General features: G+C 71.3%; 44 protein-coding genes (1 of these 44 running past the window's edge). 18 read left to right on the top strand and 26 right to left on the bottom strand.

The genetic code is table 11. The features are described 5' to 3' along the window. The 5 genes from AB0H62_RS13035 to murJ all read right to left on the bottom strand — a co-directional run. A partial coding sequence (locus AB0H62_RS13035) for an FAD-dependent oxidoreductase (RefSeq protein ID WP_360585986.1) occupies nt 1-288 on the bottom strand: 288 nt, incomplete at its 3' end. Between the two features lie 104 nt (nt 289-392). Then, entirely contained in the window at nt 393-1,193 is an 801-nt protein-coding gene (locus tag AB0H62_RS13030) for a hypothetical protein (RefSeq protein WP_220245389.1), read from the bottom strand. Next, complete coding sequence (gene sigM / locus AB0H62_RS13025) at nt 1,190-1,852, bottom strand: RNA polymerase sigma factor SigM (RefSeq protein ID WP_220245388.1); 663 nt, start codon at nt 1,850-1,852, stop codon at nt 1,190-1,192. Before sigM ends, AB0H62_RS13030 begins: the two co-directional genes overlap by 4 nt. 31 nt (nt 1,853-1,883) lie before the next feature. Then, on the bottom strand, nt 1,884-3,482 hold the full coding sequence (locus tag AB0H62_RS13020) for a protein kinase family protein (protein WP_220245387.1): 1,599 nt from the start codon (nt 3,480-3,482) through the stop codon (nt 1,884-1,886). An 82-nt stretch (nt 3,483-3,564) separates the two neighbouring features. Beyond that, nucleotides 3,565-5,433 (bottom strand): murein biosynthesis integral membrane protein MurJ, encoded by a 1,869-nt coding sequence (gene murJ, locus AB0H62_RS13015; RefSeq protein ID WP_220245386.1) that lies wholly within the window; start codon nt 5,431-5,433, stop codon nt 3,565-3,567. Nucleotides 5,434-5,733: 300 nt separating this feature from the next. Here murJ and AB0H62_RS13010 point away from each other — a divergent pair, with 300 nt between their 5' ends. Beyond that, nucleotides 5,734-5,910, top strand: a complete 177-nt coding sequence (locus tag AB0H62_RS13010) for a hypothetical protein (protein WP_360585982.1) — start codon at nt 5,734-5,736, stop codon at nt 5,908-5,910. A gap of 115 nt (nt 5,911-6,025) precedes the next feature. Here AB0H62_RS13010 and AB0H62_RS13005 read toward each other — a convergent pair whose 3' ends face one another. Both AB0H62_RS13005 and AB0H62_RS13000 read right to left on the bottom strand, forming a co-directional pair. Then, a complete protein-coding gene (locus AB0H62_RS13005; protein WP_360585980.1) occupies nt 6,026-8,191 on the bottom strand; it encodes a DUF6049 family protein in 2,166 nt (721 codons plus the stop codon). Nucleotides 8,192-8,205: 14 nt separating this feature from the next. Further along, nucleotides 8,206-8,712, bottom strand: a complete 507-nt coding sequence (locus AB0H62_RS13000) for an NUDIX hydrolase (protein ID WP_220245383.1) — start codon at nt 8,710-8,712, stop codon at nt 8,206-8,208. 113 nt (nt 8,713-8,825) lie between these two features. Between AB0H62_RS13000 and AB0H62_RS12995 the strand changes: the two genes are divergently transcribed. From AB0H62_RS12995 to AB0H62_RS12985, 3 genes are all read left to right on the top strand, one after another. Continuing rightward, nucleotides 8,826-10,271 carry a CCA tRNA nucleotidyltransferase gene (locus tag AB0H62_RS12995; protein ID WP_220245382.1) on the top strand — a complete coding sequence of 482 codons (1,446 nt, stop codon included), beginning with the start codon at nt 8,826-8,828 and terminating at the stop codon, nt 10,269-10,271. A gap of 187 nt (nt 10,272-10,458) precedes the next feature. Next, on the top strand, nt 10,459-11,799 hold the full coding sequence (locus AB0H62_RS12990) for an ATP-binding protein (protein WP_220245381.1): 1,341 nt from the start codon (nt 10,459-10,461) through the stop codon (nt 11,797-11,799). 22 nt (nt 11,800-11,821) lie between these two features. Next, nucleotides 11,822-12,661 (top strand): class I SAM-dependent methyltransferase, encoded by an 840-nt coding sequence (locus tag AB0H62_RS12985; protein ID WP_360585977.1) that lies wholly within the window; start codon nt 11,822-11,824, stop codon nt 12,659-12,661. Here AB0H62_RS12985 and AB0H62_RS12980 read toward each other — a convergent pair. The 6 genes from AB0H62_RS12980 to AB0H62_RS12955 form a co-directional block, all read right to left on the bottom strand. After that, nucleotides 12,647-14,539 (bottom strand): TNT domain-containing protein, encoded by a 1,893-nt coding sequence (locus AB0H62_RS12980; protein WP_360585975.1) that lies wholly within the window; start codon nt 14,537-14,539, stop codon nt 12,647-12,649. The genes AB0H62_RS12985 and AB0H62_RS12980 overlap by 15 nt on opposite strands. A gap of 41 nt (nt 14,540-14,580) precedes the next feature. Beyond that, on the bottom strand, nt 14,581-15,654 hold the full coding sequence (locus AB0H62_RS12975) for an ADP-ribosylglycohydrolase family protein (protein WP_220245378.1): 1,074 nt from the start codon (nt 15,652-15,654) through the stop codon (nt 14,581-14,583). A 28-nt stretch (nt 15,655-15,682) separates the two neighbouring features. Next, nucleotides 15,683-17,929 (bottom strand): ADP-ribosylglycohydrolase family protein, encoded by a 2,247-nt coding sequence (locus tag AB0H62_RS12970; protein WP_360585973.1) that lies wholly within the window; start codon nt 17,927-17,929, stop codon nt 15,683-15,685. Continuing rightward, a complete protein-coding gene (locus AB0H62_RS12965; RefSeq protein WP_360585971.1) occupies nt 17,930-19,312 on the bottom strand; it encodes a TNT domain-containing protein in 1,383 nt (460 codons plus the stop codon). A gap of 27 nt (nt 19,313-19,339) precedes the next feature. Then, nucleotides 19,340-19,711 carry a hypothetical protein gene (locus tag AB0H62_RS12960; RefSeq protein WP_360585969.1) on the bottom strand — a complete coding sequence of 124 codons (372 nt, stop codon included), beginning with the start codon at nt 19,709-19,711 and terminating at the stop codon, nt 19,340-19,342. Between the two features lie 116 nt (nt 19,712-19,827). Next, on the bottom strand, nt 19,828-21,126 hold the full coding sequence (locus tag AB0H62_RS12955; protein WP_220245376.1) for an MFS transporter: 1,299 nt from the start codon (nt 21,124-21,126) through the stop codon (nt 19,828-19,830). A 178-nt stretch (nt 21,127-21,304) separates the two neighbouring features. Between AB0H62_RS12955 and AB0H62_RS12950 the strand changes: the two genes are divergently transcribed. Together AB0H62_RS12950 and AB0H62_RS12945 are read left to right on the top strand one after the other, a co-directional pair. Continuing rightward, nucleotides 21,305-22,597, top strand: a complete 1,293-nt coding sequence (locus tag AB0H62_RS12950) for a class I SAM-dependent methyltransferase (RefSeq protein WP_360585967.1) — start codon at nt 21,305-21,307, stop codon at nt 22,595-22,597. 196 nt (nt 22,598-22,793) lie between these two features. Continuing rightward, nucleotides 22,794-23,375: a YqgE/AlgH family protein gene (locus AB0H62_RS12945; RefSeq protein WP_220247264.1), complete on the top strand. Its 582-nt coding sequence runs from the start codon at nt 22,794-22,796 to the stop codon at nt 23,373-23,375. Here the strand turns inward: AB0H62_RS12945 and AB0H62_RS12940 are convergent. Then, nucleotides 23,372-23,791 (bottom strand): SdpI family protein, encoded by a 420-nt coding sequence (locus AB0H62_RS12940; protein WP_220245374.1) that lies wholly within the window; start codon nt 23,789-23,791, stop codon nt 23,372-23,374. The two genes, AB0H62_RS12945 and AB0H62_RS12940, sit on opposite strands and share 4 nt — an antisense overlap. A gap of 65 nt (nt 23,792-23,856) precedes the next feature. Here AB0H62_RS12940 and AB0H62_RS12935 point away from each other — a divergent pair, with 65 nt between their 5' ends. From AB0H62_RS12935 to AB0H62_RS12925, 3 genes are all read left to right on the top strand, one after another. After that, the gene (locus tag AB0H62_RS12935; RefSeq protein WP_360585964.1) at nt 23,857-25,035 is read left to right on the top strand and encodes an esterase-like activity of phytase family protein; all 1,179 of its coding nucleotides are present in this window, start codon (nt 23,857-23,859) and stop codon (nt 25,033-25,035) included. Nucleotides 25,036-25,197: 162 nt separating this feature from the next. Next, nucleotides 25,198-28,095, top strand: coding sequence for a leucine--tRNA ligase (gene leuS / locus AB0H62_RS12930; protein ID WP_360585962.1), 2,898 nt, complete (start codon nt 25,198-25,200; stop codon nt 28,093-28,095). A 79-nt stretch (nt 28,096-28,174) separates the two neighbouring features. Continuing rightward, nucleotides 28,175-28,798 carry a hypothetical protein gene (locus tag AB0H62_RS12925; protein ID WP_360585960.1) on the top strand — a complete coding sequence of 208 codons (624 nt, stop codon included), beginning with the start codon at nt 28,175-28,177 and terminating at the stop codon, nt 28,796-28,798. On the opposite strand, the gene AB0H62_RS12920 is transcribed toward AB0H62_RS12925, so the two are convergent. Next, nucleotides 28,795-29,577, bottom strand: a complete 783-nt coding sequence (locus AB0H62_RS12920; RefSeq protein WP_360585959.1) for a hypothetical protein — start codon at nt 29,575-29,577, stop codon at nt 28,795-28,797. The two genes, AB0H62_RS12925 and AB0H62_RS12920, sit on opposite strands and share 4 nt — an antisense overlap. Beyond that, entirely contained in the window at nt 29,574-30,449 is an 876-nt protein-coding gene (locus AB0H62_RS12915) for an ATP-binding cassette domain-containing protein (RefSeq protein WP_220245370.1), read from the bottom strand. The genes AB0H62_RS12920 and AB0H62_RS12915 overlap by 4 nt, the downstream gene beginning before the upstream one ends. A gap of 96 nt (nt 30,450-30,545) precedes the next feature. On the opposite strand from AB0H62_RS12915, the gene AB0H62_RS12910 reads away from it, so the two are divergent. Further along, a complete protein-coding gene (locus AB0H62_RS12910; protein WP_220245369.1) occupies nt 30,546-30,713 on the top strand; it encodes an SDR family oxidoreductase in 168 nt (55 codons plus the stop codon). On the opposite strand, the gene AB0H62_RS12905 is transcribed toward AB0H62_RS12910, so the two are convergent. After that, nucleotides 30,710-31,447 carry a WHG domain-containing protein gene (locus tag AB0H62_RS12905; protein WP_220245368.1) on the bottom strand — a complete coding sequence of 246 codons (738 nt, stop codon included), beginning with the start codon at nt 31,445-31,447 and terminating at the stop codon, nt 30,710-30,712. The two genes, AB0H62_RS12910 and AB0H62_RS12905, sit on opposite strands and share 4 nt — an antisense overlap. Nucleotides 31,448-31,456: 9 nt before the next feature. Beyond that, a complete protein-coding gene (locus AB0H62_RS12900; RefSeq protein WP_220245367.1) occupies nt 31,457-31,867 on the bottom strand; it encodes a hypothetical protein in 411 nt (136 codons plus the stop codon). A 98-nt stretch (nt 31,868-31,965) separates the two neighbouring features. Here AB0H62_RS12900 and AB0H62_RS12895 point away from each other — a divergent pair, with 98 nt between their 5' ends. The 4 genes from AB0H62_RS12895 to ptsP all read left to right on the top strand — a co-directional run bounded on the left by AB0H62_RS12895 (nt 31,966) and on the right by ptsP (nt 36,515). After that, nucleotides 31,966-32,976 carry a hypothetical protein gene (locus AB0H62_RS12895; protein ID WP_220245366.1) on the top strand — a complete coding sequence of 337 codons (1,011 nt, stop codon included), beginning with the start codon at nt 31,966-31,968 and terminating at the stop codon, nt 32,974-32,976. A 261-nt stretch (nt 32,977-33,237) separates the two neighbouring features. After that, the gene (locus AB0H62_RS12890) at nt 33,238-34,110 is read left to right on the top strand and encodes a ribokinase (RefSeq protein ID WP_220245365.1); all 873 of its coding nucleotides are present in this window, start codon (nt 33,238-33,240) and stop codon (nt 34,108-34,110) included. Between the two features lie 28 nt (nt 34,111-34,138). Next, nucleotides 34,139-34,876, top strand: coding sequence for a hypothetical protein (locus AB0H62_RS12885; protein ID WP_360585955.1), 738 nt, complete (start codon nt 34,139-34,141; stop codon nt 34,874-34,876). Beyond that, nucleotides 34,869-36,515, top strand: a complete 1,647-nt coding sequence (gene ptsP / locus AB0H62_RS12880) for a phosphoenolpyruvate--protein phosphotransferase (protein ID WP_360585953.1) — start codon at nt 34,869-34,871, stop codon at nt 36,513-36,515. Before AB0H62_RS12885 ends, ptsP begins: the two co-directional genes overlap by 8 nt. Nucleotides 36,516-36,584: 69 nt before the next feature. Here the strand turns inward: ptsP and AB0H62_RS12875 are convergent, their stop codons facing one another. Continuing rightward, nucleotides 36,585-37,238 carry a DUF1707 domain-containing protein gene (locus AB0H62_RS12875; RefSeq protein ID WP_220245362.1) on the bottom strand — a complete coding sequence of 218 codons (654 nt, stop codon included), beginning with the start codon at nt 37,236-37,238 and terminating at the stop codon, nt 36,585-36,587. 159 nt (nt 37,239-37,397) lie between these two features. Here AB0H62_RS12875 and AB0H62_RS12870 point away from each other — a divergent pair, with 159 nt between their 5' ends. Further along, a complete protein-coding gene (locus AB0H62_RS12870; RefSeq protein WP_255638567.1) occupies nt 37,398-38,357 on the top strand; it encodes a hypothetical protein in 960 nt (319 codons plus the stop codon). A gap of 3 nt (nt 38,358-38,360) precedes the next feature. Here AB0H62_RS12870 and AB0H62_RS12865 read toward each other — a convergent pair whose 3' ends face one another. The 3 genes from AB0H62_RS12865 to AB0H62_RS12855 are packed head-to-tail and all read right to left on the bottom strand — an operon-like array spanning nt 38,361 to nt 41,403. Beyond that, entirely contained in the window at nt 38,361-39,011 is a 651-nt protein-coding gene (locus tag AB0H62_RS12865; protein ID WP_220245361.1) for a response regulator transcription factor, read from the bottom strand. Continuing rightward, the gene (locus tag AB0H62_RS12860) at nt 39,008-40,195 is read right to left on the bottom strand and encodes a DUF5931 domain-containing protein (protein WP_360585950.1); all 1,188 of its coding nucleotides are present in this window, start codon (nt 40,193-40,195) and stop codon (nt 39,008-39,010) included. The genes AB0H62_RS12865 and AB0H62_RS12860 overlap by 4 nt, the downstream gene beginning before the upstream one ends. Further along, nucleotides 40,192-41,403, bottom strand: coding sequence for an AI-2E family transporter (locus AB0H62_RS12855; RefSeq protein ID WP_255638566.1), 1,212 nt, complete (start codon nt 41,401-41,403; stop codon nt 40,192-40,194). Before AB0H62_RS12855 ends, AB0H62_RS12860 begins: the two co-directional genes overlap by 4 nt. A 341-nt stretch (nt 41,404-41,744) precedes the next feature. Here AB0H62_RS12855 and AB0H62_RS12850 point away from each other — a divergent pair, with 341 nt between their 5' ends. Both AB0H62_RS12850 and AB0H62_RS12845 read left to right on the top strand, forming a co-directional pair. Beyond that, a complete protein-coding gene (locus tag AB0H62_RS12850; protein WP_360585948.1) occupies nt 41,745-42,791 on the top strand; it encodes a hypothetical protein in 1,047 nt (348 codons plus the stop codon). Nucleotides 42,792-43,012: 221 nt separating this feature from the next. After that, entirely contained in the window at nt 43,013-46,141 is a 3,129-nt protein-coding gene (locus AB0H62_RS12845) for a PE-PGRS family protein (RefSeq protein ID WP_360585946.1), read from the top strand. Nucleotides 46,142-46,205: 64 nt separating this feature from the next. On the opposite strand, the gene AB0H62_RS12840 is transcribed toward AB0H62_RS12845, so the two are convergent. Next, entirely contained in the window at nt 46,206-46,973 is a 768-nt protein-coding gene (locus AB0H62_RS12840) for a class III extradiol ring-cleavage dioxygenase (protein WP_360585944.1), read from the bottom strand. Between the two features lie 69 nt (nt 46,974-47,042). Beyond that, the gene (locus AB0H62_RS12835) at nt 47,043-47,429 is read right to left on the bottom strand and encodes a MarR family transcriptional regulator (protein ID WP_360585942.1); all 387 of its coding nucleotides are present in this window, start codon (nt 47,427-47,429) and stop codon (nt 47,043-47,045) included. 65 nt (nt 47,430-47,494) lie between these two features. On the opposite strand from AB0H62_RS12835, the gene AB0H62_RS12830 reads away from it, so the two are divergent. Further along, nucleotides 47,495-47,950 carry a MarR family winged helix-turn-helix transcriptional regulator gene (locus AB0H62_RS12830; protein WP_220245355.1) on the top strand — a complete coding sequence of 152 codons (456 nt, stop codon included), beginning with the start codon at nt 47,495-47,497 and terminating at the stop codon, nt 47,948-47,950. An 81-nt stretch (nt 47,951-48,031) separates the two neighbouring features. Here AB0H62_RS12830 and AB0H62_RS12825 read toward each other — a convergent pair whose 3' ends face one another. Together AB0H62_RS12825 and dnaB are read right to left on the bottom strand one after the other, a co-directional pair. Continuing rightward, complete coding sequence (locus tag AB0H62_RS12825) at nt 48,032-48,547, bottom strand: GNAT family protein (RefSeq protein ID WP_360585940.1); 516 nt, start codon at nt 48,545-48,547, stop codon at nt 48,032-48,034. Nucleotides 48,548-48,584: 37 nt separating this feature from the next. Beyond that, nucleotides 48,585-48,926 carry the 3' end of a replicative DNA helicase gene (gene dnaB / locus AB0H62_RS12820; protein ID WP_220245354.1) on the bottom strand. 1,065 nt of this gene lie beyond the right edge of the window, so only the last 342 of its 1,407 coding nucleotides appear in the window; its start codon lies off the right edge, out of view; the stop codon is at nt 48,585-48,587.

Genomic DNA, 48,926 nt, shown 5'->3' with positions numbered 1-48,926 from the left:
GTACTTGACGTCGCCCGTCAGCTCCAGCGACTCGACGTCCTCCGCGCGCAGCTCCGCGCCGAAGCGCTCGGCCTGCTTGCGCATCTCTTCCATCAGGTCCGGGCCCTGGATGCCGTCGCGGAAGCCGGGGAAGTTCTCGACCTCCGTGGTCGTCATCAGCGCACCACCGAACTGCGTGCCCTCGAACACCAACGGTTCGAGCTGCGCGCGAGCCGCGTAAACCGCAGCCGTGTAACCGGCGGGACCCGACCCGACGACGATCAGGTTCCTGATTTCCTCGGCAGCCACCCGTGAACCTCCGCTCGTAGTGACCTGTGCTCTGGTCTCAACACGATGGTAGGTGGCGGTGTTCCCGACGGTGACGGCCGCTACTCGCCCGTCCCGACCAGCGGTTATTTCTTGCCGACGACCTTGTCGAACAGCTTGTCGGCGTGACCCGGCCCGCAGTCGGCCCCGAAGGCCACCAGGCGGAACTGCGCGAGCTGACCCGTCGTGTAGATGACCAGCACGCCGGGCTTGCCCTCGACGGTCACCGGCCGGATGCCCTCCGGCCGCACGTCCGGGTCCAGACCGGCCGCGCTGACGCACGCGTCGAGGCGCTGCTCGTCCTGAAGCGGGCCGAAGTCGCGTACGCCCATGGCTCCGCCCAGCAGCGCTTCCGCCCCGCTGCCGTCGCTACCCACGGACGGTCCCGCCGGCGCGGGAGCGGCCACGCCAGTGCCGGTTTCCTGGGCCGGGCCGGGCACCGTCACGGCGATCGCGACGATCGCCGCCGCGGCCGCCGTCAGGATCCCCGCGCCCCAGCCGAGCCGCTTGTTCCGCCGCCGCCGTGCTGCCGCGAGGTCCACCACGGGCGCCACGCCGGGCTCAAGCGATGCCGGTGCCGGAGCGGAACCGGACGCCGGAAAGGGGGCGACCTGCCGGGACGCGGCTTCCGCGGCCAGCGCGTGGTCGATCCGCGCGGCGAACTCGGCCGGCATCGGCGGCGCCGGCTCGTGAGCCAGAGCGGCCAGATCGGCCGTGGTCGCCTCGAGAGCTTCGATGATCGCGCGCGCTTCGGGGTCCGCCTGCACCCGCGGCCACAGCCGCGCCGCCTCGTGTTCGTCCAGCACGCCGGCGTGGAGGTCGGCCAGCACGTCGACAGACCAAGGCGGACCGACGGTCCCGCCGACCCCCCGACTCTCGTCCGTCATCGTGCCTCCCCGTTCCCCGGCGAGCGGTCGGCTCGCCCGGCACTCCGGGACCCGTCCGAAGTGGCGCTCCTGCGTTTGCTTTCGTGAGTTGGGACGTTCGCATTCGCATCCGGGTTCCGCAGGTGCCCCAGAACCTTCGCGAGTTTGCCCCGTCCTCGCGCGCAGCGGCTCTTGACCGTGCCCTCCGCGATGCCGAGCATCTTCGCCGTCTCGGCCACGGAGTAGCCCTCGACGTCGACGAGCAGGATCGGCGCGCGCTGCTCCTCGGGCAGCTGCTCCAGCGCCTCGCGCACGAGCAGGCTCGTCTCCTTCTCGGACATCGAGTCGCGCGGCGAGGCCGGCTCGTTGAAGCCGGCCTCGGGCAGGGGAACGGTGGGACGCGCCTGCTTGCGGCGGATGCGGTCGAGGCACGCGTTGACGACGATGCGGTGCAGCCACGTGGTCACCTGCGACTCGGCGCGGAAGTTTCCCGCCGCGCGAAAGGCCGAGATGAACGCCTCCTGCAACGCGTCGGCGGCTTCCTCCGGATCACGCAGCGTCCGCAGGGCCACCGCCCACAGACGATCACGGTGCCGCCGGACGAGTTCGCTGAACGCATGCGGGTCACCGGCGGCGTGCGCCGCTATGAGATCCGCGTCCGTGGGAGCTGCAGCCGTCACCCGGCAGAGCCTACTGAGTGGGAGATGCCGATCACCCCGCAGGCAGGAAGCTCACGTCTCCGATCTCGCTGATGAAGCCGCCGTCGCTGTCGTCGCCCAGCTGGGTGATCCACACGACGAAGTACTGGCTCTCCGTCGGCGTCTGGAGGTCGATCGTCGTGTCGGTGCCGTTGAGGTCACCGGTGCCGACCACCTTGGTGTCGTCCAGCTTCGGGTTCTTGGTGTCGGCCGAGCGGATCTCGATCTTCGTGCCGGGGCTGTCGGCCGCGATCTTCACCTGCGCGAGCTTCACCGGGTCGTCGAACTGCACCACGAACCCGACGCCGGGCTTCAGCGTCGGCAGCTGCTGCTGGTACTGGTCGGTGCGCCAGACCGTGCCCGGGTCGCCGTCGATCGTGTTCTTCACCCGGCCGGAGTTGTCGCCCGAGCCCTTGGGGTTGTAGATCGTGGCCGCCTTCGGCTCCACCGCCTGGCCGAGCTTCGGCGCGGCCGGCGACGACGGCGGGGGCGCCGCCGAGTTCGCGGGCGGCGGTGCGGCACTCGACGAGGGCGCCGCGACGTTGATCGTCGGACCGCTCGCTTTGGAGTCGCCCTGGAACAGATTGATCAGCATCAACCCGCCCCACGCCAGGATCAGCACGGTGGCGACCACCAGCACGGTCACGCCGAACGCCAGCTTCCGCCGCCGCGCGACGTCCTTCACCGGCTTCTTCGTGGTCCAGATCGTGCCGTCGGCCTCGCTCGTGGCGTTCTCGCCGACGGCCTTGATCAGCTGCGTGCGCTCCTCGGCCTCGGCGGCCTGGTCGAGCACGCGCAGGATGGCCGAGCTCGTACGGATCCCGCCGTTGCCGCCGTCCTCGATCGTGCGCACGGCCAGCGAGGACAGCTCGGGCGGCACGGCCGGGACCAGCGTCCGCGGCGGCACGACGTGGCCCTGCGGGGTCAACGGCGCCGCAGGGATCGCGGGCGGCCCGCCCGGCAGCGCCCAGCGTCCGGTGAGCAGGAGGTAAAGGACGGCGCCGAGGGCCTTGACGTCGTCGCGCAGCGTCGCGTCCGGCAGCGGGCCGGGGAACGCCAGCTTCAACGCGCCGTTGGGCGTCAGGCGCAGCCGCTGGGGGTGGTCCAGACCGAGGACCAGGCCGTTCTGGTGCGCGTGCTCCACCGCTTCGGCGAGCGCCTGCACCATGCGCGCGGCCGCGGCCGGCGCCACCGGCCGCTGCGCGACCAGGTCCACCAGGTCGCTGCCCTTGGTCCACTCCGCGACGACAACGCCGAGAAGTCCCTCGTTCGAGGTCACGCCACTGCCGAGGCTCAGCACGTCGAGCACCCGCGCGACCCCGCCGTGGCCGAACTTCGACGCGTGCGCCGCGCGCTCCAGCGTTCGCCGGGCCAGCCTCGCGGCCTCCGGATCCGCCGGATCACCGACCAGCAGCGTCAGCGCGACATCGCGCTTGAGCTGCCCATCCCGTGCCCGCCACAGGTGCGCGGCGGCTCGTTCGTCCACCCCGAACTGCGCGAGCAGGCGGTACCGGCCGTCGCCGACGACCCGGCCCGGGGCCAGCGAACCGCCCTGGGCACGAATGCCCGCACGGTTGGCCTCCCCTGCCTGTTCGCTCCGTCTCGTGTCCACCGCTTCTCTCCCGCGTCGCGCTCCCGCCCCGAGGGTACCCGGATCAGGTCTGGAGGAAGCGTCGTCAGTCGTGAATCAATCGTTACCCGCGCTTGATCAATCGGGTGATCCTCGACGTCGCCGGCCTCAGCTCCTCCACCTTCAGGGCCATGAGCACGCCGAACGACACGCCGATGCCCACGATCCCCTGCAGGAAGAGCGTGATCCACGCATGCAGCTTGAGCCCCAAGGAGTCGGGCACGATCTGGCCCACGAGCCACGCGGCCCCGACGCCGAGGACACTCGCGACGACCGTGAAGAGGATCACCCCGAGCACCCGTTTGCTGCGCAGGTTGCCGAGCGTGACCCAAAGCCAGACTTGACCGAGCATCGCGCCGACGACGTACGTGAGCGCGTTGACCATCATCACGCCGAGCACCACGTTGTCCGGCGAGAGCAGCACCGGGCACAGGTACAGCAGCGGCACCTTGACCAGCGTCATCACAACCATGATCAGGGTGGGCGTGCGAGCGTCCTTCATCGCGTAGAACACGCGCATCTGCAGCTGGACCAACGCGAACGGCAGCAGCGCGAACGCGGAGATCGCCAGCGCGCCGCCGAGTCGCTCGGCGCTCTCGACCGAGCCCTTGCCGATGGTGAACAGAGCGATGCCGATCGACGAGCCGACGATCGTCATCACCGCCGAGATCGGCAGGAGCGTGACCGTCGAGATCCGCGAAGCGTAGGACAGGTCGCCGATGAGCTTCTTGTGGTCGCCGTCGGCGGCCGCGCGGCTCATCCGCGGCATGATCGCCGTGAGCAGCGAGACGCCGATGACGCCGTAAGGCAGCTGGAACAGCAGCCACGCGTTGGCGTAGGCCGTGACACCGCCGGGGGTGCCGTTGGTGAGTACCCGGGTGGTGATCGTGTAGCCGACCTGGCTCACGGCCACGTAGCCGACGATCCACAGCGCGAGGCCGCCGAACTCCTTCATCTGCCTGTCGATGCCCCAGCGCCACTTCGGCCGGAAACCCGACTTGAGTAGCGGCGGGACCAGCATGATCGCCTGCGCCACGATGCCGGCGGTGACGCCGAGGCCCAGAGTGAGCACCTTTGGGTCGGTGATCGACACGTGCTCGGTGTCGATCTGCCCCGGCATGATCCACACGACCAGGATCGTGAAGATGACCACCATGTTGTTGACCACCGGCGCCCACGCGGTGGGGCCGAAGATGTGCTTGGCGTTCAGGATCGCCGAGAGCAGCGCGAACACGCCGTAGAAGAAGATCTCCGGCAGCAGCAAGTAGGCGAACGCGGTGGTCAGCCCCGAGCTCGCCTGGCCGGAGCCGTCCACGTACAGCGAGGTGAACGCGGGCGCGCACACCACCGCGATCACGGTGCCGAAGAGCAGCAGCGTGAACGCCACTGTGATCAGCCGCTGCGTGTAAGCCTCGCCGCCGTCCTCGTCGTCCTGGGAGCGCACGAGCAGCGGCACCACCACGCTGGCGAGCACACCGCCCATGAGCAGCTCGAAGATGATGTTCGGCATCGTGTTGGCGACGTTGAACGAGTCGTTGGCCACGCCCGCGCCGATCGCCGCCACCAGCAACAGCTTCCAGAGGAAGCCGGTGATGCGGCTGATCAGCGACGCGATCGCCATCCGCCCGCTCGATTTCGCGAGCGAGGGCGCCTTCGCCGAGGTGGCCGGCTGCTCACCGGTGCTGCCCGGTTCGACCGGCCGCACCAGTGGCGCGTCGCCGATCCGCGGCATGACCTGCGTGGCCAGCGCGTCGTACGGACGCATCGAGTCGGGGTCGGCCAGCGGCCACCGCGACGCGGGCATCGGGACGCCGGCGGTGCGCGGGATGAAGCGCGTGGCCTCGGGGTCGCGCAGCGCCTCCTCCTGCCACGGGCGGACCGGCGAGCCCGGACGCGGACCGCGGCCACGGTGGGGCGCGGGGGTCGGCGGCACCGGGTGCTGTCCGGAGGTCGGTGGCAGCGGCTGAGGTCCCGAAGGCGGACCGGAGGGTTGCGGCAAGGGGCCGGAGGGTGAAGCGGCCGGCCGTGGCAGTGGCGCCCGGCCCTGCGGCGGCGGTGATTGAGGTGGCGGCTGAACGGCCTGCCGTCGGGTGGGCGGCGGCGGGGTCGCCTGCGCGCGAGACGCCTGACGCGGCTGTCCCTGCTGAACGGGCGGGGGTACGCGGCGTTTCGGCCGCTCTGTGTGCTCGTCAGGGGCCGGGCGCTGGGGGCGCTCTTCGGCGGGGACCGGCAGGTGGCGCGTGCGGCCGTTGGCCGGCGGTGGCTGCTGGCGACGTTCGGGCGGCACCTGGCCCTGGGGCGGCGGCTGGCGCCGGCCTTCGCGGGCGGCGCGGCGCGGCTGCTCGGTGCGTTCGCCGCGACGAGGAGGCGCGCCGTCGCGCCGAGGACGACTCGCACGCTCGGGTGGTAAGCCCGGCTCTCTGTCCAACGCGCGCCCAATCCTCGGTGCCAGGGTCCCTGCCATTGTGGCAGCGGTCGACCCAGGGTAATCGGGAACGGCCTCCGATACCCGGTCCCCCGAGGACTCAGCGCGATTCGGCCCTCGCGGCCCGGCCTTCCTTGACCCGCCGGTAGATCCGCCGTGACGCCAGGAGGAGCAGCGCACAACCAGCGACGACGGTGATGATGATCGTGATCGGGCCGTACTCCGTCGAGGTCAGCTCGAAGCGCGCCGTGCTGCCGAGCTGCGTGCCCTCCGGGGTGGTCAAGGACACATCGACGCTGAGGCGGCCGGCGCGCAGGGCCTCGATCTGCAGCAGTTCGTTCTGGCCGCCCTTGGCCGGGATGAACCAGTTCTGCACCTGCTCGGGGCGGATGCCGACCTCGTTCTTCAGCGCGATCTGCGCGGTGATGCCCACCGGGAGGCCGTTGCTCACGAACACGGGCAGTGGTGACGAACCGGACGCGAGCGCGATCGTCTGCTTCGGCTGTTCCACGGTCACCTGGTCGCGAATCGCGGCGAGCTCGGCGTCGGCGTTCGCGCCGGCCGTGCTGCCCGAGGGCACGCGGTAGGCCGTGGACGCGCCGCGCACGAGGGCGGTGCGCACCGGCGCGACGATGTCCTCGGGCGGCACGCGGTGCGTGGTGTCCATCCGCATGGCCGAGAGCAGGCCGGCGGCCTGGCCGTCGAGGTCCGTCAGGGCGTCGGCGACATCCCCGCCCCCCGACAGCGGCTGGTCGTGGGTGCCGGCTGCGAACGACCCCGTGCCCGACGCGTTCTGGTCGAGCAGGTCGGACAGGGGCGTGGCGGTGGCGACGCCGCCGGGGCCGAGGAACTGGCCCACGTGCTGGAGGAACGCGGTGAGCTCGCCCACCGGCACGTCCCAGCGCCGCGGCGGCGCGACGAGCAGCTGCGTGCCCGGCTCGGTGCCGGTGCGGCCGAGGCCGGCTTCGAACGCGATGGCGGCGAGGCCGTTCTGGCTCGCGATCGCGGGCTGCGTCGCGGCGCCGACGGTGGTCGCGGTCTGCGGGTTGGGCGCGGAACCCGTCATGGCGCCGGCGATGACGCTGTCGATCGGCTGGGCGCGCAGGCCGCCCGGCAGCGAGACGGGGCCGGTGACGGGCGCGTCGGCCTGCAGCTTCGACCCGTCGGTGAGCACGGTGTGCACGCCGGCCGCCGACATCGCGGTGAGCGCCTGGTCGTCGGGCGTGCCGTCGGGCCAGAGCACGCCCGGGCGCGGCTGCGTGTGCAGGAGATCGCGGATCGTCGCCTCGCCGCTGAGCGCCGTGCTCAGCAGGCCGGTGTCGGGCGTGCCGGTGGCGGAGCGGACCTTGCCCAGCGTGGTGAGGTCGGCGTCGGCGAAGGGCAGGGCGATCACGCAGCGGCCGTTGACGAGCGTGCGCAGCTGCGCCAGCCAGTCCTGCGCCAGCTGCGAGCCCTTGCCCGGCGCGCCGGCGACGACGTAGCCGCCGGCCATCGCGTTGACGGTGCGCAGCAGGTCGGGGTCGACGGCGAAGCACAAGGACTCGCCGACGTTCGGGTCCGACTGCTGGGCCGCGCGGGCGGCCGTGACGAGGGACTGCAGTCGGCCGTTGGGGCTCAGCTCGGCCGCGAGGGTGTCGTCGGTGAGCGTGAGCTGGCCGCCGTAGGGGGACGACAGCACGTGCGGCGAGCTGTCGGTGATGGGCCACAGCACGCTGACGTCGGCGTGCTTGCCCGGCGACGTCGGTTTCCCGGGCGCGGACAGCACCGGCATGAGCAGGCTCACGGCCGCGAGCCGCGCGGGGCCGCCGAACTCCGGCGTGCCGTTGACGTTGACCAGCATCGGGTACACGCCGGGCCGGCTGAGCTGGAGCGCGCTCTTGCCGGTGAGCGGCACGGTGACGGCGAGTTTGGCGGTCTGCCCCGGCTCCAGCGTCTCCGTGAGCGTGGTGAAGTCGGTGAGCGGGCTGTCCTGGATCGGCTCGCCGGCCAGCACGCCCTTCAGCTCGCGGTCACCGGTCAGGTGCTCGCCGACCTGCAGCCGCACCTGCGGACGGGCGATGCGGCGGTCGCCGATGTTCGTCACGGTGCCGGACACGGTCAGCGTCGTCGTGGACGTGGTGATCACGCGCGGGTTGAGCTGGTCGAGATCGAGCCGCAGGCGCGGCGGCTCGGGGCTGGCGGCGTCCTGGGCCTGCGCGGGCGCGCCGAGAAGGGCGCCTGCTGCGAAGACCAGCAGGGACAGGAAGAAGGCGGCGGGCCGCTTCACTCGGGTGCTCCCTCTCAGGCGCGCTCGTCGTGCGCGAAAAGTTCTTTGGCTTTGCGGACCAGCTTGCGCTCGTCCGCGTAGGCCAGCGTCGTCTCCAGCTCGGCCAGCGGCACCCACGCGACCTCGGTGACCTCGACGTCCTCGTCGGAGAGCTCGCCACCCGTCGACTCGAGCAGGAAGTGGTGCACGGTCTTGTGCACGCGGCGTCGTTCGGCCACGAACCAGTAGTCGATGGTGCCCAGCGGGCGCAGGACCTGCGCGGAGATGCCCGTCTCTTCCTTCACCTCGCGCATCGCCGTCTGCTCCACCGTCTCACCGTCCTCGATGTGGCCCTTCGGCAACGACCACAGCAGTCTGCCGTGCCGGTCGAGGCGGCCGATCAGCACCGCGTGTTCCCGCCCGGCGTCGATGACCAGTCCGCCGGCCGACGTCTCGTCGACCGTGGTCAGGCGCCTGCCCCGCTGCCGCCTGCGCCTTCTGCGCGGCTTCGGCGCTCCGGCGCGGCCGGCGGATCCAGGCATGCTGCGATGCTAGAGCAAACGGTTGCCCAGGTACGCTGGCTCTCCGTGTCCGTGTCCGACGGCGTCCGTAGTAGTGGACGCCACTCCCCGTTGTCAGCTAATGGTGGGATGAAGTGAACAACCTGGTCGCCCAGCAGAACGCGGTGACGGAACTGATGCGAGTGTCCCCCCTGGCCGACGAGTTGGCCGAGCGGTTCGCGCGAGCCGGCCACAGTCTCTACCTGGTCGGTGGCAGCGTGCGCGACGCGCTGCTCGGCCGGCTCTCGAACGACCTCGACTTCACCACCGATGCGAGGCCGGACCGTGTGCTGCAGATCGTGAGCGACTGGGGCGACGCCGTGTGGGACGTCGGCATCGCGTTCGGCACGGTCGGGGTCACCAAGAAGGGCACCACGCTCGAGATCACCACGTTCCGCGCCGACAGCTACGACCGTGTCGGGCGCAACCCCGAGGTCACCTTCGGCGACACCATCGAGGGCGACCTGCTGCGCCGCGATTTCACGGTCAACGCGATGGCGATCGACCTGGTCACGAAGACGTTCATCGACCCCCACGACGGCATGGACGCGCTGCGGCTGAAGGTGCTCGACACCCCGGCGACGCCGCAGGAGTCGTTCGCCGACGACCCGCTGCGCATGCTGCGCGCCGCGCGCTTCTCCTCGCAGCTCGGCTTCACCGCCGCGCCGCGCGTGGTCGAGGCGATGACGTCGATGGCGAGCGAGATCGAGCGGATCACGGCCGAGCGCGTGCAGGCGGAGCTGTCGAAGCTCATGCTCGCCCCCGACCCGCGGCCGGGCCTGGAGCTGCTCGTGGACACCGGCCTGGCCGACCACGTGCTGCCCGAGCTGCCCGGCATGCGCCTGGCGATCGACGAGCACCACCAGCACAAGGACGTCTACCAGCACTCGCTGACCGTGCTGGCGCAGGCGATCGAGCTGGAGACCACGCACGAGCCGGCATCGGAGCCCGACCTGGTGCTGCGGCTTGCCGCGCTGCTGCACGACGTCGGCAAGCCGGAGACGCGCGAGTTGCTGCCCGGCGGCGGCGTGAGCTTCCACCACCACGAGGTCGTGGGCGCGCGGATGGCGCGCAAGCGTTTGCGGGCGCTCAAGTTCTCCAAGGAGATCGTGGAGCAGGTCTCGCAGCTCGTGTTCCTCCACCTGCGCTTCCACGGCTACGCCAACGGCGAGTGGACGGATTCGGCCGTGCGCCGCTACGTCACCGACGCCGGTGACCTGCTGACGCGGCTGCACAAGCTCGTGCGCGCCGACTCGACCACGCGCAACCGCAAGAAGGCGGCCGCGCTGCAGGCGACGTACGACGACCTCGAGCAGCGCATCGCGACGTTGAAGGAGCAGGAGGACCTCAACCGGGTCCGCCCCGACCTCGACGGCAACGAGATCATGCGGCTGCTCGGCCTCAAGCCCGGTCCGCAGGTCGGCAAGGCGTGGAAGTTCCTCAAGGAGCTGCGGCTGGACCGCGGTCCGCTGGACCACGACGAGGCCGTGGCCGAGCTCAAGAAGTGGGCCGAGTCGGAGGGCATCGCACCCACGGAGTGATCTCGCGCTGCGGGCACGGGTGATCACCCTGGGGTCGTCGTGGGGTCTTTCGAACGAACACGAGTCGAATTCGTGATCGCGAATCCGCCAAGATCCCCCTTTGGCCTCTGGAACGCGGCCCGGCGAGCGGGAATACTCGCTGCCCCGGGCGCTGCCGGAGGGGGCGCGCCCCGCACCGGGGAGATCGATGACGGCGCAGGCAACTGAGGACCAGGACGGCCGGCCGCCCCGCACGTCGAGCTTCCTCGTCACCCTGTTGAAACGCGGCACGCCCGCGCTCGCGACGGCGACGACCGGGCTCACCGACGAGATCGCCGACCCGACGCCGCTGCGGGCGTTCAAGCGGATCTCGCGCATGGCGGGCGCGGTGGACGCCAGGTACAACGACGGGCTGCTGCTGCGCGCGGCGCGGTACGTGGTGCTGGTGCCGCTGGCCTACCGGATCGTCGCGGTGCCGGGCGCGTTCGGCGCGTTCGTGTCGGCGCACGGTTCGACCGGCGTGGTGCCCGTGGCGCTGGTGGCGTTGTGCTCGATGGCGATGAGCGCGTTCGGGATCTACTGGATGCTGCGCTCGTCGCCCTTCCGCTCCGACCTCGCGGCGCGGCTGCTGGTGGCGGACCTGATCATCACGGTGGCGTTTCAGCTGGTCATCGGCCTGACCGAGCCCACGTCGGTGTTCCACGACGCGCTCGGGGTCGCGGACAAACACCTGCTGGGTGACATCGCTTTGCTGACGCTGGCGATCGGCATCCCGTCGGGGCTGGCGCTGGCGGCGCTGAGCCTGCCCGTGCGGCTGCTGTCCGATTTCCTCAACAGCGGCTCGGCGAACTTCGCGCAGGCCTGGTCGCTGTACCCGACGATGTTCGGAGTGCTGTTCACCGGCATCGGCGCGCTGATCCTGCTCGGCCTCGGCACGCGGCTCGCGCTGGCCTACGGCATCCGAAACGGACGGCTCGCCGAACGCGCGCAGCAGCACCGGATGCTCCACGACACCGTGCTGCAGACGCTGGAGGCCATCTCACTCGGCGGCACCGGCGAGTCGGCCGACCGGCTCGTGGAGGTGCAGCGGCTCGCCCGCGCCCAGGCGATGGAGCTGCGGCAGACGATCGAGACGGCGGCGGCGCAGCGCGAGGAAGAAGCGTCGCGGCCCCTGGGCGAGAAGCTCGCGGCGCTGGCAGCGGAAATGGCGCGCGACGGCCTGCGCGCGCAGCTGGTGATCGCGGAGCTCGACGAGGACACGCTGTCGGAAGTGCGCCAGATCGCGCTGCGCGACGCCGTGCGCGAGTCGCTGCGCAACACGATGAAGCACTCCGGCACGGACAAGGTCGTGGTGCGCGTGGAGGAACGCGACGGCGGAATCGCGGTGATCACGCGCGACCACGGGCAGGGCTTCAGTCCTGATGCGCGGCCCGCGGGGTTCGGCATCAGCCAGTCGATCAACGCGCGCCTCGGCGAGGTCGGCGGCACGGCCCTGGTGGAGTCGACGCCCGGCAGCGGCACGCGGGTGACGTTGTGGGTGCCGTTCTGAGTCAGGTGCTAGACACGAGCGCGTGATCCTTGTCGACGCGCTTGCCGCTTACCGGGCCGGGGATGTTTCTCAGGCGATCGAGCTTGCCTCGCGGGCTGATTCGCCATTGGGGGCGGAGCTTTCCGCGTACCTCGCGACGGACGGGTCCGGGCCGGTGTACGACCAGCCGGCGGCGTTCACGGCGTTCATCCGTGGTGGCGGGAACGTGGGGTTGTACTCGCGGCTGAGCGCTGCGCTGGCTGCTCGATATGCGGCGCTGCGCCCGGAATCGTTGCTGGACTTGGGTTGCGGCGACGGCCTGGCCGTGGTGCCCGCGCTGGCGCAGTCGTCGTTCCGGCCGGGGCGGATCGACCTGGTGGAGCCGTCGGCGGCGCTGCTCGCGGACGTCGACGTGCCCGGCGCAAACCGCTTCGAGGCGACGGCGCGGAGCTTCCTCGGGGCGAACGGTTCCACGTGGAACCTTGCACAGTCGACGTTCGCGATGCAGTCCATGACGCCCCCGGTACGGGCCGCGGTGCTGCGAGAACTGCGACCGCGCACGGAAACGCTGGTGCTGGCGGAGTTCGACATTCCCGTGCTGGACGAGGGGTCGCCGGACTTTCTGGAGTCGCTGGTGTCGCGGTACGAGCGCGGCGTCGCCGAGTACGGTGAGCAGGCTTCGCTTGTCGCGCAAGGCTTTCTGATGCCCGTGCTGCTCGGCGTCGCCGCCGGTGCGGAGCGGACGAACTGGGAGCAGCCTGCGTTGGCGTGGGTGGCTCAGCTTGAAATCGCGGGCTTCACCGACGTTGTGGTGGAGCCGCTCGCCGACTACTGGTGGTCCCCCGCCGTGCTGATCACCGCGCGTGGGTCACACGCGGGATAGCGCCCCCGCCTCCACGTGCTGCGCGATCGGCCGCGGCAGCAAGTAAGCCGTCGCCCCGCCCGGTTGAGGGCCCCACGGGGCCGTGATGCCGGTGAGTACCCGCAGCGTGCGCTGCACCCGGTACTCGTGCCGCTCGCGTTCGCGTTCCGGGGACAGCGACGTCGAGGCGAAGCGCGTGCCGGAGGTGTGGACGAGGTTGCCGGCGTCGTTGCCGAAGCGCAGGACCGTGGTGCCGGCGGGGAGGACGACGACGCGTTTGCCGCGGAAGAAGCTCAGGGGCGGCTCGCCGCGTAGCGGCAGGATCGGCCAGTCGGCGGGCTGGTCGGACTCGTCGGCGGCGCGCGGGGGCAGCATGAGCAGCGTGCCGAGGAGGAAGCGGGCGGCGTCGGCCAGGCTGCCGAAGGCCACGGGCGCGACGGCCGGCGGGCGGGAGACCTCCCAGCCGTTCTCGGCGCGGCGCAGGGTCCAGACGTCGGCGAGCGGCACCTCGGTGGCGCCGATCCGGTACGCGCCGGCAGGCACGCCGTGTTCGACCAGGCGCTGGTGCAGCAAGGTCAGCGTCTCGGCGGCGTGCAGGTCGAGGCCCAGGTCGTCGCCGCGGAGGGCGCGGGCGAGGCGGCCGTCGTCGGGGAGTTCGGTTTCCGAGCGCGTCGGGCGGGGGGTGCCGAGGATCTCGGCTTCGGCCGTCGCGCGGACGAGCTCGCGCACCAGCGGCGGACGGAAGCCGGCACCACGAATGTGGTCCACCAGCTCGGGCTCGGGCGGCACGCCGTACTTGCGCAGGTAGTGCGGCACGGCCGCGGGCCACACCCAGGTGCCGTCGGTGTGGAAGGCGTGCGGCACGTCGGGCGGCGCGCCCGGGGCGAAGATGTCGTGCTGCGGCTGCGGGCGATGCAGGACGAGGGGCGCGCGGAACAGGTAGTCGAGCACGCCGCGCAGCTGGTCGGGTGGCACCGGCGGCCGGTTGACGACCGGGCGCTCGTTCTCGTTGTGCGCGTCGACCACGCGGGCGTGGCGGAAGGCGACGTCGAGGGGCTGGTGGGCTTTCGCGGCCAGCCAGTCGGGCAGCTCCTTGGGCGGGCGCGGGTACTGCGCGAGCTCCACGGCGTACGACTCGGGCGCGGGCCGGCCGCCGTCGTTCGGCGGGACGCGCCAGGTGGGCTCGTGCTCGGAGTCGAAGTCGAAGTCGAACTGCGCCTCGGTGTCGAGCGTGAAGGTGCCCTGGAACCACGTGCCGGTGTCGGGCGAGTACATCGCCGCGCGCAGTCGTGCGAACAACGCGCTCAGCTTCGGCGGCGCGGGCAGCGACACGGACACCGGCCCGTTTTCGTCGCCGACCGCGCGGACCTCCAGCTCCGCGTAGTCCCCGACCTGCCGGAACTGCGCGGCGACGCGCGTCCAGCCGCCGGGCACGGCGCGCAGCGTGCGGCCGATCGCGCGCAGCAGGGCGCCGTGGTCGGCATCGAGCTCCGGGCGCGGCTCGCCCTGGTCGCGGCGCAGCTGCCACAGGCCCGTGACGCGCTTGGCCTCGGCCGTCGTCGAGAAGTCGGTGAGGCCGAGCTGCGCGGCGCGCGCCGAGTCGTGCTGCGTCCAGCGCAGCGTCAGCTCCTTGCCGTCTCCGGGCGCGACCTCGAACAGCTCGTCGTCGTACTCGCAGTACGTGCGCAGCGTGAACGTCGCCGGCACCTCGGTGGCCAGCACCACGCGCGCCGGGCGACCCTCGTGCTCGCGGTCGAACCCGGCGGGCGCCTCTTCGTCCGGCGGTACGGACAGCAGCAGCGTGCCGTCGGTGGTCGAGCGCTCGGCCGCGAACGTGCGGTCGTCCAGCGTCGCGTACAAACCGTCCGGGCGGTCTCCCGCCTCTACCCGGTAGCGCACGTCAGGTTCCTCCCCAATTCCCCCGGTGACCGGGAAAGAACTTAGTCGACCGGGTAACGCGTGAACCAACCCTCGTCACTCGGTGAGTCGGGGCCGAACTCGGCGAGCGCGTCGTCCGCCAGCCGCGCGATCACGTCCCGCAGTTCGAGCCGCTCCAGCCAGCTGACGCGCAGCGCCGCTTCGCCGTACATCGCGCCGACGAGGTTGCCGCAGACCGAACCCGTGGAATCGCTGTCGCCGCTGTGGTTCACGGCCGCGAGCAGCGCGGAATCCGGATCTTCGGTGGTCAGCGCGACGTACACGGACATCGACAGCGCCGTCTCGCCGACGTTGCCCTCACCCAGCTCGGCCAGCCGCTCCGGCGTCGGCGGGCCGGACATCGCGAGGGCCTGCGCCAGCGCGGCTTCCTGCTCCTCGTGACCGGGGTGGCGGACCAGCTCGGCTCTGGACACAGCGACGGCGTCGAGCAGCGGCGAACCGGCCAGCAACTGCTGCACGATCACGGCGAAGGCGCCGGCCGACAAATACCCGCTCGGGTGACCGTGGGTCAGAGCCGCGAACTCGGCGGCGAGCCGGAACACCTCGGCCGGGTCGGCGGACCACAGCGCGACGGGCGCCACCCGCATCACACCGCCGCAGCCCTTCGAGTTGTTCACCGGCCGCGAGACGCTGCCGCGCACGCCCGATCGCCCGTAGGCCTCCAGCTCGCCGAAGCACGTGAGCCCCGGTGCGCGGCGGCTGAACAGCGCGGCGTGCGTCACGAGCTCACCGTCAGGCGCCGCGAGCGCGGAGTGCGGGCCGCGCGCCCGCTCCCACGGCACGCCTTGCGTGTGCAGCCAGCGCTGGTAGGCCAGCTGCACGGACTGCACGACGTCGGCGCTGCCGGTCCGCCGCTGCTGCGCGTGGGCGCGGATGAGCGCTTCGAGGGTGAAGAGCGTCATCTGCGTGTCGTCGGTGAAGCGCCCTTCGCCGCCGTACGCGGGGATGAAGTCCGTGATGCCGGCGGGCCCGGTGAGCTCGCGGATCCGCTCGATCGAATCGAACTCCGTCTTCGCGCCGAGCGCGTCGCCGATGGCGCCCGCGAGCAGGCAGCCCCTCAGCCGCTGTGCCTCCATGACCCCATCTTTTCGAAGCCTCGCGGCGTCAGTGCCGCGGGTAGCGCTGCACCCACTCTTCGCCCAGGAAACTCATCGCGGAGCGGCGATCGAAGTGCCACAACGCGTCCGTGACGACCTGTTCGATGAGGTGCCGCAGCTCGAGCTGCTCGATCCACTTCTGCGGCAGTCCGGGCACGCCGACGCGGGCGCCGAGCAACGCGCCGGTGATCGCCCCGGTCAGCGCGCTGCGCCCGGAATGGTTCACCGCGCGCAGCAGGGCCTGCTCGGGGTAGTTCTCGAACCCGGATAACGCGGCGAACGCGCGCCCGAGCACCGAAAGCGTGCCTTGGCCGTCGCCGATCAGCTCGGGCATCCGCAGATCCGGCAGCCCGTGTTCGCCGAAGAACGGCACCGACTCGGCGACCATCGCCTTCACCGGCGCCCACTCGGGACCGCTGACGAACGTGGTGTTGTGCTCGGTCAGGATCTCGCGCGAGAGGTTCCACACGGGATAGCTGAACGCGTCCTTCGTGAGCACCGGCTCGAAGAGCCAGGCCAGGTACGTCGCCACCGCCAGGTCGTCCTCGTGCGGGTGCGTCACGCCGACGAGGTCGCGCACGGCCTGGCGCACGCCGCCGCTGAAGCCCGTGCCGGGGCCGGCGGCGATGAGCGTGGCGGGCAGCGCGGCGATCAACGACGTCGGGCCTGTCAGCGGCACTGCCTGCGGAGATCCGGTGACCGCCGCGTGGTAGGCGTTGAGCTCGGCGTCGTCGGCGGTGCGGCGGACGTGGAGGTCGGGCACCTTCACGAGCCAGCCGTCGGCGTCGTCGTACGGCGCGCCCTGCGTGTGCAGCCAGCGCATCAACGCGCCGCGCACCACGGACGGGAACTGCTGCTCGACGTCGCGCGACTCCGGCTGCTCGCGGTGCGGGCTGCGGATCACAGCCTCGGTGTAGAACAGCAGCCGCTGCGTCAGCGAGCCGATGCGGCCCGCCTGGTCGAACGCGACGGGCAGGTCGGCCACGCCCTCGGCCCCGAACTGCGTGACGATCTCGTCGAGCCGCATCCGGTCGACGGCCATGCCGAGCGCCTCGCCGAGCGCGAAGCCCACGTACGCGCCCGCGACGCGCTGCCAGCCGTAGCGGAAGTTCTCGAGGTCGCGGTCGGGGTACTTGCCGAATGTGTCCAGGCGCGGGATCACGCGGCCGAGGTTGTCCCAGCCCGGCACGAGACCGTTGGCGCGCCAGTCGTTCGGCTTGCTGCGCGGCGGCTCCGCCATCGCGAGGCGGTTGAGCCACGACTGGCCCAGCACCGTGCGCTGGCACTCCTCGGCGGTGAGCTCGAAGCCGTGGCGACGCGCGTTTTCGGCCGCTACCAGCGGCACGGCCACCGGCTCGGACAGGCCCATGCGCGTGGCGGTGTCGCTGGTGAGGCGCTCGAGGTCTTCCTCGGCCTCGGGGCCGCGTCCGTGCCGATCGATGCGCGGCTCGTGGCGCGGGAAGCGCTTGGCGATGGTGGAGAGATCGTCGCCCGAGACGTCCTCGAACGTCGCCGGGCCGCCGTTGATCACGAGGTTCGGCGGGTGCTCGAACTCGGCCAGCGTGGCGAGGTCCACGCGCCACCAGGAGTGCTCGCGCGGCGGGAAGTGGCGCGTCGCGCTGAAGACGCGCAGCTCGTTGCGCTCTTCGGAGAAGTAGAAGCGATCCGTGGCGCCGGTCTCGGGGTCGAGCGGCACGAAGACGTCGCAGCGCAGCAGGCCGATCAGCATCTGCTCACGCGTGAGCCAGCCGACGCTGGCGAACGCGAGCAGCGTCTCCAGCGTGTTCTCCGGCTTCGGGTAGCCGCGGCGGATCGGACCGGCCTTGTACTCGGGGTTCTCGCGCTCGTCGCCGGTCTGGCGGCCCTCGTTGTCGACCTTGACCCAGCCGGCCACGGCTTGAAGCGGCACGCCGAGCTCGCCGAACCCGGCCTTGACGTACTCGGGGTCCACGACTTCGCGCCAGCTCTCCTGGCCGGGGAACGCCACGGGGATGCTCAGCCCTCCTGGGTTCGGAGGTGCCTGGCGCAGCTCGCCGTCCGGCTCACGCACGACGACCGACGGCGGCGGGAAGAGCTCCTTGTCCGGCCGGCCGTCGTCGAGGTACGCGGTGGTGTTGTACGGGATCGACCAGCCTTCGGGGATGCGCAGCACGCGGTCGTGGTCGACCCGCAGCCCACCAGGACCGGCGATCTGGGGGCCGTGCACAGCGCGTAGCCAGTTCACGACCTTCTCCATCGCTTCCGCCGCTTCCACCTACTCGATCCTCTCCAGGCTTCCGTCGGACTCGTGCTCCGCGATCGGCTTGGGCAACACGTATGCCACTGCTCCGCCCGGCAGGTTCGCCCAGGGCACCGTCACTCCGGTGACCACGTAGAGTGACCTTCTTAGGCGGTAAGTGTGCGCCATTCGTTCCCGTTCGAGTGGCAGTGACGTCGTGGCGAACCGTACCTCGCCGTGGTGGACCAGGTTGCCCGGTTCCTCCCCGAAGCGCAGGACGACCGTACCTTCGGGCAGTCGGGTGAGTCTCTTGTTGCGCAGCAGGGTGAGGGGCGGGTCACCCGCGGCCGGCTGGATGGGCCAGTCGTCCACTTCCTTCGCCGTCTCGAGCGGGGTCTCGCGCCCGCCTGTCCGCCGGGCCGGGTGCAGCAGGAGCGCGCCGAGCAGCTGCTGGGCCGCGTCGGCGAGGCGCTCGAAGGTCTGGCTGTTGCCGGCTGCCGAGGTGACGGTCCAGCCGTCGTCGCCCCTGGTCAGGCACCACTTGCCGGCTTCGACGGCGCCGATCCGGTAGGCCTGCGGCCACACGCCGAACGAGCCGAGCCGCTGTACGAGGACCACCAGCAGCTGCTCGTCGGCCAGGTCCGGGTCGGGGCTGGTCTCCAGCTCGGCGGCGACGTCGCCAGCGGTGCGCTGCCCGTCCTCGGCGGAGGGTCGCGGACGCGGACGGCCCAGCAAGTCGGCCTCCGCCGTGCGGCGCACCAGGTGCTCGACGTACGGCGGCTGGAACCCCAGCTCACGGATGTGCGCGACGAGCTCCGGCTCCGGCGCGATGCCGTGGCGGCGCAGCTGGTGGGACACAGTCTCAGGCCACAGCCAGGTGCCGTCGGTGCGGTGCGCGTCGCCGACCAGCGCCTCGCGTTCGAGGTACTGCAGCACGAGCGGCAGCTCCTCGTCAGCCAGCGGCTCGCGCTCCTCCCCCACCTCGGCGGGGCCGGCGCGGCGGAACTCGACGCCGAGCGGCAGCCCGGTGCGCAGCCGCCACCAGTCGGGGATGTTTTCGTCCTCGCGGGGGAACGTCTCGAGCTCGTCGCGGTAGGCACCGGGGTCGGGCGGGGTCGTCCACTGGGGTTCGCCGTCGACGAAGAAGTCGAAGTCGAAGGTGCCGTCGGACGCGAGCACGAACCGCGCCTGCAGCCACGTGCCGCGGCCCTGGCGGTACATGCCGGCGCGCAGCGCGTGGAACATCCCGACCAGCTCGGGGCCGGCCTCGGTGTTGCGCGGCTGGACCTCGGTGTGGTCGCCGACCTGCGCGAAGCCGATGCCGGCGGGGGCGCCCTCGTCGGGCTGGTGGGCGCGGATCAGCCGCCCGATCTCGACCAGCCGGCCGTGTTGGTCGGACTCGGAAATTGGTGGTTCCACAGGTCTCAGCACATCCGGTGCGCGGCGTTAGTAGCCGCGGCGCCGGTGCTGCGGCACGGCGCTTCGCGGAGGCAGCGGTCCTTGCGGCTTCACAGCGCCCTGCGTGGCGGGGCTCTGCGGAGCAGGCGCCGTACGCGGGCGCACACGCCGCGGCGTCGGACGGGGGGACGGCATCTGCTGTGGCGTGGCGTCGGTGAGCGGGGCCTCGGCGAGCTGCTGCACCAGGGCCTGGACGGTGAACGCGAGCTGGGCGGGAGTGGTGCGCTGGAAAGTGTCCGGAGCGAACTCCAGCCGGCCCAGCGTGCCGCCGCTGCCGACGGTGGCCCGGACCAGCCCGTCCGGAGACGTCAGCACTGCAGGAGCGGCTTCCAGGGCGCGGTCGTCCCCTGCGGTACTCACGGTGGCCCCCCGTGTCGGTTGCACTCGCCGGGGTTCACCCGGCCGGGTCACGCGTCACTCTAATGCCAATGAGACGATCACTGACCCCGTTCGGCTCAACGGTTTGCGGCAGCGAATCAGTTCGGCCGGTCCGGCACCGCGCGGCGGCGCGCCACGAGGTAACCGGCGCCGCCGAGGAAGTAGCAGATCGTGGCCGCGATCATCAGTCCCGGCGAGTACCCGTTGTCCGCGATGAAGACCGCGCCGATGGCCACGGCGGCCACCTGGGTGATGTTGAACAGCGTGTCGTACAGGGCGAACACGCGGCCGCGGGCCTCGTCGGCGACGTCGAGCTGGATCGACGAATCGACGCACAGCTTGAGCACCTGACCCGCGCCGGTGATGAGGAACGACGCCAGCAACGCCAGCGGCAGCACCATCGGCAGCCCGAGCGCCGACTGGGCGACGGCGGCCACCAGCAGCGCGCCGAGGATCGCGCGCAGCCGGCCGAAGCCGCGGATCAGCCGCGCCGTGAGCAGCCCGGCCACGAGGATGCCCGCGCCGGCGAGCGCGGCCATCTGCCCGAGCCCGGGCAGGCCGGCGCGGAAGACTCCGTTGTCGGTGAAGTAGTTGCGCATCAGCAGCACGGTGACCAGCAGCGAGATGCCGTAGGCCGCGCGGTGGGCGAACAGCGCGATGAACCCGGCCGTCACGCTCGGCGCGCGCCAGGCGTGGCGGGCGCCGTCTGCGAGACCGCGGGCGACGGCGAGGAACGGGTTCGGTGGCTCGTCGACGACCGTCGGCCCGAGCACCCCGCGCGTGAACCGCCGGGCGATCAGCGCCGAGACGAGCGCGCCCAGCGCGGCGCACGCCGTCGTCTCGGCCGAGCCGAGGTTGCCCGCGCCGAAGACCACGCGCAGCAGGATGGCGCACCCACCGCCGACCACGGCCAGCACCGACCCGAGCGTGGTCGCGAAAGCGTTTGCGGACACGACGCTCGGCGCCGGGACCACGTGCGGCAGGGAAGCCGAAAGACCCGAGCCGATGAAGCGCGACAAGCCCTCGGCCAGCAGCGCGAGGGAGAACAGCCCCGGCCCGCCGAGACCCGTGCCCACCGCGGCGGCCGACGCGAGGATGGCGACCGCCCGCAGCAGGTTCGCGAACACGAGCACGCGCCGGCGGTCCCACCGGTCGAGCAGCGCGCCCGCGAACGGTCCCACCACGGAGTACGGCAGCAGCAGCACCGCGAAGCCCTCGGCGATGGCCAGCGGGTCGGCGGCGCGCTCGGGGTTGAACAGCACGGCACCCGCGAGGCCCGCCCGGTACACGCCGTCGCCCCACTGCGCGGCGAACCGGGTGTAGAGCAGCCTGCGGAACTCGCGATCACGGACCAGGAGCCTCGGCCCGATCCGCTCCGTTGTCGCGCTGATCGTCACGGGGGCCAGCGTAGCTACGGCGTGAACGGCCCAGAAGGTCCTAATGAGCGCACTTCGCCCAGTGAACCGGCGGGATTTTACTGAGCTGTGACGCCTATGGGGGACTGCGAAAGGGTGTGAAAGCGTTTTACGTAGAGGACAGACGTCCGACTGTCGTCTTCGGGAGAGGGGTGTGGCTATGACCGGCGCCGCGTCGCGGCTGGTGGGTGCCGCAGAGAAGCTGCTCGGAGCTGAGCTCCCGCTGCAGATCCGAGCGTGGGACGGCTCCCAGGCCGGTCCGGAAGGCGCGCCCGTGCTCGTGGTGCGCAACCGCCGCGCCCTCCGTCGCCTGCTGTTCAAGCCGGGCGAGCTGGGCCTGGGCCGCGCCTGGGTGTCCGGCGACCTCGGCCTCGAAGGGGACCTCTACACCGCGCTCGGGGCCATTTCGGGGCTGATCTGGGAGCGCGACGAGGCGGCGGGCGGCAGTGTTCTCGGCGCACTGCGGGACCCGGAGGTGCGGGGCGCCATCGGCGAGCTGCTGAAGCTCGCCGGACCGCCGTTGCCGCCCCCGCGGCCGCCCGAGGAGGTGCGCCGGCCCCGCCACCGGCACACCCGGCGCAGCGACAAGCGGGCGATCAGCCACCACTACGACGTGGGCAACGACTTCTACGAGCTCGTCCTCGGGCCGTCGATGGTCTACTCGTGCGCCTACTGGTCCGAAAGCAGCACCCTGGAGACGGCCCAGCGCGACAAGCTCGAGCTCGTCTGCCGGAAACTCGGTGTGCGCGAGGGCCAGCGCCTGCTCGACGTCGGCTGCGGCTGGGGCTCGATGGCGCTGCACGCGGCGCGCGAGCACGGCGTGCACGTCGTCGGCGTGACGCTCTCGGAGGAGCAGGCCACGTACGCCCGCAAGCGCGTGGCGGAGGCGGGGCTGACCGACCGCGTGGAGATCCGCGTGCAGGACTACCGCGACGTCTCCGACGGTCCCTACGACGCGATCTCCTCCATCGGTATGGCCGAGCACGTCGGCGCCGAGAGCTACCTGGAGTACGCCCGCGACCTCTACGCCCTGCTTCGTCCGGGCGGCAAACTGCTCAACCACCAGATCGGCCGCCGGCCGCGCGAGGACGAGTCGGAGTACCAGCTGGACGGGTTCATCGACGCCTACGTCTTCCCCGACGGCGAGCTCGCGCCGGTCGGCACGACCGTGACGCAGCTGGAGCGCGCCGGGTTCGAGGTGCGCGATGTCGAAGCGCTGCGCGAGCACTACGCGCTGACCCTGCGCCGCTGGGTCGCCAATCTGGAAGCCGACTGGGACCGGGCCACGGGGCTCGCCGGAGCCGGTCGCGCCCGCGTCTGGCGGATGTACATGGCGGCTTCGGCGCTCGCGTTCGAGAGCAACCAGATCGGCGTGAACCAGGTCCTGGCGCTGCGGACTCCGGACGAGGGCACATCGGGCCTGCCGCTGCGACCGCGGACGTGGCACGGCTGAGGGAGGTTGGCGGCCGGCGCACTTGGTCGCCTCTCGGCGGCTTGGCGCAGTGTGGCTCCAGCCGAACTGGTATTCCACAAAGGCTGTTCTTCAGTGAGCCCGGGGGACACGGAGTGCGCCGGCCTACTGTTCCCAACGGGGCACGAGTGGTTGGTGTTCCCGTGCCGACGAAATTCTCGGGGCGGGAAGTGGGAGGATTGGCGGCGTGCCAGCGGACGCCGAGGTTGAACCGGGAACGCTCCTGGTCGCCGCACCCACGATGTTCGACCCGAACTTCAAGCGGACCGTGGTGTTCGTCATCGATCACCGCGACGAGGGCACGCTCGGCGTGGTCCTGAACCGCCCGAGCGACGTCCCGGTGCACGACGTGCTCCCCAACTGGGGCGGGCACGTGGCGGAGCCGCAGTCGGTGTTCGTCGGCGGTCCCGTGGAGAAGAAAACGGCTCTGTGCCTGGCCGCGCTACGCACGGGCGAGACAGCGGCGAGCGTGCCCGGCGTGATCGCCGTGCGCGGGCCGGTGGCGCTCGTGGACCTCGACACGGACCCGGAAGCGCTCGTGCCGAAGGTGCGTGGCGTACGCGTCTTCGCCGGCTACTCGGGCTGGGACTCCGGGCAGCTGGCGGGCGAGATCGAGCGCGACGACTGGGTCATCGTGCCCGCGCTGCCGAGCGACATCCTGGCCTCGCCCAACCGTGACCTTTGGGGCCAGGTGCTGCGTCGCCAGGGCGTGCCGATCGCGTTGCTGGCCACCCACCCGGGCGACCTGCAGCGGAACTAGCTGTCGGCCTTCTGGAACACGCCGCAGCCACCCGAGCCGCACGCGCAGCCGCTGCAGCCCGCGGGGGCGGCCGGAGCCGGGGCAGGCACGGTCAGCGCGGCGCGGGCGCCGAGCACCCCGCCACCCACGACCAGCACCAGCATCCCCAGCACACCAACAAAAGCCGCGGCGACGATCCCGGCTGTGGTGCCCGTGGCGAGGCCCGCCAGCCCGGCGATCACGCCGACGGCGCCGCCCGCGAGCGTCGGCACGCTCGCCACCCGGTTGGCCAGCTTGAAGGCGGCGTCACTGCGCAGCGAAGCCGCCGTGCGGACACCAGTACCGCTTTCGCGGGTCAGCCGTTCGCGGAAGCCGAGGAAGCCACCCCAGCCGACGACGAGACCCAGCACGATCGGGACGAGCGCGATAGCGAACACCCCCTGAGGATAAGCGTGACCTCCCGGCAACGTGGTGGATACCCTCGTCCGTTGTGCTACACGCCATGTCTTCGTCCCAGCGACGCCGCGTGCTCACCGCCGCCTTGATCGGGGCACTGCCCCTTTCCCTGCTCGCCGCTCCGGCCGCGAGCGCTGAGGTTCTTTCGGAGAGTCACGCCCGCCCCGTTCGCCTCATCGGCGAGCAGCTCGTGCCCAACGCCCTCCAGTTCCAGGGCACCACCGTCGGCGGCTTGTCGTCGATCGACTTCGACCCGCGCACCGGCGGTTACGCCTTCATCTGCGACGACCGCTCCGCGATCAACCCCGCCCGCTTCTACACGGCGAAGTTCTCCCTCGACGCCCACCACCTCGGCCCGGTGACGTTCACCGGCACGAAGCCGTTGCTGCGTCCCGACGGCACGCCGTACCCACCGCTCGCGCAGAACGATCCGACGGCGCCGCAGAACGAGCAGACGATCGACCCCGAAGAGCTGCGCGTGGACCCGTGGACCGGCGGGTACACCTGGTCGCAGGAAGGCGACCGGCTGGCGGACTCGTTCATCCAGCCCTCCATCCGTGAGGCGACCCGGGACGGCCGCTACGTGCGTGACCTGCCGCTGCCGGCCGACGAGAAGATGACCGCCGACGCCGGCCCGCGCCGCAACTACGTGCTCGAAGGCCTCGCTTACACCGGCTTCGGCGCGCTGCTGGCCAGCGAGGTCGAGGCGCCGCTGCTGCAGGACGGCCCGCCGCCGACCCTGACGTCCGGCGCGCTTTCGCGGGTCACCCTGCAGGCGCGGACGGGCCAGGTACTCGCGCAGTACGCGTACCCGCAGGAGAAGCTGTTCGCGACCCCGGTGCCGGCCGGCGCGTTCGCCGACACCGGCGTGTCCTCGATGCTCGCGGTGAACCAGCTCGACCCGACGAAGTTCCTCATGATGGAGCGCTCGTTCGTCACCGGTGTGGGTAACAAGGTGCGGGTGTACGAGATCGACACGTCCGGCGCGACCAATGTGCTGAACGTGAAATCCCTCGCCGGCGCGAAGGGCGTGAAGCCGGTGAAGAAGAAGCTGATCGCCGACTTGTCGGACTACGTTTCCGCGGTGGACAACGTCGAGGGCATGGCCTGGGGCCCGGCGCTGCCGAACGGTGAACGCAGCCTGGTCTTCGTGAGCGACAACAACTTCTCCGCGACGCAGGTGACGCAGGTCATCGCTTTGGCAGTCCCGTCGGAACAGCTTTGACCACCACGTTAAAATGAGTGTATGAACACGGCTCGGCTGCTCCTTGGCCTGCCGCGCTGACTCGGCCAACCCTTGGCCCGGCCGGCGCGGCGACCCCTCATGCCTTCGGGCTTGAGGGGTCGAGTTGTTTCTGGAGTGGTCCGATCACGGAGGAAGACGGCGATGACAGAGTCCACGGCGCCCACCCCGACCACGGGTGACGGCGCTCCCGGCGCCGAGAACACCCCGCCGCACCGCTACACCGCGGAGCTCGCGGGGCAGATCGAGCGCCGCTGGCAGGACTACTGGTCCGACCACGGCACCTACCACGCGCCGAACCCGACGGGCGCGCTGGCGGTCGAGGGTGAGCCGGTGCCGTCGGACAAGCTGTTCGTGCAGGACATGTTCCCGTACCCGTCCGGCTCGGGCCTGCACGTCGGGCACCCGCTGGGCTACATCGGCACGGACGTCTACGCGCGCTACCACCGCATGATCGGCCGCAACGTGCTGCACACGCTGGGGTACGACGCGTTCGGCCTGCCGGCCGAGCAGTACGCGGTGCAGACCGGCACGCACCCGCGCACGACCACCGAGGCGAACATCGCCACGATGCGCAGCCAGCTGAAGCGCCTGGGCCTGGGCCACGACGAGCGCCGTTCGATCGAGACGATCGACCCGGACTACTACAAGTGGACCCAGTGGATCTTCCTGCAGATCTTCAACTCCTACTACGACGAGCAGGCGGGCAAGGCGCGCCCGATCGAGCACCTGGAGAAGGCGTACGCGTCAGGTGAGCGCCCGACGCCCGACGGGCGCGCGTGGAGCGAGCTGAGCGACGTCGAGCGCCGCAAGGTCATCGACGACCACCGCCTGGTCTACATCTCCGAGGCGCCGGTGAACTGGGCGCCCGGCCTGGGCACGGTCGTCGCCAACGAAGAGGTGACCGCCGACGGGCGCAGCGACCGGGGCAACTTCCCCGTGTTCCGCAAGAACCTGCGCCAGTGGATGATGCGGATCACCGCGTACTCGGACAGGCTGGTCGACGACCTGGACCTGCTGGACTGGCCCGAGAAGGTCAAGTCCATGCAGCGCAACTGGGTCGGGCGTTCGCAGGGTGCGCGGGTGGCGTTCGCCGCCGGCGCTTCCGGGGACGAGAAGATCGAGGTCTTCACCACGCGACCCGACACGCTGTTCGGCGCCACCTACATGGTGCTGGCGCCCGAGCACCCGCTGGTCGACAAGCTGACGCCGGCCGAGTGGGCCGGTGAGCACCCGGCCGTGTGGACGGGTGGCGCGAAGACCCCGGCCGACGCCGTCGCGGAGTACCGCCTGGCGACGTCGCGCAAGTCCGATCTGGACCGTCAGGAGAACAAGGAGAAGACCGGCGTCTTCACCGGCGCGTTCGCGGTGAACCCGGTCAACGGCAAGGAAATCCCGGTTTTCATCGGCGACTACGTGCTGATGGGCTACGGCACCGGCGCGATCATGGCCGTGCCGGCGCAGGACCAGCGCGACTACGACTTCGCCAAGAAGTTCGAGCTGGAGATCGTCCGCACGGTCGACCCGGGCGAGGGCTTCGACGGCGAGGCGTTCACCGGCGAGGGCGCGGCGATCAACTCCGCCAATGACACCGTGTCGCTGGACGGCATGGGTGTCGCCGACGCGAAGAAGACGATCATCGCGTGGCTGGAGGAGCAGGGCGCCGGCGAGGGCACCGTGCAGTACAAGCTGCGCGACTGGCTGTTCGCGCGCCAGCGCTACTGGGGCGAGCCGTTCCCGATCGTCTACGACGAGACCGGGATGCCGATCGCGCTGCCCGAGGACCAGCTGCCCGTGGTGCTGCCGGACGTCGACGACTACAAGCCGAAGACCTTCGACCCGGACGACGCCGACTCCGAGCCGTCGCCGCCGCTGTCGCGTGCGACCGAGTGGGTCGAGGTCACGCTGGACCTGGGCGACGGGCCGAAGAAGTACCGCCGCGACACCAACGTGATGCCGCAGTGGGCGGGTTCGTGCTGGTACCAGCTGCGCTACGTCGACCCGGACAGCCCGGACGTGTTCTGCGCGCCCGAGAACGAGGCCTACTGGATGGGCCCGCGCCCGGCCGAGCACGGCGTGGACGACCCGGGTGGCGTGGACCTGTACGTCGGCGGCGTCGAGCACGCGGTGCTGCACCTGCTGTACTCGCGCTTCTGGCACAAGGTGCTGTTCGACCTGGGCCACGTGTCGTCGAAGGAGCCGTACCGGCGTCTGTTCAACCAGGGCTACATCGAGGCGTACGCCTACAAGGACAAGCGCGGCGTGCACGTGCCGGCCGACGAGGTCGTGGAGCGCGACGGCAAGTTCTTCCTGGGTGACGAGGAGGTCACCCAGGAGTACGGGAAAATGGGCAAGAGCCTGAAGAACGCCGTGACGCCCGACGAGATGTCGGACACCTACGGCGCCGACACCTTCCGCGTGTACGAGATGTCCATGGGCCCGCTGGACATGTCCCGCCCCTGGGCGACCAAGGACGTCGTCGGCGCGCACCGGTTCCTGCAGCGCCTGTGGCGCCTGCTGATCGACGAGCAGACCGATGAGCTGCGCGTGACCGCCGACGACCCGTCGGAGGTCGACCGCAAGCTGCTGCACCGCACCATCGCCGGCGTCCGCGAGGACTACGCGGAGATGCGGTTCAACACCGCGGGCGCGAAGCTGATCGAGCTGAACAACCACCTGACGAAGGTGTACGGCTCGGCTGCCGGCACCCCGCGCGAGGTGGCGGAGCCGCTGGTGCTGCTGCTGGCTCCGCTGGCGCCGCACGTCGCCGAGGAGCTGTGGCACCGCATGGGCCACGTCGACTCCCTGGTCCACGGCCCCTTCCCGGTCGTCGACGAGCAGTACCTGGTCGAGGACTCGGTGGAGTACCCGATCCAGGTCAACGGCAAGGTCCGGGCGCGCGTGACGGTGCCGGCGGATGCTGCTTCGGAGGCCGTGCAGGCCGCGGCTCTGGCGGACGAGAAGGTGGCCGCGCTGGTGGGCGACAAGACGCCGCGCAAGGTGATCGTGGTGCCGGGGCGGTTGGTCAACATCGTGCTGTGAATCGGCGCTGGTGTTTCAGTGCTGGTGAATTCGCGCGTTCCGGCCCGGGTCTCGTGCCCGGGCCGGTAACGTGCTCGCCGTGCGTAGTCGATCGCTCACCGTTCTGCCGGTACTCGCCGCTGCCCTCGCTCTGACCGGCTGCGCCGTGGCGCCCGGTCCGGCCCCGGGCAAGCCGGCGCCGACCCTGCCCGCCGACTCGATCGCCTACGACAAGCTGCCGACGGTGACCACCCGGCCCAACGTGTTCCCCGACAGCTGCACCCAGTTCGAGCGCAACCCTGCTCTGCTCGCCGCACTCGGTGCCACCAGCCAGCCGACCTTCGACCCGAACGTCAAGGCCTGCGACATCAACTCGGCCGATGGGCTACTCGTCGTGCACACGGACGCCGCCGACAGCCGCCAACCCGACCCGTGGCAGTCCGCGTGGATGTCCGAATCGGGGTTGAGCAGCCACTTCCGCCGAGAAATCCTGCTCGGGCGCTACTACGCCGTGACTTCGGCCGGGATGAACGGGTGCTCCCTCATCGTGAACACCGGCTCCGCGGAGCCATTGGCGTTCGACACCTTCCACCAAGGCGGCGCGGACGACTCGTCCATCGACGGTTACCGCCGCGCCGCCGACAAGTACTGCCCGCCGCTGCGCAGAATGGCGGGCGACTACTTCGCCGCGGTCGATCCCGGCGGCGGCTCCCTTGTCCGCTAGGCGGCTTCCCGCCGCGCAGCGCGAGTGACGCCGAGCGCCGTGACCCCGAGCCAGAGCACCAGCGATGTGGCCAGCGCGATCGGGCCGTGCGTGGACAGCCCGCCGAGCTGTCGCGCGGGTTCGACCGGATCGACCCAGCCTGCGAAGTCCTGATTGGCCTGCACGATCACGAACAGGATCGAGATCAGGCAGTAGGCGGCGATCGCGCCGGCGGTGTTCGGGATCAGCCACGCGATCGAGACGGCCAGCAGGGTCATGAGGAACGACCCGAGCAGACACACTCCGATCGTGGTGCCCACCCGGATCGTCAGCAGGTTCTCGGCGTCGTGGTCGTCAAGCACACCAGCGAAGTAGGTGAAGGTCATCAGGATGTGCAGGCCGGCCACGAGCACCCAGGCGCCGGCGGCGATCGCGCCCTGGGCCAGCACGTACCTCAGCCGAGAGGGCTGGGCGAGCAGGGTGGGCTGGGCGCTGCGGTAGTGCCACTCGCTCGCGATGAGCTTCACCAGGGCGACGTCCACGAGGATCGCCGCCAACCGGATGGTGGTCACCACGGTCCCCAGCTGTTTGCGCATGGTCACCGGGTTGAACGGGTCGACCATGAACAGGATCGACAGCAGCACCACCGCGATGGGTCCGGCGATCAGCAGGATCTTGTCGGCCGGCGTGGCGGTGAACTTCCGCAGCTCGACACCCACCACCGTGCCGAACGAAGCGCGCTTCGCAGCACCGGTCGCCCACGCCGGCTGTTGCTGCACAGGCGTCTGCATCGGGATCATCGCGGACCTCCCGTGAGGCGGAAGAAGAGCTCTTCCAGGTTCTGCTGTTCCTCGGCCAGCCCGAGCACCCGCACCTGTGCGGCGAACGCGATCTCCGAGACGCGCTCCGTCGGGGCGGCGACGGAAAGCGCGTCGGGGCCGGTCTGTCGGACGTCGAGGCCCGCGCGCTGCAGGGCGGTGCCGAGTTTGGGCACGTCGTTGGTGCGCACGACCGTCCGCGCGGGGCCGGCGAAGCTCGCGAGCGGCCCGTCGGCGACGACGCGGCCGTGGCCGATCATCACGATGCGGTCGGCCGTCTGGTCCACTTCGGACAGCACGTGGCTCGACAGCAGCACCGTGCCGCCGCGTTGGGCGTAGCCGCGCAGGAGTTGCCGCGTGGACCGGATTCCTTCGGGGTCGAGGCCGTTGATGGGCTCGTCGAGGATGAGCACGGGCGGGTCGGCGAGCAGCGCGTGCGCGAGCCCGAGGCGCTGGCGCATGCCGAGGCTGTACTTGCCGATGCGCCGGTTCGCCGCGTCGCTGAGCCCGACCTGCGCGAGCACCTGGTCGGCGCGCGAGCTGGGCAGGCGCATGAGCTTGGCGCCGTTCACGAGGTGGTGACGGCCCGTGCGGCCGGGATGCACGGCGGCCGCGTCGAGCAGTACGCCCGCGACGTGTCCCGGGTTGGGCCACTCCGCGAACCGCCGCCCGGCGATCGTCGCCGTGCCCGCCGTGGGGCGGGTCAGGCCGCAGATCATGCGCAGCGTCGTCGACTTCCCGGCGCCGTTCGGGCCCAGGAACGCGGTGACCGTGCCCGGCTGCAACGCGAACGACACGCCCTCCACCACCCGGCGCCCGTCGTAGTCCTTCACCAGCCCCTGGACGTGCAGCAACCCCGGCCCTCCCCTTCAAGATCCGAAGGTGAGTTTGTCACAACCCGTGTCCGGCCGTGCGCGAAACCGAACCTTCTTGGGTGGCAGCGAGGCAACATGAACCCGGCCGAGGGCCCGTTCGCCGACGACCAGAAGTCGCTCACCGCGGTCGGGCGCTACGGCACGGCCGAGGAAGTCGCCGACGCCGTCGCCTACCTCGCCGGCCCGGCGAGCGCGTACATCACCGCCGCGACGCTGTCGGTCGACGGCGGCCACACGGCCTAACCGGCGTACAGCCCCACGTCGCGGGCCAGGTCGGTGAGGATGGCCTCGAAGAGGATGTCCGGCTTCGACACGGGGATCGGGTAATTGCCGAACACCTCGAGCGTCACGTGGCCGTAGAGGCGCGCCCAGAACTGGATCATCAGGTACGTGAGCCCGAGGTCCAGCTTCTCGGGCGCGATCGCGCGGCCCGACTCGCCGAGCACGGCGAGCAGCTCGCTCTGGAACGCGGTGAGGTCGTCGCGCAGCTCGGGCGGGACGACGTCGTTCGGCGGCATGACCAGGTCGTGCGTGGCGAGGACTTGGCCGGCGGCGGCGAGGAAGATGCGGCCGAACGGCTCGTCGAGGCGGTGCAGCGCACTGCCCGCCGTGGTGCCGACGCCGCCCGTGGGCGACGCGAACACCAGCGTGAACTCCTTGGTGTGCGTGAGCGCCCAGCGGCGGAAGCCCTTGCAGATGGCGAACAGCTGCGCCATCCCGTCGTCGGGGAGCACGGCGACGTCCTCGGCGAGCTCGGCGGCGAGATCGGCGATCACGTCGAGGCGCAGCTTCTCCACCAGGTCGTCGCGCGATTCGTAGTAGCGGTACAGGGCCGGCGCGGTGATGCCCAGCTCCCGGGCGATCGCCCGGAGCGTCACGGCGTCCGGACCCTGTTCGACCAGCAGTCTCCGGGCGGTCCGGCGGATGTCCTGCTCGGTAGCCGCTCGCGCGCGGCCCCTTCGCGTGGGGCTGCTCATCCGGACATTCTAGGTGGTCGGCACCGTTGTTCCCGTAACAACGTGGCCGGAGAGCAGCCGGGCCTGCAGATCGGTGAGCGGACGCAGCACCCACATGGCCACCACGACCATGCCCAGTGCGCACCAGAAGTGCACGAGCCAGGCCCCGATGAGCGACGGTCCGCCCCACGATTCGTCGGCCGTCGAGGGGTCCCAGAACAGGCCGTACGTCGCGATCCGCCACACCAGGAACCCGATGAGCAGCGAAAACGGGATGGCCACCACGCTCACCCCGGCCGCGGCCAGGTAGCGAGGGGTCCCTTCGCGCGGCGGGACGTTCAAGAGTCGCTCCGCGAGCAGCTGCCGGGCGCGTCTGCCGCCGAAGCAGGCGGGCAGGGCGAGCAGGGCGTAGACCACTCGTTTCCAGTCCGAAATTTTCATGCGTTCGACGCTAGCGGTCGTTGAGCTGCGAAAACACCCGGTCGTCCGCCGAACGGGGTAGGGAAACCCCGGGCGCGTTCTGTCACACTTCGTCCGAGATGGACGAAATCACCACGGTCACCTACCCCGCGCCTGTTCCACCGGATCAGGTGCGGCTGGCGACGTTGCTGCTGCTGGTGCCCGGGCTTCTCATCGCGGGTTTCGGCGGCGTGCTCATGACGGTGAGCCGCGCCGGTCTGTACGCCGGGTCCGTGATCGCCCTGGTGGGGCTCGTGCTGCTGGGCTGCATCCCCGTCGGGCGGCGCGGCATGCGCAAGGAGCGGCTGAGCGTCGAGGTCACTTCGCGTGGCCTGCGGTTCCCCGTTCACGACGCGCGGCTCGTGCTGCCGTGGGGCGACCTCAGCGCGGTCGTGCTGGTCGAGAAGCACAACCGGGTCGAGGTGTACCTGGCTCCTTCTGCCGAGGATCGCCTGGTCAACCGGTTCAGCCGCCGCGGTCCCCACGGCTTCGTCCTGTCGACGCTGTTCGAACCCGGCGAGGCCCACCGGCTGGCGGCCGCCGTCGAGACGGAGCGGCCGGGGCTGGTGCGGTGGCCGTCCCTGGAGGTCCGGCGCGGCGGGTTCGGCCTGCAACGGGTGGCGGCGACGGTGGTGCGGTGGGCCTCGGTGAAGCGAACGCCGGCTGCCGGCGAGAGCGTGACGGTGCGCGCGAGCAAGGCTTCGGGCGCGCGCCAGGCGGCGATCGGGGGCACGGTGGCGTTGCTCGCAGCCGTGCTCATCGTGCGGACGTGGCTGCCGGTCACGGTGCCCGGGCTGATCGCGGTCGCGCTGTGCGTCGCCGCGCTGGTGTGGACCCGGCACCGTGGCACACGGGGCGCGTTCACTGTGGACGGCGACGGTGTGGTGTGGATACCTCGGTACGACAACGGGGTCTCGGTGCGCCGCGAGGAGATTTCCGCCCTGACGGCCGAGGCGGGCGGCGTCGTGCGCGTGCTGTCGCGCGATGGCGGCGACTTCGTGCTCGCTTCGGGTGTCTCGATGCCGGCCGCGCGGGCCGTGGCCGCGCTGGTCGGGGCGCCGCCGACGCCGATCACTCGGGGGGCTACGTGATCGGCGCCGGCGACCCGATGCCCTCTCCGGTGCGCTTCCGGTCGGGGCAACGCCACTGGCTCAAGGACAGTGACGCTCCACAAGAGCGGAACCCGTGTCAGAAGTGACGCCTGGGGGACATGGATCCCCCGATCGAGTGACGGGCAGCCGCTGCTCGCCTGATTGTCGCACTGGGCGCCGGATAAGTTACAAAAACCTTCACTTTTGCGCACGGACGGTGCGTGACCTGCGCCCGAGCGCACCCGTGGCAAGGTGTCGACCATGTGTGCAGCCGTGCTGGTGGTGGGTTCCGCCAACGCCGACCTCGTCGTCCCCGTTGACCGCCGCCCGGCCGGCGGCGAAACCGTCCTGGGCGGCGACACCGTCCTGTCTCCCGGCGGCAAGGGCGCGAACACGGCGGTCGCGGCGGGCCGTCTTGGCGCGGACGTGGCTCTGCTCGGCGCGATCGGCGACGACCCGTACGGCGAGCTGCTGCGTGATTCGCTCGCCGGCGCGGGTGTCGGCACCGAGCACCTGCGGACTGTCCGCAGGCCCACCGGCATCGCCTACATCACCGTGACACCCGACGGCGAGAACTCGATCCTCGTCTCGCCCGGCGCCAACTCCGCACTGGCGCCCGGCGACCTCACCGATGTGGTCCTCGACGGCGCGAAGATCGTGGTCCTGTCGCTGGAAGTGCCGCTGCCGACCGTCGAGCACGCCGTGGCGCGCGCCGCGGCGAAGGGTGTGCCGGTGCTGCTCAACCTCTCGCCCGCCGCCCGGCTGCCGCCCGAGACGCTCGGCGCGCTCGACGTCCTGCTGGTCAACGAGCACGAAGCCGCGTACCTGCTCGGCTCGCCCGGCGCCGATCCACGCGAGCTGCTGGAGCTGGGCCCGCGCGCGGCCGTGGTCACGCTGGGTCCGAAGGGCGCCGTGGTGGTGGCATCCGAAGGCGTCACGGAAGTCGCGTCGCCGCAGGTCCAGGCCGTCGACACGACCGGCGCCGGCGACGCGTTCGCCGGAGCTCTCGCCGCCGCGCTGGCCGAGGGGGCGGGGCTCGTCGACGCTACGCGCCGTGCGGTGCGGGTGGCCGCGGTGAGCGTGACCCGCCCTGGTGCGCAGCCGTCGTACCCGACGTCCGCCGAGCTGGAATGACCCGCGGCCGGGCCGCGTTGTCATTTACATGGGCGATTCGTTCGGTTCCGCCTGGTGGCGGGGGTACGCCGCACAGCTGAAGGCGATCGCCGACGCCCGCCGTCCCGACGCGCTGGCCCTGTTGCCGCTCGACGAGACGCTGGCGGCGCTCGGCAGGCAGGCCGAGACCGACGAGGGCGTCCGCGACATCCCGGTCACGCGCGTGGTGGGTACGGTCGCGCGCGTCGGTGACTTCGACCGGTTCTTCCGGCCGCTCAACCGCGCACTGCGGCCGAGGTGGGAGGCCCTCGCGACCACGGCGGCCGACCTTCCGCCGGTCCGGCTCGTGCGCCTCGGCGAGCTGTACTTCGTGGAGGACGGCCACCACCGCGTGGCGCTCGCCCGGGCGCGGGGCGCCAAGGTGGTGCCTGCCCAGGTGCACTGGATCAGCACCGTCGCGTGCGCGCTGAGCTGCCTGACGCTGGCCGATCTGCCGTCGAAGACCGCGGAACGGCTGTTCCTGGAACGCGTGCCGCTCGCCGACGACGTGCGCGTGGGCCTGTGGCTCGACGAGCCGGCCGACTGGTTCCGTCTCGCGGATTCGGCGGAGGCCTGGGGTTTCCGGCAGACTTTGACCGGCCGCCCGCTGCGCAGCCGCGAAGAGCTGGCCGACGCGTGGTGGCGGGAGGAGGTGCGACCGGTGCTGGAACGAGTGCGGTCCCGGGGATTGTGCGCGCCACCCCGGGATATCGAGACATATCTGAGCTATGGTCTAGACCATGCCTGAGAGTCAGTCCACCGCCGACGTGACCCTGACCGGGGTCGCGGTGAGCCCGGGGCGCGCGAGCGGCCCCGTCGTGCGCGTCCCCGAGCCGTTCGGTGAGCCCGCGAGCACCCCCGCACCGGCCGATCCCGCCGCCGAGGCCGCGCGGATCGAGCCCGCCGCGCAGGCTGTGGCCGCGCGGCTGGAGGCGCAGGCCGAGACCGCGACCGGTGAGGCCGCGACGATCCTGATCACCACCGCGGCGATGGCGGGCGACCCGGCGTTGGCCGCGCAGGCGAAGAAGCTGGTGACGGAGCAGAACCTGCCGGCGGCGCGCGCGGTTCACCAGGCGGCCGAAGGGTTTGCCGAGGCGCTGGCCGCGGCCGGGGGGTACATGGCGGAGCGTGTGCGCGACGTGCGCGACGTGCGTGACCGGCTGGTGGCCGAGCTGCTGGGCGTCGCGCCGCCGGGAGTGCCGCAGCTGGTGTCGCCGAGCGTGCTGGTGGCGCGGGACCTGGCGCCGGCGGATACGGCGGGGCTGGATCCCGCGAAGGTGCTCGCCCTTGTCACCGAGGAAGGCGGCCCGACCAGCCACACCGCGATTCTCGCCCGCGCGCTCGGGATCCCGGCGGTCGTGGCTGTTCGCGGGCTGCTCGCCCTCGACGCCGAGGCGCTCGCCGTCGACGGTGACACAGGCCTCGTCCGGCCGGCGGACCCGGCGGCGCCCGTCCTCATGGCCGTCGCCTCGGGGCCGGCCGAGTGGAACGGCACGGGCCAGACCGCGGACGGACACGTCGTCAAGGTCTACGGCAACGTAGGCTCGCCCGCCGACGCGCAGGCGGCCGCGGACGCGGGAGCGGAGGGCGTCGGCCTGTTCCGCACCGAGTTCAGCTTCCTCGACGCCCCGGCGGAGCCGTCCGTCGACGAGCAGCGCAAGGCGTACGCGGCGGTGCTGGCGCCGTTCCGCGGCAAGCCGGTGATCGTGCGGACGCTCGACGCGGGCGCCGACAAGCCGCTCGGCTTCCTCAACCCCGACGACGAGCCCAACCCGGCGCTGGGCGTGCGCGGCCTGCGCGTGGCGTTCGACCGGCCCGAGGTGCTCGACCGCCAGCTCGAGGCCATCGCGGGCGCGGCCCAGGATTCGGGCGCGCTGGTCTCCGTGATGGCCCCGATGGTCGCGACGGCCGAGGAAGCCGCGTGGTTCGCCGAACGCGTGCGCGCGGCGGGCATCGAGCGCGCGGGCGTGATGATCGAGATCCCGGCGGCGGCGTTGTCCGCGCGGGAGATCCTGGGCGTCGTCGACTTCGTGTCAGTCGGCACCAACGACCTGGCCCAGTACACGTTCGCGGCAGACCGGCAGCTCGGCGCCGTCGCGAAGCTGAACGACCCGTGGCAGCCCGCGTTGCTGCGGCTGCTCAAGCTGATCGGCGACGCGGCGAAGGCGACGGGCAAGCCCGCCGGCGTCTGCGGCGAAGCGGCGGCCGACCCGCGGCTCGCGGTGGTGCTCGCGGGCCTGGGCCTCACGAGCTTGTCGATGAACGCGGCGGCGGTGCGGGCGGTCGGCGCTTCGCTGGCTGCGGTCACGCTGGCCGAGGCGGAAGCGAAAGCAACCAACGCGCTGGCCAGCGCCGATCCGGCCACGGCGCGCGCGGCAGCGAACTAAAAGAACTGAAAAAGACGGAGCCGGACCCGGCCGACGGATGGAAAACCGGGTCCGGCACCGCATCGCCGGTCAGCCGAAAAAGCCCCGCCGAGGGTTGCGGATGACCAGCGAGCCTCCGTGGATGCGGCCCGTGATGACGTAGCGCGGGTTGCCGGCGCGGCCGTTGCTGCCGGTCTTGTCGTCGAGCGAACCGAACTTGATCTCGGTGATCGCGTTGTAGTCCACCGCGGCCTGCGGCGGGATGATGATCTCGACCGAACCCCACTTGGAGTCCAGCTCGATCTCGACGACCGGCGTCGACACCTGGGCCTCGGTGAAGTCCAGCTTCGTGCTGCCGTACTTGTTGCGCACGACCAGCGCCGCCGGCACCAGCCACGGGCCGCCGCGCTGCAGCGACGAGTACTTGGCGTTGAGCTCGAGGCGCCGACCGGGTGCATACGTGCTGGTCGGCGGCTGGTAAGCCGGGTAACTCGGCGCCGCCCCCGGGTGCAGCAGGCCGGGCAGATCCGTGAGCACGGCGTTCAGCTCGCCGCGCGTACGCGACGCCAGCGCCTTGTCGGTGCGCTCCGTGAACTCGTCGAGGTTGAGCATCCCCAGCCCGATCGCCTTCTGGAGCACGGCGACGACGTGTTCGCGCTCGTCGTCCGACACCCGGATGTCGCGTGCGGTCAACGGCTTCGTCTCGGTCGCGGTCTCCGCGCCGGTCGTCTCTTCCTCGGCCATGCAAACGATGGTAGAACCGTATTTCCCTCGTCAGATCGGGGAAAAACCCTGAACAGACCCGTATTTCGCGCCGGCGTCGCCCTCGTTGCGACGAGTTTCCTCCTGGCCGCGTGTACGGGCGGGATCCCCACCCCGGCTCCGAGCCCCAGGGCCACGACGATGCCCAGGCCGAGCGGGCCGCCGCCGAGCGGGCTCACCGGGTCGGTCACCACCGGCGGGATCGACGTGCAGCTGCTGCTCGCCACGTCACCACCGACCCTGTTCGACGCCGACACCGGCGCGAAGGGAACCGTGCCCGGCGTGCCGGGTGGTGATCGGCTGGTCTGGGTGCAGCGCGTCGGTCGCACCCCGGTGATCCTCACCTCGCCGCGGTGCCAGCAGACCTGCCAGCCGTTCGACGTCTACGCCTACGCGGGCGTGGCCACGCCGCTCGGCCAGGCGGTGAGCCTCGCGCCGGGCGCCGACGCCAAGAGCGTGTGGGTCATCCGCCAGGACGCCCCGGACAGCTGCCGGCTCGAGCACGTGTCGCTCGCCGGCTCGGCGCTGGGCGGCGGCACCACGGCGAGCTGCACCACGATCCTGCGGGAGGAAACCTCCCGCGGCCTGCTGATCACCGTGAACAACGGCACCGCCGAAACCGTCGACGTCCTCATCGACCCCGACACCGGACGCACCGTGCAGCAGGCCCCGAGCATCCTCGCCGCGATCGGCAACCGGCTCATCCTCGGCGGCCTCACGGACCTGACGGTCGTCGACCTGCGCGACGGGAGCCGCGAGAAGGTCCAGCCGCCGGTGGCCCAGAGCAATCCCCTGGTCGTCCCGAGCCGGGAAGGCAACTTCGCGGCCGTCGACTTCGGCTCGCCCTCGTGGCACAACTCCGACCTCCAGACCCGCGACGTGTGGCTGCTCGACCTCACGGACCTGACCTGGCAGCAGTCACCGTCGATGCCGTTCGCCACCGAGAACCTCAAGCACTCGTCGCTGGACTGGACCGACGATGGCGACCTCGTGCTCGACGACGGGGTCGTCGCGGCTTGGCACCCAGGCGAACCCGCGTGGCGGCTCGGGAAAGCCAAGCTGACCGGCGCTCTGCAGACGGCCGCAGTCAGCGCTTCGTAGCGATCAGTCCTCGTCGAGGCCGTGTTCGATCGCGTACCGCGCCAGTTCCACGCGGTTGTGCAGCTGCAGTTTCCGCAGCGTCGACTGCACGTGGTTCTCCACCGTCCGGTGCGACAGGACCAGCCGCTCCGCGATCTGGCGCGCGGTAAGCCCCTTCGCGACCAGCCGCAACACGTCCGTCTCGCGTTCGGTCAACCGCGGCGGCGCCGGTTCGGCGGACGAAGGCGCGTCGGCCATCCGCCGGTACTCCCCCAGCACGAGCCCCGCCAAACCCGCCGTGAAGACGGGATCGCCCTCGGCCGTGCGGCGAACGGCGTCCACCAGCTCCGCCGCGGACGCCGACTTCACCAGGTATCCCGAGGCACCCGCCTTCACCGCCTCCAGCACGTCGGAGTGCTCGCCGGAAGCCGACAGCACCAGCACCCGTGTGTCCGGCAGTTCCGTCGTGATCTCACGCGTCGCGTCGACGCCGGAGGTGCCGCCGAGGTTGAGGTCCATCAGGACGACGTCCGGGCTGACCGTGCGGGCGATGCGGACGGCGGAGGGGGCGTCGGGCGCCGTGGCGCGGACGTCGAAGCCGTTTTCGCCCAGGTCGCGGGCGACGCCGTCGCGCCACATGGGGTGGTCGTCGACCACCATCACGGAAATCGTCATCGTCCGCCCCTCGTTTTGTTTCGCACGTTCTTGTTCGGCGCGGTCTTGTTCGGCACCGGCGTGTTCGGCACGCGCACCTCCCACTCCGTGCCGCGGCCCGGAGCGCTGTCCAGGGCCGCGGTGCCGCCGAGATCGCGCACCCGGCCCCTGATGGACTCCACCACACCCAGGTGCCCGTCGGCCTCCGCGCGTGCCAGCCGGCCTTCGGGAATGCCCGGGCCGTCGTCGCGGATGCTCACCACGACCTCCCCGGCCAGTTCCTCCAGCAGCACCCACGCGCGGGCGTCCGGTCCCGCGTGTTTCTCCACATTGGACAGTGCCTCGCGCGTGACGGCCACCAGTTCCGAAGTCACGTGCGCCGGCAGGTCCACGGTCCCCGCGGGCGTCGCGACCTGAACCGACGGCGTGGCCAGCAGCTGCAACGCCGAACGCAGGTCCGCGGTCCCGTTGCTCGCCACCGCCCAGGACGGTTCGGTGGTCACCAAGGCGCGCAACGCGATCTCCTGCTCACCGGCCAGCCGCGCCAGGTCGGCCGCCTCGCCGCCGACCTCCATGCCACGCCGGCGCACGCGCGCGAGCACCTGCAGCACGCTGTCGTGGATCGAGCGCGCGAGCCGTTCGCGTTCGGCCGTCGCGGCTTCCGTGCGCAACGCCAGCGCGAGCGCGTCCGCCGAGCGCCGCGCCGTGGTGGCCGCCATGCCGATCAGCACGCTGCTCGCGCACAGCAGCACACCGTCGCGGAAGACGTCGAGGTCCAGGCGTTCGCGCGCGACGCCGGTGCCGACGGCGACCACGAGTCCCGCCAGCACACCGCCGCCCGCGCCGAAGCGGGTCGCCGCCGCGATCGGTCCCACCGCGGCCCACACCGTGGTGATCAGCGGCGCGGCCTCGGCGTACTGCGTCGGCGACAAGATGAAGGGCGACAACAACATCAGCCCGGTCGTCAGCACGACGTCGAGCACCACCAGCCACCGCCACCGGCCGCCTTCGCGCAGGTACGCGACGCCCGACACCAGCGTCCACCCGCCCATCGCGCCGACGACGGCCCATGCCAGCCACGCGCGCTGGAACTCACCGCGGTGCGCGATCACCACGCCGAGCGCGAACGCCCACGTGACCACGCGCAGCAGCACGACCCCGCGCCACAGCGGCGTTGCCGGGTCGCGGGTCGCCGGCGTGCTCACTTCTCCTCGTCGTCGCCCCGAGTCGGCACTTCGGCGTCGTCGGAGCCCGGTTCGGCGTCGTTGGGTTGCGCCGCTTGGTCGTGGAGCACGTCGACGGCCTCGGGATCGGGATTGTGTTCGTGGAGCAGCGACCGGATGCCCGCGTTGAGCACCGCCAGCAGCGGCACGGCCAGCAGCGCGCCGGCGATGCCCGCGGCGACGAGGCCGGTGGCGATCGCGAGCACCACGGCCAGCGGGTGCAGCCGCACGGCGCGCCCGAGCAGCAGCGGCTGCAGCACGTGGCTTTCCAGCTGCATCACGCCGATCACGATTGCCAGCACGATGATCGCGCCGATGAATCCCTTGGTGACCAAGGCGATCAGCACCGCGACGCTGCCCGCGATCACCGCACCGATGATGGGGATGAACGCACCGAGGAACACCAGCGTCGCCAGCGGGATCACCAGCGGCACGCCGACGATCCACAGCCCGATGCCGATGCCCACGGCGTCGACCACGGCCACCGCGGCTGTCGCGCGGATGTAGCTGACGAGCGATGCGAAACCGCGGCGCCCGGCCACGTCCACGCGCTTGCGCACCCGCGTGGGGACGCCGCGCACGAGGAACGACCAGATCTGGTTGCCACCGGCCAGGAAGAAGATCGTGATGAACAGGGTGAGCACGAAGCCGGTGAGGATCTCGCCGACGGTGCCCGCCGTGGTCAGCGCGGTGTTCGTGAGCGAGGCCTGGTTGTTCTGGATGAACCCGATCGCATTGCTCAGGAAGTCCTGGATCTGTTCCTGGCGCAGGTGTATCGGCCCGTCGGTGAGCCAGCGCTGGATCTGGTGGAGGCTGTTGTTGAGTTGCTGCTGCAGCTGCGGCAGGCCGCTCGAGAACTGCGTGATCACGAACGTGAGCAGGCCGCCCAGCACGGCCAGCCCGGCGATCAGCACGATCGCCGTCGCGAGCCCGCGCGGGAACCGGACCTGCACGAGCTTTTCCACGGCGGGCGCGAGCAGCGCCGCGAGCAGCAGCGCGATGGACACCGGGATGACCACCGCCGCCAGGTAACCCATCAGCCAGACCACCGCGTACAGCGCGGCGATCACGACGATGAACCGCCACCCCAGTGCCGCGGCCACCCGGAGTCCGCGCGGGACCAGGCCGGTGATGTCGTTGTGCTCGGTGAGGAACGGTTGCTCGCGCCGTCCGCGTGGTGGCTGGCTCACGAAGCCCACCGTATCGGTCCGCCCTGTCATTCCGGGCGAATCGCAGTGCTGCGGGCGGCGGCGCGTCCGTCGGTTCGCCCGAAGTGGCGCTTGACAGCCGACTGCGGAGTAACCGCGCTCCGCCAGTGGTGATCACCGAACGTGAGATTGAGCCACACTCTGTGTTGTTCACACGATGGTGGCATCAAGTCGTGTCAAGGATGCGTGACGGGTGTTGCTCCTGGTTTTCTCGGTCGCACACCCGGCGATGGGGAACGCAATTCCGACGATTCAGTGTCGCTCGGAAAGCGAAAGCCCGAAAACATTTCGAGTCAGACGTTTCGAGTCGAGGAGAAGCACGAGTGACGAACGCGGCGAACGAGAGGCGGGACGCGAAGCGCGTCGCCCGTCTCGCGTCGCGTGCGCTGTTCGTCCTCGGCGGCGCGGTCGCCGCGACCGCCGCCGCGTGGGCCGTCTCCTCCTCCGCTGCCTCGGCCGACACCATCCCCAGCGTCACCCCGGTGACCGACGCGACCGTGGCCAACCTCGGCGACGTCACGGGCGGCGTCTCGGAGTTCGCCGGCAGCGTCGCCGGTACCGCCGCGGGCGCCGTGCAGAACGTCTCCGCGTGCGAGCAGGACGCCACCACGTGGTCCGAGCCGGGCCACGACCGGCCGATCTGCTCGCTCGACCCGCGCGACCACATCGGTGGGCCGCACCGCGACCAGGTACGCACCACGGCCGACCACGAGGTGTCCGGGCGCGTCAGCGACGCCGTGACCGACCTCGGTGAAGACGCCGTGCTGCACCCGGCGTCGCGCACGCTCGGCGCGATCGAGCACATCGCCCGCAAGCCCGAGGACACCCGCCGCGTGATCGACGAGGCCACGGCCCCGTCGCCCGAGGCGCAGGACTTCGGCCGCAAGGTGTGGGACCTGCTCGACCCGAGCCACACGGGGTCGCTGGTCGACCTCCCCGAGCTCCCGGGCTCGCCCGTCGAGCCGGCCGCACCCGTCTCGGCCGTCACCGGCACCACCGGTGACACGGCGCAGAACCTCGGCGCCGCAGCGGTTTCCACCTCCGACGCGCTGCGGGCGATCTTCTCCCGCTCCGCGCACGAGGACTTCGCGGCAGCAGGCGCGGGCGTCGACACGCCTTCGCGTGGCGACCACCGCAACCTGCCCGACCCGTTCTCCCCGGCGCAGCTCCCGATGGCGCCCCCCTCCATCCCGACTGTCCCCGGCGGCGGCAACAACACCGCCCCCGGTGGTCACCTCGACGGCCTCAACTTCGGTGTCCCCTCCTGGGTCACCGCTGCCGTCGACAACGCCGTGGCGGGTTCGACCCGCGCCGGTGTGCGGCACACGCCGCTCAGCCCGGGCCACCAGCCCGGCGTCACTCCTGACTGATTCACCTCACCCGCGGGGTCGTTGACGCGCCCTGAAGCTCGAGCACCTTCGTCGTGCCTGCTTCGCGTCACCGACTGAACCCCGCGGGTTTTCTCGCGATGCGCCCTTTTCCGCGCTCGCACCGCACCACCCCTCTGGTGCGCATTTCCCCTCGATGAACACGGCGAAAAGCGCACCTCCACAAGCCCGCAAGGGAACCCGAAATGAAGGAGAAAAACCCCATGCAGACCTGGGCAAAGCGCGGACTCCAGACCGCGTTGGTCACGGGTGGGTTGTTGATGCTGGGCACCGGCATCGCCTCGGCCGACGAAAACGTCAACCCTGACACCCCGGCCTCCCCGCTCGACCTCAACGTCACCGTTCCGGTCGACGTCGACAACAACGCCATCGGCACCCCGCTGGGTCAGGTGGACGTTCCTGGTTACCAGGGTGAGGTCAGCACCAAGCCCGTCACCTCCGCCGTGAAGGACGCGCTCGCTTCGGCGAAGAGCCCCGGCGGTGCGGCGAGCAACCTGACGGACAGCCTGCCGAAGGCCGACGCGCCGCGGCAGCTGACGCCGACCCACGACGCCCTCAAGGGCAACAAGGTCTCCGGCGACCTCGTCGTGCCGATCCAGATCGTCGACAACGCCGTCGGTGTGCTGGGTGACGCGAACGTCGACGGCAAGTCGCACGAGCAGACCTACTCGCACAACCAGGACATCGCGACCTCCGGCAAGAACTCCGGGCTCGCGGGCAACGTCGTCGCCCTCGACTGGGCGCTCCCCGTGCAGCTGGCCGGCAACGGCGTCGGCCTCGCGGGCGGGTCCGGCGCGGTGCACGGCGGCTCGGCCAGCCAGAGCACCACCGAGACCGGCAACATCGACACCACCGGCAAGGGCTCCGGCCTGTCCGGCAACGTCGTCGCCGGCCAGTTCGCCACCCCGGTGCAGGTGACCGGCAACGCCGCGTCCTGGATCCTGGGCAACGGCTACAGCCAGTACACCGCCGACACCACGGCCACCTCGGGCGGCTCCGCGCTGACCGACGGCAAGGGCGGCGCGGGCACCGGCAACGTGGTGGGCGCGCCCATCGCCCTGCCGGTGAAGTTCAACGGCAACGCCGGTGGCGTGTGGGGCTCGGACGCCGACGCGTCGTCCTCCTCCTCGGCCGACGCGAAGGCGGGCGACAAGCGGCCGGGTAGCCTGGCCGGCACGCCGACCTACCTCGAGACAGACGGTGACCAGTCGTTCCTCGGCGGCAACGCCGCGGCGGCTCAGCTCAGCCCGATCGCGAACGTGGCGAGCGTGGCGGGCTCCTGGATCGGCAACGCGACCACGGGCATGTCGCCCGAGCGCTCGGTCGGCAGCTCGCACTCGAGCACCGTCGACTCCGGCGGCTTCGTCAAGACCTCGGGCCAGCAGGCCGCGGGCGCGGGCAACGTGGTCGACCCGGCCGTCGCCCTGCCCGTCGAGGCGTGCGGCGTCGGCGGCACCTACATCGGTAACGCGCACGCCGCGTGCGACAACACGACCGACGCCAACGCGGGCAACGGCAGCTACACCCGTGGCAACGACACCGTGCTGGGCGGCAACGTCGTCAACAGCCAGGTGGCGGGCGCTCCCGAGGTGCACGGCATCGGCGGAAGCCACATCGGCAACGCCTCCGGCACGTCGAACGAGACCAAGACCGTCACGGCCGGTGGCTACGACGGCAGCCAGGGCACCGACTCCTCGGGCTCGGGCAACGTCGTCCAGGTCCCGGTGGGCGTGCCCGCCGAGGTCTTCGGCGTGGGCGGCTCGTTCATCGGCCAGGGCTCGGCCGACGCGCACGAGACCAAGGTCGTCCAGGCCGGCGGCGGCGGCAACACCGCTGACGACAACGGCTTCCTGAGCTCGAACCTCGGCACCGTCCCGGTGTCGGCCCCGGTGCAGGTCTTCGGCATCGGCGGCGCGTTCGTGGGCCAGGGCCACGGCAACGCCACCGGCGACACCACCTCGGGTGCCGGCTGGGACACGCACGCGACCGGCACCAAGGGCGCGGGCGCGGGCAACATCATCGAAGCCCCGGTCTCGCTGCCCGTCCAGGGCCACGGGATCGGCGGCGCGGTGGCCGGCATCGGCACCGCGCAGGCCGACAACCTGACCGACTCGACCGCGGGCGGCCACGCCAGCACCGACGGCCAGGGCGGCGGCCTCGCCGGCAACATCATCAAGGCGCCGGTCGCCGGTGCGGTGAACCCGTCGGGCACCGGTGTCGCGGGTGCGGCGCTGGGCCACGCGGCCGGTTCGAACGACGTCGCGTCGACCGCGGGCGGCTCCGCGCTGACCAACGGTGACGCGGGCGCGGTGGCGGGCAACGTCATCGGTGCCGACCCGCTGGCGGCCGTCCCGGTCGTGGCGGACTCGGTTTCCGCGGCGGGCGTGTCCTCCGCCGACAGCACCAACACGCAGGACGTGACCGCTGCCGGTGACGACACCACGTCGGGTCTCGAGGGCTCGGTTTCGGGCAATATCCTCGACATCCCCGTCAGCGCGGTGCCGCACGTGGTGACCAACGCCGTTTCCGCGGCCGGTGTCGCCCACGCGACCGGTGACAACAACATCACCGCGACCAACGGTGGCACCCCCACCACCGACGGTGACGGAAGTGCGCTCTCGGGCTACAACTTCTACCACCACCTGCCGGTCAACGTCCCGGTCTTCGGCGTCCCGCTGGAGCTGCTGGGCACCGCGACCGCGGAGGGCACTGACAACACCGTCGTGTCCGAGCCGTCGATCGACACCCCGCTCGGCAACGAGCTCGGTGCGGCTCAGCTGCCCGCGCTGCCGGCCCTGTCGGCGCTGCCGGCCGCCGGTGCCACCCCGGGTCTGCCCGCGCTGCCGGGTCTGCCGGCCCTGCCGGACGCCGGTGCTCTGCCGGGCCTGCCCGCCATGGCGATGCTGCCGGGTGCCGAGCGCGCCGACCTGCCGGTCAGCGGGCTGTCGGCCCTGAACGAGCTGGGCCAGCTCAAGGGCGCCACCTCCCTGCCGACCGTGTCGGGTCTGGGTAGCGGTGTGCAGCTGCCGGGTCTGCCTGTCGGTGGCGAGCGCGCGGACATGCCGGCCGTCCCGGCTCAGCTCCCGGTGAAGGCGAACCTGCCGACGCTGCAGCAGCTCCCCGCCGTGACGGCGCTGCCGGCTCTGCCGGGCGTGCCCGCCACGCTGCCGACGTCGGGTGTCCCGGCGCTGCCGACCGCGGGTCTGCCGGCTCTGCCCGCCGTCCCGGCGCTGCCCGTGGCTCAGGTCCCGGCGCTGTCGGGCATGGACTCCTCGCCCCTGGCGATGATCCAGCAGCTGGCCGCGAAGGTGACCGGCTTCTTCAAGAAGTGAGCATGTAGCCAATCCCGAAACGGGCCCGGAAGCAGCCAGCTTCCGGGCCCGTTTTCTTTGTGCGTCAGGAAAATTCGAGCGAACGCTTCGCGAGGCCGTGCCAGAACCCGTCGATCACGGTGCGGCCGGTCGTCTCGCTCGCGCCGAGCGTGACGAACAGCGGTGCGAAGTGCTCGATGCGCGGGTGCGCGACGGCGGCGGCAGGCGCCTTGTGCTGGAAGTCGAGCAGTGCGTCGACGTCGCCATGGTTGATGACCTCGTCGCCCCAGTGGTCGAACTCGGTGGACCATTGCGGCGGCGTGCCGTCGGTGCCGTCGGTCTCGCGCATGGCGCTGAGGTTGTGGGTGAAGAAGCCGCTGCCGATGATCAGCACGCCTTCGTCGCGCAGCGGCGCGAGCTTGCGGCCGAGGTCGAACAGCACCTGCGGGTCGAGCGAAGGCATCGAGACCTGCAAGACGGGAATGTCGGCGCCGGGGTACATCTCGACGAGCGGCACGTACGCGCCGTGGTCGAGGCCGCGGTCCGGCGCGTCGTGCACGGGCGTGGTCGAGTGCAGCAGCTTGCGCACCTTCGCGGCCAGCTCGGGCGCGCCCGGTGCGGCGTATTTCACCTGGTAGAAGCGGTCGGGGAAGCCCCAGAAGTCGTACACGAGGGGGACGGTCTCGGTCGCCCCGAGCGTCAGCGGCGACTCCTCCCAGTGCGCCGAGACGACGAGGATCGCCTGGGGCTTCGGCAAGTCCGCGGACCAGCCGGCGAGCTGCCGCGTCCACCTCGCGTCGTCCGCGAGCGGCGGCGCACCGTGGCTGAGGTAGAGAACCGGGGTGCGGGCCATGCGTGCCTCCAAGTGTTTGAAACTTCAACTACTACAGTACGCGACGCTTTGTGGCCCGGCGATATTTCCTCAGGTGAGGTTTTCAGCCATTCGTTCCAGGGTGCGGACGGTGGTGAGGTAGTCCTGCTCGTCGATGCCGTTCGTGGCTCGAGCGCGGAAGGTTCGGGCGTCGGCCTCGATCGTTTGGTGGGCTTGCCGGCCTTCGGCGGTGAGCTGGTGGTCCGGGGTGAGCCAGCCTCGGTGGTGCAGTTCGCCGAGGTGCCGGGCCATGCTGCCTTCTTGGGTGACAAAGGGCTTCAGTGCTTCGTCGACTTGTTCGATGGTGTGCGCCCCTTGCGCGACCGCGTTGAGCACCTGCCATTGCCGGCGCGTGAGGTGGTAGGCGCCGAGCGGCCGGTCGAAGGCCTTTTCGAGTAACTCGTGGTTGTGCCGGAGCCAGTAGCCGATGGGTTTCATGGATACTCCCTATGTTGAAGAGCAACTACATGTAAAGGTACATGTATTTCCGTGAGGGGACACCCATGCCGGACCCGGTGGCCGACGTCGAGCACGCCATGATCGCCATCCGCCGGAGCCAGCAGCGCCGCGCTCTCACGCGCATCGCCCGTGGCCGTGGCCAGCACGCCCTGGACCCGGTGATCGAACTGCTCGACGTCGTCGAGGACTTCGCGGACCGTGGCGATCCGGCCACCGTCACGTCGCTCGCTTTGGCGCTCGGCGTCGACCAGCCTCGCGCCAGCCGTCTCGTCGCCCGCGCCGTCGACCAGGACGACCTGCAGCGGGAAGCCGACCAATCCGACGGCCGCCGCACGGTCCTCGCGCTGACCCCGGCCGGCCGCGCCCGGCTGGACGCGCTGCACACGTTCCGCAGGACTGTCTTCGCGGAGGCGATGTCGCCGTGGAGTGCCGAGGATCGTGCGACGTTCGCGCGCCTGCTGACGAGCTTCATCACGAACTACGAGGCTCTTGGCCGCTGACCGCCGAGAGTCACAGTGGCAGGGTGATCGACCCTGACCGCCCGGGCGCCGAACCCTTCGCGTCCCAGCTGAACCACCTGGCTACCTTGGCTGGTCAGCCGGCTTGATCGCGGCGTACAGCAGCATGTCCACCCGCCGGCCGCCGATTTCCTGGTGGCTGCGGAGCAGACCTTCGCGCTCGTAGCCCGCGGCCTCGGCCGTGCGGACGGAGGCGACGTTCCACGGTTCGATGTACAGCTCGATCCGGTGCAGGTCCGGGATCGACCAGGCGAACCACGTCAGCGCGGTGAGTGCCTGCCGCGCGAACCCCCTGCCGCGGTGGGCGGGGGAGATGGCGTACCCCGCGGTCGCGCGGCCGGCGGTGAGGGCGGTGAGGTGCAGGCCGATCGTGCCCAGTGGTTCGTCGGTGCTCGCGGACGCCACGCAGAACGCGTAGCCCAGCCCGGCGTCGAGGCGGTCATGCTGTCGCCGGAGGTATGCGCGGGCGTCGTCCCGGTTGGAGTTGCCGACGAGGGACCCGATGGTCGGGATGTAGGGATCGGTCGACAAGTCGATGATCATGTCCACGTCGCGGTCTTCGAAGGCGCGCAGTCGCACGTCGCCGAAGGTGGGGGCCGCGTCGAACAAAGCGGGGCTAGTCGTGCGCGAGGTCGGCGAAGCGGCTGTAGTGCAGCTGGTGCGCGACGACGATCGTGCTCGTCGGGCCGGCACGGTGCTTCGCCAGGATCAGGTCGGCTTCGCCGGCGCGGGGATCGTCGCGTTCCCAGGCGTCGGGGCGGTTGATCAGGATGACGATGTCGGCGTCCTGCTCCAGGGAGCCCGACTCACGGAGGTCGGACAGCATCGGCTTCTTGTCGGTGCGCTGTTCCGGACCACGGTTGAGCTGGGAGATCGCGATGACCGGCACTTCGATCTCCTTCGCGAGCAGCTTGAGCTGCCGCGAGAACTCCGAGACTTCCTGCTGCCGCGACTCGAC

Source organism: Amycolatopsis sp. NPDC050768 (assembly GCF_040654155.1).
In the GTDB taxonomy this organism is placed as follows: domain Bacteria; phylum Actinomycetota; class Actinomycetes; order Mycobacteriales; family Pseudonocardiaceae; genus Amycolatopsis.
Note: the sequence above shows the minus strand (reverse complement) of the source record. Positions and strands in the feature narration are given on the sequence as shown.

What these genes read in the sequence shown, in the direction of transcription:
- AB0H62_RS13000 (WP_220245383.1), bottom strand. Translation starts at nt 8,712, where the DNA reads ATGCCTGGATCCGCCGGCCGCGCCGGAGCGCCGAAGCCGCGCAGAAGG.
- AB0H62_RS12830 (WP_220245355.1), top strand. Translation starts at nt 47,495, where the DNA reads ATGCCGGACCCGGTGGCCGACGTCGAGCACGCCATGATCGCCATCCGC.
- AB0H62_RS12935 (WP_360585964.1), top strand. Translation starts at nt 23,857, where the DNA reads ATGTCTTCGTCCCAGCGACGCCGCGTGCTCACCGCCGCCTTGATCGGG.
- AB0H62_RS12950 (WP_360585967.1), top strand. Translation starts at nt 21,305, where the DNA reads ATGACCGGCGCCGCGTCGCGGCTGGTGGGTGCCGCAGAGAAGCTGCTC.
- AB0H62_RS12900 (WP_220245367.1), bottom strand. Translation starts at nt 31,867, where the DNA reads ATGAAAATTTCGGACTGGAAACGAGTGGTCTACGCCCTGCTCGCCCTG.
- AB0H62_RS12990 (WP_220245381.1), top strand. Translation starts at nt 10,459, where the DNA reads ATGACGGCGCAGGCAACTGAGGACCAGGACGGCCGGCCGCCCCGCACG.
- AB0H62_RS12905 (WP_220245368.1), bottom strand. Translation starts at nt 31,447, where the DNA reads ATGAGCAGCCCCACGCGAAGGGGCCGCGCGCGAGCGGCTACCGAGCAG.
- AB0H62_RS12845 (WP_360585946.1), top strand. Translation starts at nt 43,013, where the DNA reads ATGCAGACCTGGGCAAAGCGCGGACTCCAGACCGCGTTGGTCACGGGT.
- AB0H62_RS13030 (WP_220245389.1), bottom strand. Translation starts at nt 1,193, where the DNA reads ATGACGGACGAGAGTCGGGGGGTCGGCGGGACCGTCGGTCCGCCTTGG.
- AB0H62_RS12890 (WP_220245365.1), top strand. Translation starts at nt 33,238, where the DNA reads ATGTGTGCAGCCGTGCTGGTGGTGGGTTCCGCCAACGCCGACCTCGTC.
- AB0H62_RS12885 (WP_360585955.1), top strand. Translation starts at nt 34,139, where the DNA reads ATGGGCGATTCGTTCGGTTCCGCCTGGTGGCGGGGGTACGCCGCACAG.
- AB0H62_RS12910 (WP_220245369.1), top strand. Translation starts at nt 30,546, where the DNA reads ATGAACCCGGCCGAGGGCCCGTTCGCCGACGACCAGAAGTCGCTCACC.
- AB0H62_RS12835 (WP_360585942.1), bottom strand. Translation starts at nt 47,429, where the DNA reads ATGAAACCCATCGGCTACTGGCTCCGGCACAACCACGAGTTACTCGAA.
- ptsP (WP_360585953.1), top strand. Translation starts at nt 34,869, where the DNA reads ATGCCTGAGAGTCAGTCCACCGCCGACGTGACCCTGACCGGGGTCGCG.
- AB0H62_RS12870 (WP_255638567.1), top strand. Translation starts at nt 37,398, where the DNA reads ATGCCCAGGCCGAGCGGGCCGCCGCCGAGCGGGCTCACCGGGTCGGTC.
- AB0H62_RS12875 (WP_220245362.1), bottom strand. Translation starts at nt 37,238, where the DNA reads ATGGCCGAGGAAGAGACGACCGGCGCGGAGACCGCGACCGAGACGAAG.
- AB0H62_RS12975 (WP_220245378.1), bottom strand. Translation starts at nt 15,654, where the DNA reads ATGGAGGCACAGCGGCTGAGGGGCTGCCTGCTCGCGGGCGCCATCGGC.
- leuS (WP_360585962.1), top strand. Translation starts at nt 25,198, where the DNA reads ATGACAGAGTCCACGGCGCCCACCCCGACCACGGGTGACGGCGCTCCC.
- AB0H62_RS12895 (WP_220245366.1), top strand. Translation starts at nt 31,966, where the DNA reads ATGGACGAAATCACCACGGTCACCTACCCCGCGCCTGTTCCACCGGAT.
- AB0H62_RS12840 (WP_360585944.1), bottom strand. Translation starts at nt 46,973, where the DNA reads ATGGCCCGCACCCCGGTTCTCTACCTCAGCCACGGTGCGCCGCCGCTC.
- AB0H62_RS12865 (WP_220245361.1), bottom strand. Translation starts at nt 39,011, where the DNA reads ATGACGATTTCCGTGATGGTGGTCGACGACCACCCCATGTGGCGCGAC.
- AB0H62_RS12920 (WP_360585959.1), bottom strand. Translation starts at nt 29,577, where the DNA reads ATGATCCCGATGCAGACGCCTGTGCAGCAACAGCCGGCGTGGGCGACC.